The sequence below is a fragment of the Microlunatus ginsengisoli genome (assembly GCF_039537205.1).
GTDB lineage: Bacteria > Actinomycetota > Actinomycetes > Propionibacteriales > Propionibacteriaceae > Microlunatus > Microlunatus ginsengisoli.
Genome location: NZ_BAABAB010000049.1, coordinates 1 through 50,479 on the forward strand (window position 1 = coordinate 1; position 50,479 = coordinate 50,479).

Below are 50,479 nucleotides of genomic sequence, written 5' to 3' on the forward strand. Positions count from 1 at the left end.
CTTCCAAGCAGGACAGGCACTTCCGCGCGTTACACGCCGAACACACCCCCACCAGGCGAAATCACGAGGCTAGAGCCAGCCCGAAAGCGGCAGGAATTTCACGAGTCAGCCCGCCCGGTGTCCTACGAGACGCTACGGGCAGCCGACCCGACCCGCGTCACCGCTGCAACCAATACAAGTCGGATTTTCAGTGAGCGCCATCAGGCGGAGACGTTCAAGTTCTCTACCGATCCCGAACTGGTCGGGAAGGTCACCGACGTGGTCGGGCTCTACCTGGCCCCGCCGGCGAACGCGGTCGTGCTCTGTGTGGACGAGAAGTCCCAGGTGCAGGCGTTGGACCGGACCCAAAAGGTGTTGCCGATGCAGCCCGATCATGCCGAGCAACGCACCCACGACTACGTCCGGCACGGCACCACCACGCTGTTCGCGGCGTTGGAGATCGCGACCGGGAAGGTCACCGGGTTGTGCAAACAACGGCACCGCCACCAGGAGTTCCTGGCCTTCCTCAAACACGTCGCCCGCGCCTACCCCGAGGTGGAGTTGCACCTGGTGATGGACAACTACGCCACCCACAAACGCGTCGAGGTCCGCGACTGGCTCGCCGCGAACCCGCGGATCCACGTGCACTTCACCCCGACCTCCGGATCCTGGCTGAACCTGGTCGAGGTCTGGTTCGGGATCATCGAACGCCAAGCGATCCGCCGCGGCACCTTCCGCTCCGTCCGCGAACTGACCGGCAAGATCCGCGACTTCATCAACGGCTGGAACAACCGCCGACACCCCTTCATCTGGACCAAGACACCAAACCAGATCCTCACCAAAATCGAACGTAAGAAGACTTCACTAACACGCCACTAGCGGTGTTCTACCACCGGCTGATGACCGAAAACCGGCATTGGAACGACGCCAATCTGACCCATCGGGGGCTTCTGGGCGCATCCGTCCAACTGACAAATGGTTGCCAGGGTCCGGCGTGCTCGCGCGCGATCATCGAAAAAGACTTCCAAAGAGGTGGTTGACGAGTCAGACCATCGGGGAGCGGTCTCAATCGTGGTCTCAATACGCGCTAGCTAGCTAGAGCGCCCGCGTTCAGGTGGGTTCACCGTTCACCCGCCTAACCGCAACGCGGTCCGCCCGTACCAGCAATTGAAGTCCTGCCAGAGCTGCTAAGCGGGTTGAGGGCACAAACCCTCTCGCGGGTTCAAATTCCGCCGCCTCCGCCACCACCAGGGGACGTTGGGATCGACCCTCGGAGCTGCGGCGAGACCAAACCTCCTCGGTCAACCCTGCGAGCGGGCGACGATGACCTTGAGCGCATGCTCGTCAGCCGCGTTCGCGAAGGTGGTGTACGCGGCCTCGAACTGGTCGAACGTGAATCGATGCGTGATGAACTTCTCGGGCGCGATGTCACCGCGCTGGATCGCCTCGAGCAACTGGGGTGCCGTCGTGGCGTTGACCAGACCCGTGGTGATCGTCAGGTTGTTGATCCAGTCCCGCTCGAGTGGCAGCTCGACACTCTCGCCGTGAACACCGATGTTGGCGACGTGTCCACCGGGTCGAACGCAGTCGAGCGCGAGACGCAAGGTTGCTCCCAGACCGACCGCCTCGATCGCCACGTCGACGCCCAGTTTGCCGCGGCTCAGCTCCTTCACTTCCGTGACGATGTCGTCGCCGGACCCGACGTCGACCGTGTCGGTCGCGCCGAACTCGCGGGACTGTTCCAGCCGGAACTTGTTGCCGTCGACGGCGATGACCTTGGACGCGCCGGCTGAGGCCGCGGTCATCACGGCTGCCAGCCCGACCGGTCCGACGCCGATCACGGCAACCACGTCGCCTTCACCGACGGATCCGTTCAGCACGCCGATCTCGTAGCCGGTCGGCAGGATGTCGCTGAGCATGGTGCCCTGCTCCGCCGACACCCCGCTCGGCAGCGGAATGAGGCCGGTGTCGGCAAACGGGACGCGCACCAGTTCGGCCTGAGTCCCGTCGATCAGATGACCGAAGATCCAGCCGATGCCGCCGACCGTCTGGCAGTGCGACGTGAGCCCCGCGCGACAGTACTCACAGGTCCCGCACTTCGTGATGCACGAGATGATCACTCGATCGCCGACCTTCACCTTCTCGCAGTCTGCTCCGACCGAGACGACGACGCCGACGCCCTCATGGCCGAGAACGCGGCCGCGTTCGACCGTCGGGACATCTCCCTTGAGGATGTGCAGATCAGTTCCGCAGATCGTGGTCGTTTCCACTGTCCTGTCCCGGTAGGTGCTTGACAGTCTTGTGTCGGTAGGTGCTTGACACCGAGTCGTGATTGCGGCCTCGTGGTCGGCGATGTTCCGCGACGTCGTTGGACTGGGAGGCCGGGGATGGCTCTGGTTGCGTTGTCGGTGGTCGAGCGGCGGTTGGATGCGGTTCGGGCGGTGTTGGCGGGGGCGTCGGTGACCGAGGTCGCCGCGCAGGTCGGGGTGTCGCGGCAGTCGGTGCATGTCTGGCTGGGCCGGTATCTGTCATCCGGTGTCGCGGGTTTGGCGGATCGGTCGTCGCGGCCGGGGTCGTGTCCGCATCAGTCGCCGGAGCCGGTCGAGCGGGCAGTCCTGGAGTTGCGGCGGGAGCATCCGCGATGGGGCGCTGCCCGGATCCGGCTGGAGTTGTTGCGGACCGGGCCGCCGTGGCATGCCGAACAGGCGTTGCCGGTGGGGCAGGTGCCGTCGACGTCGACGATCAACCGGGTCCTGCGCCGCCACGGGCTGGTCAAGCCGCGGCCGCGGAAGCGTCCCCGGGACTCGTTCATCCGGTTCGAGCGTCCCGGCCCGATGCAGCTGTGGGGCATTGACATCGTGGGTGGCATCTCCTTGGTAAACCCGCTGACCGGGGAACTGCGCGACGCGAAGATCGTGACCGGGGTCGATGACCATTCCCGGTTCTGTGTGATGGCGAGGGTGGTCGAGCGGGCCACCGGCCGGGCGGTGTGTTTGGCGTTCGCCGAGGCGCTATCGCGGTTCGGGGTGCCGGAGGAGGTGATCACCGACAACGGCAAGCAGTTCACCGACCGGTTCAACCGGTATGGCCCGTCGCGGGGTGAGGTGTTGTTCGACAAGATCTGCCGCCGCAACGGAATCACCCACCGGTTGACCGCGCCGGCGTCGCCCAAACCAGAACGGCAAGGTGGAACGGTTCCACGGCACGTTCCGGCCCGAGATCACCGAGCTGGGCCCGTTCGTGTCGCTGATCGCCGCTCAGGCCGCGGTCGATGCCTGGGTGGCCAACTACAACGCCGAACGGCCGCACCAAGCGCTCGACCCCAAGGTGCCGGTGGTGCCGGCGGACCGGTTCGCCCCGGCCGATCCTGGCGGGCTGGAGCTGTGGCTGCCGACCACGCTCGAGATCGTCGCCGTGTCATCGGCCGAGCCGGACCGGTCGGTCGACCCCAACCCGAGCCCGGTGACGGTGGTTCCGCGCCCGGGCGGGCCGGTCGAGCTGGATCTGGTGGTGCCGCCGTCGGGCAACATGTGGCTGCGTCGGCAACAGTTCTGGCTCGGCCCGGCCCGGGCCGGTCAGCTGGTGCGGTTCTGGATCGATTGCGACTGGGTGCACCTGTCGATCGGTGGGCGGCGGGTCAAGTCGCTGCGGTCCCGGTTCAGTACCGCTGACCTGGACGCGCTCGCGGTCAAGGGTGCGGTGCCGGCCGGCCCGCCGCCGCTCGCCTCCCACGGCGGTCCCGGCAGCAGGTCCCACCGGACGATCTTCGAGGTCGAACGCACCGTCGCGAACAACGGCATGGTGTCGCTGGGCAAGCGCGTCGTGTTGGCGGCGTGGATGCTGGCCGGGCGCCGGGTCGGGATCTATATCGAGGAAGGCTGCCCGTTGCTGTTCTTCGACCCAGAGACCCGGGAGCTGCTCCGCACCCGGCCGAACCCGCTCGAACCCGGTGAGGCAGCTTTGCTGCAACGCGGACGGCCACCCGGCCCGGTCCCCCGACGTCGACCGAACCGGTCACCGCGCAACGCCGCGCCTCCAACACCGGGGTGATCATGGTGGCCGGCCAGAAGATCGCGCTGGGCCGCCAATTCGCCCACCACACCGTCACCGTGCACGTGTCCGAAACCACCGTGGCCATCGAGCTGCCCGACGCTGAAACCCGGATCGTGCGACGGACAACCGACAAGGCGGTGCGTAGCATCAAAGGACAGCGGCCGCGGACCGCTACAACAATTCCCTAGGCGAAGTGTCAACCAGGTCCTGACACAGAATCGTCAAGAACCTACTGATCCAAGGCAGTGGTCGTTTCCACCGCCACGATGGCGTCCGTAGGACTCTCGATCTCCGGATCGGGTACGTCTTCCCATGCCTTGCTGCCGGGTCCGTGGTACACAAGCGCCTTCATCTGCCGATCCTTTCCGTCGCAGGAGCACGCCTGTCGAACCCTAGGCTCTGCCGCGCCGGCGGACGTCTCAATTTGCGTCAGCGCTGCTCGCACGTCCAGACGTCTCGCCGACCTCAGGCCGGCTCCTCGTCGAGGTCGGCCGACGTCAGGCCATGCTCGGTGGCGTAGAGGCTCGCGGTCACCCGATTGACGATGCCGGTCTTGGCGTAGATGTGCTCAGTGTGGTTTCGCACCGTCTTGGGCGAGATGGTCAGCCGGCCGGCGATCTCGCGGCTGGACAGCCCGCGGGCGATCAGCTGCAGAACCTGGACCTCGCGCGGTGACAGCCCGGCGGGCGCACTGTGGCGCCGAACCGTGGTCTGCCCGGCAGCGGACAGCAACGCCTCGACCACGTCGGCGTCCAGTCGACCGGCCCTCGCCTCCGCCCGCAGCCGGGTGGTCGCGGCCTCTGGGCCCAGTGCTGGGCGGTGCGGCCTCGGCTCGCGGAAGGTGCGGTAGCTGTCCGCAACGGCCAGCACCCGCGACGCGACGGTGAGGGAGACCGCGCCCGTGCCGCGAGGATAGCCCGAGCCGTCGAGCCGTTCGCGGTGCTGGACGGCCAACGCCGCCAGCGGCGCGAGAGTCGCCGACTGGACCAGCATCCGTTCGGTGAAGTACGGGTAGAGGCGGATCCGCTCCCACTCCCCGGTGCCGACCGGACCCGGCTTGTCCCAGATGCCATTGGACACCCCGAGCCGGCCGAAGTCGTGCACCAGGCCGGCTCTGCGGAGCGTGACGACCTCTTGGTCCGGCAGCCCCAGCACCCGCCCGGTCGCCCCGGCCAGCTCGGCGACCTGCCGGGAGTGGCCGAGGGTGTAGGGCGACTTGAGGTCGACGAAGTCGGCCACGGCGCCGAGGGCCAGGTCGACCTCGGGCCCGACCAGCCGACGGCGAAGCTCGGGCTCGGACTCGATCACCCGATCCCAGCTGCGGGCGCGATCGACCCCGGCGAAGATCACCTCGGCGTGGGCGGCGAGCGAGGCCACCAGGCTCGGGTCGAACTGGGTGCCGGCTCGGCTGCGTGCCAGGGCGAGCGCCGCGCGCGTGCCGCCGAGTCGGTGGGCCACCTCGACGTGCTCGGCGAGCTGGGCCAGCCGGGAGGCGAGCGGGATCTGCTCTCCCCGCAGGCGCCCGGGCCAGCCGCGCCCGTCCCAGCGCTCGTACGACGCGGAGACCGCGTCGCACGTGTCCGGATCGAGCCCGAGCCGTTCCGCCAGGCTGCGGGCAAGTCTCGCGTGCCCTTCGATCATCCGGTCCAGCTCGCGATGCCCCACGGTCGCGAACGCGAGACCGACCCGGACCCGATGCAGCGGCGGCTGGCTCGACCCGAGCATCGCCACGCCCGACGCCAGGCCACGCAGGCCGCGGAGGTCGTGCCGGTACTTGCCCGCCCGCAGCGCGATGTCGTCGCCGAACCACTTGGCCTGCTCGTGCGCGTCGGCGTGACAGCCCACGTCCACCAGCAGCGAGGTGTAGTACAGCGTCGAACGCAGGTCATCGGCCCCGAGCCGCTCGGCCAGCCGCATCGCAATCACCGTCTGGCGCAGTACGTGCTCCATCGGCTGGTCGAAGCCGAGGTCCACGCCGAGCGACAGTGCGGCCAGCAGCTCGGCGAGCCGAAGCTCGCCCCCCGAGGTCGCGGCAGTCGTCGCAGGTCACCCCACCCATCAGCAGGCGTACGTCCGTTGTCAGGCTACGCCGGACCGGCACCGGCGAGCAGGCGATGGTTGCGCATGATCGCCTCGTCGACGATCCGCATCTCCTCGGTCGGGCTGAACTGGATCAGCCGGGTGCCGATGTCGTACGTCGGGACGTGCCCGGGCGGCATGTAGAACACGTCGCCGGCCCCGACGACCTCCTCGTGCTCGGCGTAGCGCACGGTCATCCGGCCCTCGGTCACGACGCCCCAATGCGGGCAGTGGCAGATGTCGCCCGGTAGGCCCCTGAGCATGATGCTCATGTCCACGGGCTGCTTGACATGCAGCAGGTTCACGGTGTAGCCGTCGAGTTCGGTGGTCGCGATCTCGACCTGACCGAAGTCGGCTGGCTCGAGATTGCTCGGTGATGTGGTTGCCATCTCCTGCTCCCCTCACGGTTCCGGGCCGGGTTGCCCGACGAGATCGCACGCTAGGTGGGCAGGGAAGACTCGAGCATGGGGCAGATGCCCCATCGTCGCCATCCGGACAGCCGTCTGCTCCGGGTCACCGGCCTCGGTGCAGGTCAGCGGGCGGGTCTCGCCGGATCAGGACCTGGGCGCGACGATTCCGAAATCGTGGATCTTGCGATAGATCGTCGCGCGGGACATTCCGAGCGCTCGGGCGGCCTGCACCTTGTTCCCGTTGGCATCGGCCAGGGACTTGACGATGGCGTCGCGCTCGATCGCTTCGATATGGCTGAGCACGCGACGACTCACCGCGTGTACCTCGGGCGGGAGATCCTCGGGCTCGATGCATCCGGTGCGGCGCCGCTGGACGACCTCGGACAGCACCCGGTGGAGCTGCTCGGCATTGCCGGGCCACGACATCCGCATCAGCAGCCGCATGGCCTCCGGCGAGCAGGACAAGTGGGCGCCCTGACTCAGCTTGGACAAGAACAGGGGAACCAGCACCGACAAGTCGTCGAGATGGAGCCGCAACGGTGGTATCTCGATCGTGCTCGGAAACAGCTGGAGCAGCTGCTGGAGCTTCTTGGTGTTCTTGGCGCTGCCCAGCGTCACGGCGATCCACAGCGGCTTCCGCCGAGCTGCCCGGGCGTCGTGCAGCGCCGACGCGACGCCGCGCAGCCGGGTCGCGTCCAGCGTGTCGACGTGCGCGATCACGACGCTGTCAGTGCTGAGCAGCGTCTCGCGAAGCGACTGCAACCAACTCGGCTGGCGGCCTGCATCCCGCGCCTCCACCAGCACGAAGCGGCCGACGGGCTGGCGACGCAGCTGCACGGCGCGCAGGACGGCGAGCTTGCCGACACCGGGTTCGCCCTCGACCGCGAGCCACTCGCCGGAGCGGAAGACCCGTTCGACCTCCTCGCAGGCGTGCAGCCACGGCGGCCCGGTGCCCACCAGGCTGGGCAGCGGGATCCGGGGCATCGCACTTCGAGCCATCGACGCTGGGCTCGTGGCCTGGTCGAGCACCACATGCGCGACGACGCCCGACGAGTGGTCACCGCTTCCGACCCGGCGGCAGTACATCCGCGCCACCGGACCGGAGGGCAGCTCCACCACGATCGCGCCGCGGCCTTCCCGGGTCAGTGCCTCGGACGCCTCGGCCAGCAATGTCGCCTGATCCGCCGGAGCCAATGACGTTCGGGCGCGCTCGTTCATCATGATCAGATCGCTGCTCAGGGCGAGCACGATCCCGGTTCGGCGACTGCAGACGCGGAGGTACTCCTGGAAGAGCTCCAGCTGCGACGCACTGGCGTCGGCCAGCAGGGCCTGCTTGATCTGCTCAGCGGTGGTCTTCGCCAGGGTCAGCAGCAACGAGCCCGCATCCTTGCGCCAGCAGGTCAGATCCACCGCGCCGACGAGCCTTCCGGTGACCGGGTGGTGGATCGGAACCCCCGCGCAGGCGAGGTCCTCGAGATTCTCGGCATAGTGCTCGTGGCCGAAGACGTGGGCCGGCCCACCCACCTCCAGCGCCGTACCGATGCCATTGGTTCCGACGAACTTCTCCGCGTAGCTGAATCCGGGCGCGAGCAGGACCCGGTCGAGGTGGCGTTCCAACTCACTGTCGCCGGTCAGCCGGCTCAGCACCAGGCCACTGTGATCGGTGAGGATGACGCTGACGGACTGTCCCTGCAACCGTTCGCTCAGACCTCGCAGCACCGGACGGGCGCTCCGGGCGAGTCGGGTGTCCAGATGGACCTCGGGTTCGAAGTGCATCTCGATCTTGTCCGCAGCCACCTGCATCTCGACGGAGCGTCGCCAGGACGCGAGGATGGTGTCCCGGACGGTCCGAGGCTCAGGCGTCTCCGCGGTCAGGAATCGGACCCGGTTCGCCGCGACCACCTCTTGGGCAGGCGCGGGCCGATCTCGTGACATTGACGTCGGCGTCAAACAAACCCCCAAGGCCAGTGATGTTCCCGACCGACGGACCGCCGTTCCCCGTCGGTCACCTTTCACGATAGGCGCGGTCGAGTGCCCGGTCCACTTGGTGAGCCTACGGAATGTGGACGACGCTGCTGTCTCAGATTGAGACAGCGTTCGGGGGTCCGGAGATTAGCGTGGTCGGCATCGCCACGGACGCCCCGCAGCTGTGGGGTCGGAGGGCCACGGCGATGGAGGCGCGAGATGAGCGAGGACGATCCATCGGAGCCGGAGAGCTACAACCCCTGGAGCGTCGTCAATCTGGTCTTCACGCATCTCAGTGATCAGGGTTTGCACCCTGTCCTCGGTGAGACCGGCGATCCGGGCCCGCCGGCGGCCGCCCTCCTGCTGGCGCTCGGGATCCAGCCGGCCGCCGAGGGCAACCGGGAGGTCATGCGGGACGTGCGTGCACAGTTGGCCGAGATCAGACGGGTGATGTTCGACGAGGACTGACGAGCACGGGGGTTGTCTCGTCTCAATGTGAGACCCGTCGGCGCCGGTTCTCGGGCTTGACTTGAGATGACGGAACCACCGGATCCAAGCGGAAGGAGTTGTGGTGACTCGCCAAAGCGTGGCCAAGGCTCACGAGAAGATCCAAGAGCTGGCCTGGGAGCCTCTTTACCATGAGCCGGTTTCCCAGTACGGGACCGACTACACGTTCGCCAAGGCCAAGAAGAAGGACCCGCTGAAGCAGGTTCTGCGGTCGTACTTCCCCATGCAGGAAGAGAAGGATCACCGGGTCTACGGCGCGGCAGACGGGGCGATCCGAGGCAACATGTTCCGCCAGGTGCAGGAACGCTGGCTGGAGTGGCAGAAGTTGTTCCTGAGCATCATCCCGCTGCCTGAGATCTCTGCCGCGCGGGCGATGCCTCTGCTCTTCCGGACCGTGCCGAACCCCGAGCTGCACAACGGCCAGGCCATCCAGATGATCGACGAGGTGAGGCACTCGACGATCCAGCAGAACCTGAAGCGCCTCTACATGAACAACTACATCGACCCCGCCGGCTTCAACAGCAGCCTGCGCAACTTCCAGAACGACTACTGCGGCACCATCGGCCGCCAGTTCGCCGAGGGCTTCATCACCGGCGACGCCATCACGGCTGCCAGCATCTACCTGACGATCGTTGCCGAGACCGCCTTCACCAACACCTTGTTCGTCGCCATGCCGGCCGAAGCGGCGGCAAACGGCGACTACCTGCTGCCGACGGTCTTCCACTCGGTCCAGTCCGACGAGTCGCGGCACATCAGCAACGGTTACGCGACGCTGCTGATGGCGTTGGCCGACGAAGGAAACCACCAGCTGCTCGAGCGGGACCTGCGCTACGCATGGTGGAACAATCACCGCGTCGTCGACGCCGCGATCGGCACCTTCATCGAGTACGGCACCAAGGACCGTCGCAAGGACCGGGAGAGCTACGCGGAGATGTGGCGCCGCTGGATCTACGACGACTACTACCGCAGCTATCTGGTGCCTCTGGAGAAGTACGGCCTGGTCATCCCGCACGACCTGATCGAGGAGGCCTGGAACCAGATCTGGAACAAGGGCTACGTCCACGAGGTCGCCCAGTTCTTCTGCACCGGTTGGCTCGCCAACTACTGGCGGATGGACCCGATGACCGACAAGGACTTCGAGTGGTTCGAGTACAAGTACCCGGGCTGGTACGACAAGTACGGCAAGTGGTGGGAGAACTACGCGCGTCTGTCGACCCCGAACGGGCACCACCCGATCGTGGCCGAGGACGTCGACTACCAGTACCCACACCGCTGCTGGACCTGCATGGTGCCGTGCCTGGTCCGCGAGGACATGGTGATGGCCGAGGTCGACGGCCAGATGCGGACGTACTGCCACGAGGCCTGTCGCTGGACCGACGTCGAGGCGTTCCGGCCGACGTACCAGGGCCGTGAGACACCGAACATGGGCCAGCTGATCGGCAAGCGGGAGTGGGAGACCCTCTACCACGGCTGGAACTGGGCGGACGTGGTGTCGGACATGGGGTATGTCCGCGACGACGGCTACACGCTGGTCGCACAGCCGCATCTGAACCTGGATCCGAAGAAGATGTGGAACCTCGACCACCTGCGCCGGATGCCTCCGCTGCAGAGCCCGAACGTGCTGCTGAACGAGATGACACCCGAGGAGCAGCAGGCCTTCCACGCCAACTACATCAAGGGCGGACCGGCTGGCCGGCCCGCTCCCGCCGACGCCTGATCCGCAGGCCTGATCTGAAAGCTGGTTCCAGGACGGACGAGGGCTCGGCGCACGCGCGACCGTTCGCGCGGTCAGCACGCGCGGCGGGCCCACGGCCGGTTTCGGCACTGCCGGTAATCAGGGGCGAAGTGAGAGGGGACTCGTGGGGGACAAGCATGTCGTCCGGTTCGAGCCGGTGGGCATCGAGATCGAGGTCGACGAGGACCAGACCGTGCTGCGGGCGGCGGCGGCTCAGGGCATCACCCTCATGCACGGCTGCAAGGAAGGTCAATGTGCGGCGTGCAAGTCGTTCGTGCTGGACGGCGACGACATCGAGCTCGACCGGTACTCCACCTTCGCGCTGCCCGACTTCGAGCAGGAGGAGGGCTTCACGCTCCTGTGCCGGGCGCACGTCTACGAGGACGTGACGATCGAGCTGCTGAACTATGACGAGGAGATGCTCCGCTCGGGCCATCCCCTCCAGGAGGCGGTTGCCGAGGTCGTCTCGATCGATCCGGTCACGCCCGACATGCGGCACCTGGTCCTCAAGCTCGTCGAGCCGACCGAGATCGCGTTCTGGCCGGGCCAGTACGTCGACATCACCATCCCCGGCTCGACGGAGACCAGGTCCTTCTCGATGGCGAACACATCGAGCAAGGAGTCGGGCCAGCTCGAGTTCGTCATCAAGGTCTATCCCGACGGCAAGTTCTCCCACTTCCTCGACACCGGGCTGGCGGTCGGAGACAGGCTCGACCTGGTCGGCCCGTACGGCGTGTTCACGCTGCGGGACGGACGTGACTCCGACCTCGCCTTCGTCGGCGGCGGGGCTGGAATGGCTCCGATCCTGGCGGTGCTGCGCTCTCTCGCGGAGCGAGGCAGCACCCGAAAGGCCACCTACTACTACGGCGCCCGAACCCAACGCGACCTGTGCTTCGAGAAAGAGTTGTACGCGCTGTCGGAGTCGTTGCCCAACTTCCGCTATGTGCCGGCGCTGTCGGAGGCCGGGAACGGCGAGCAGTGGGACGGCGAGGTCGGCCTGATCACCGACATCGTCGAGAAGTACGAGACCGACCTGTCCGAGACCGACTGCTACGTCTGCGGGCCGCCGCCGATGGTCGAGGCGGCAATGGACCTGCTGAGCCGTCTCGGTGCGGACGAGAAGCGCATCTACTACGACAAGTTCACCACCACCAGTCCGGCGTGATGAGAAGAGAGCGAGGGAACTGAACATGACCGACACCCTTGAGCAGCCCGAGACCATCGAGCGGAGCTCGCCGAAGCCGGAGTTCACCGATGCCGAGGCGGGCGCGAAGGTCTTCCCTGACTCGACCCTGCGCCACTACAACTACTTCACGCCGCAGAAGCGCAAGCAGTCCCACTACGAGGACGTGACCGTCGAGGTGCAACCGGACCCGCGGCACTATTTGGCCCAGGGTTGGCTCTACGGCTTCTCCGACGGCCGGGGCGGCTATCCGCTGGACTGGACGGTGCTGAAGGCGTGGGGAGTGGACAGGGGTGACCCGGAACGCTTCCCGGGATCCGGCGGGAGCGGCTACGGGTGGCCGGCACACGGCTGGCACGAGTTCCGGGATCCCAACGAGGAATGGGAACTCACGTTCTATCGCAACAACTCCAACGTGGTCAGGCAGATCAACGCCAACATCGAGACCGCCCGCGAGACCAAGGCATTCGAGCAATGGAACCCGAACTGGGTGACGTTCGTCGAACGCAACGTCGGTGCCTGGATGCACGTCGAGCACGGGCTGGGCCTCTACCTGTTCGCCAACGCGCAGCGACGGGCACCAACGAACATGCACAACAACGCCATCTCGGTGAACAGCATGCACCGGATCCGGTTCGCCCAGGACCTCGCGCTCTACAACCTCACGCTGAGCGAGGAGATCGAGAGCTTCGACGGAGCGGCCCACGTCGAGACCTGGAACGCCGATCCTGCCTGGCAGGGCGTCCGCAAGCTGGCCGAGGCCATGACCGCCATCGACGACTGGGCCGAGGCGATCTTCGTCGCCAACGTGGTATTCGAACCTCTGGTCGGGGAGCTGTTCCGCAGCCACCTCGTTCAGCAGGCGGCACCCGGCAACGGTGACTTCGTCACTCCCACCGTGGTCGGCGCCGGTGAGTGGGACTACGCCTCGCGGGACCTGCGCTACACGAAGGCCATGTTCGAGCTGCTGACGAACGACAAGGAGTTCGCCGATCACAACAAGGCCATCATGGACGGCTGGCTCTCGACCTGGGTGCCGCAGGCCATCGTTGCCGCCCGTCAGCTGCAGCCACTGTGGTCGCAGCCGGACGCGAAGCCTCCGCGGTTCGAGGACGGTCTCGATCGCGCCAAGAGCCGCTTCAGCGGAATCCTCTCCGAGTTGAGTCTCCAGATCCCGAAGGAGCTGACGCAGTGACCACGTTCAAGACCGCCGAGAGTCCGTTCAAGTCCGACAACACGGCCTCGAACAGATGTGGCGTCACGCTGATGAACAACCAGATCGGCGCCGTCGTGGCGGAAGTCATGCGCGGCAAGGAAGGGGTGACGATCACCCCGTTGCCGTCGATGATCCGGGTGGACGGCACCAACCGGATGGACTTCGACTACGACGAGATCTCCGAGGCGCTGGGTGAGGAAGAAGGCTTCTTCAACGCGGCCCAGTTCGAGGAGAACATGTCGACCCACTACGGCCGGATGATCCACGAGGACGACCGGACGATCATGTTCGCGAACCCCGAGGACGCGGCCGAGTTCATCGGCTTCGACCTCAGCGAACTCTCCAAGTAGTCACCCACCAAGCGAGGACACCCGAGGAGGACTCGTTGTACACGAAGGACGGCAACTCCTACTTCATCGTGGACAGCCACATGCACTACTGGGACGCCAGCCCGGCGAACTGGGTCCCCGGCGCGGAGAACTACGCGAAGGGCTGGATCGAGTGTTTCCACGCCTACCAGGGGCTCGGGCCGCCTGAGACGCACTGGACGATCGAGCACTTCCAGAAGTATTCCGAGGACGACCTGATGAAGGACGTCTTCGAGGACGGCTACGTCGATGTCGCGGTCTTCCAGCCGACCTATCTCAAGGAGTGGTACACCGAGGGATTCAACACCACCGAGCGCAACGGGGCGCTGTCGCTGAAGCATCCGGGCAAGTTCGTCGTCAACACCAGGTGGGATCCGCGCGACGGTGATGCCGGACTGGCCGAGCTCGAGGCCAACGTCGAGAAGTGGGGCTCGACCGGGGTCAAGCTCTACACGGCCGAGTGGCGTGAGGGGTCCCGAGGCTGGACGCTGAAGGATCCGGAGGCGTACCGGTATCTCGACAAGTGTCGTGAGCTGGGGATCAAGAACATCCATGTCCACAAGGGCCCGACGATCTGGCCGTTGGACAAGGACGCCTTCGACGTCTCCGACATCGATCACGCGGCGACGGACTTCCCCGAGCTCAACTTCATCGTCGAGCACGTGGGGCTGCCACGGATCGAGGACTTCTGTTTCATGGCGACCCAGGAGCCGAACGTGTATGCCGGCCTGTCGGTCGTCGTCGGTGGCCTGATGCACGCTCGACCGAAGTTCTTCGCCAAGGTGATGGGTGAGCTCTTGTTCTGGGTCGGTGAGGACAAGATGACGTTCGGCAGCGACTACGGCATCTGGGAGCCGAAGTGGCAGGTCGAGGGCTTCGTGGACTGGGACTACCCCAGCGACGAGTTCTCCGACTATCCGCGGGTCACGGTCGACACGAAGAAGAAGATCCTGGGACTGAACGCCGCAAAGCTCTACGGGATCGAGGTGCCGCCGGAACTGCAGATCAGCGACGGCACTCCGGCCGCCCAGGACGACGCGGCGCTGGTGGAGGCCGGGGCCCCCGGGTGATCGATCAGATACGCGTGATCGATCAGCCCCGCGCGATCGATCAGGCTGCCGTCCTCGCCGCGCTCGACACGGTGCGCGATCCGGAGCTGGACGAGCCGGTCACGGCTCTCGGCTTCGTGTCGTCGTGCACTGTGTCCGCGGACGGGGACGTGCAGGTCCGGCTCCGGCTGCCGACGTACTTCTGCGCACCCAACTTCGCCTTCTTGATGGTCGCGGACGCGTTCGACGCAGTCAGCCGGGTCAACGGGGTTCGGCACGCGGAGGTCGTCCTGGATGACCACTTCGCGTCCGAGGAGATCAACAGGGGAGTCGCGGCGCGGGCCGGCTTCGTGCAGTCTTTCGACGGTCTGGCCGAGGCCGAGCTGGACACTCTCCGGAGCGACTTCATCCGCAAGGCCGTGCTGGCCGGCACCGACCGGGTCTGCCGTCCGCTGCTGGCGGACGGTCGTACGCCCGAGGAGCTCGCCGGCCTGACCCTCGCCGACGCTCCGCCGTCCGCCGATCGGACCCGGCTGCAGGAACGGCGAGCGGAGCTGGGTCTGCCGTCCAGCCCGGAGTCCCCGCTGCTGGTCGACGCCGTAACCGGCGCGGCCGTGGCCGCGGCGGCGCTCCCGCTGCACCTGGGACGTGCCCGGCTGACCCGCGTCAACATCGAGGCCAACGCCGGTGTCTGTCGCGGGATGCTGCAACACCGATACCGAACCCGTGGCGAAGGCGAGATGGAGGAGGTCCGATGAAGGCCGTCCGGTTGCACGCGTACAACTCCGATCCCGTGGTCGAGGAGGTGCCGGAGCCGACCGTCACCGGCCCGCTCGACGTCATCGTGAAGATCGGCGGCGCCGGCGTCTGCCGGACCGACCTGCACATCATCCTCGGTCAGTGGGCCGAGGCCATGAACCAGAAGCTGCCCTACACCATCGGGCACGAGAACGCCGGCTGGGTGCACGAGGTCGGCTCGGCCGTCACGAACGTGGCCGTGGGTGACACGGTGATCCTGCACCCGACGCCGACCTGTGGACTGTGCCGGGCCTGCCGCGCGGGCCAGGACATGCACTGCGTCGCCAGCGTGTTCCCCGGGCTGGACAGCGACGGCGGAATGGCCGAGCTGTTGCTCACCTCGGCCCGCGCCTGCATCAAGCTGGAGCCGTCGACCAGGCCGCAGGACGTGGCTGCGCTCGCCGACGCCGGGATCACGGCCTATCACGCCGTGCGCAAGGCGATCCCGCTGTTGTATCCGGGGACGACGTGTGCGGTGATCGGTGCCGGTGGCCTCGGGCACATCGGGATCCAGTGCCTGAGTGCGCTCACCGCGACGAATATCATCGTGGTGGACCGCAACGCCGACGCGCTCGCGCTCGCGGAGAAGCTCGGCGCGCACCACACGGTCCTTGCCGACGGCACCCAGGTGGACGGCGTGAAGGATCTCACCGGCGGTCTGGGTGCCGATGTCGTGCTCGACTTCGTGGCGGAAGAAGGGGCGGAGAACCAGGGCTTCGCGATGACCCGCCCGGCGGGCTCGTACTTCGTCATCGGCTACGGCGGCTCGCTTGTGATCCCCACGCTCGACGTGATCTCCACCGAGCGCAACATCATCGGGAACATCGTCGGCACCTACAACGAGCTGGCCGAGCTGATGGTCCTGGCCCAGGCGGGCAAGGTCACGCTGCACACCAAGACGTACCCCCTCGACGCGGCGCCGGACGCGCTGCACGATCTCGACGCCGGCCTCGTCCGGGGTCGGGCCATCCTCGTTCCCTGACCACTCGCACCCAGCACGTCACCCCACGACCACCCTCACAGGAGCAAGGAGTACCGATGGCCAAGGATCTGCGTTTCGGCGAGGAAGCCAGGCGCCTGCTGCTGTCCGGAGTCGATCAGCTCGCCGAGGCGGTGAAGTCGACCTTGGGTCCCAAAGGGCGCAACGTGATCTTGGAGAAGATCACCGGATCGCCGGTGGTGACCAATGACGGCGTCACGATCGCCCGGGAGATCCATCTCAGCGACCAGTTCGAGAACATGGGTGCCCAGCTGGTCAAGGAAGCCGCGATCAAGACGAACGACATCGTCGGCGACGGCACGACGACGGCGACCGTGATCGCCCACGCGATTGTGCGGGAAGGCATCAACGCCATCGGCCAGGGCGGCAACCCGGTCCTGGTCAAGCGTGGAGTCGACCTCGCGGTAGGCACCCTGGTCGAGCGGCTGCGAGCCAGCGCACACCCGGTCGTCACCCGCGAGGACTATGCCCGGGTCGCGTCGATCTCGGCCAACAACGACGATGTCGTCGGCTCGGTGCTCGCCGAGGCGCTGCACACCGTCGGCGAGTCGGGAACGGTGACGGTCGAGGAGTCGGCCGTGAACGGGATCAGTGCCGACTTCGTCGAGGGCTTCGAGTACGACAACGGCTATCTCTCGCCCTACCTCGTCACCCATCCGGCCAGCCTCGAGGCGATCCTCGACGACCCATACATCGTGCTCTGCAGCGAGAAGATCACCAAGGTCCAGGAGCTGATGCCGCTGCTCGACAAGGTGATGCGCGATCCGCGGCCGCTCGTGATCATCGCCGAGACCGTCGAGGGTGCGGCCCTGAGCATGATCGTGCACAACCACGTCAACGGCATCTTCCGGTGCGTCGCGACCAAGGCGCCCGGCTTCGGCGATCGCCGGCTGCACAAGCTCGAGGACATCGCCACGATCACCGGCGGCGCGGTCTATTCCAAGCACTCCGGATTCAGCCTGGAGACGATGACGCTCAAGCAGCTCGGCCGGGCCCGTCAGGTGCGGGTCACCGCCGACCAGACGACCATCATCGGCGGCGCCGGCTCGTCGGAGGCGGTCGAGTTCCGGCTCACGCAGCTGCGGTCGGAGCTGGAGCGGGCGAAGTTCGGGATCGACGAGGAGGTTCTGCGCGAGCGGATCGGATCGCTGTCGGGGAGGGTGGCCGTGATCCGGGTCGGTGCACCGACGAACGCCGAGCTGGCGGAGCTGCAGCACCGGGTCGAGGACGCGTTGTCGGCCACCAAGGCGGCGATGGCCGAGGGCATCGTGGCCGGCGGCGGCGTCGCTCTCATGCATGCGGCACCCGCGCTGGACGATCTGGACGTGACGGGCGACTACGCCATCGGCGTGGAGATCGTCCGTCGCGCCCTGACCGAGCCGACGTACCTGATCGCCACCAACGCGGGCTATCCCGGTGGCGAGGTGGTGGCCAAGGTGGCGGCGATGGGCGTCGACGACGGCTTCGACGCCCTCGAGGGCCGCTACGGCAACATGATCGAGATGGGGATCATCGATCCGCTCCGCGTCTGTCGGTCCGCCCTCCAAAACGGTGCGTCGGTCGCCGGTCTGCTGCTCACCACGAACACCCTGATCGCCGAGGAGCAAACGCCGTGGGGTGGCAGCCGGGCGCTGATGACCGAGTTCGGCCAGCTCGACGAAGGGCTGCACCAGCCATCGCCGGACTCCAGCACGCCGCAGTCCCTGGGGCTCGGGCCATCGGTCGGCTGATCCGTCCAGATGACGGCGCACGGATCCTCCGCAGCACCATCCGGTTCGGGGTCAGCCGGTGCGGGCCCACTGGGCGCCCCGGTCCGCCGGCTGGACGACCCGAGCTCGGCCTCCCTGGCCGGGCTGGTCGCTACGTTCGATGAGCTGCAGATGGTCCTGCGGTGCTGCGAACGACTGGTGAACGAGTTGGCGGCCGCCGGTGCGGGCGGCCCGGACGAACTGCTGGTCGAGGCTGTGTGGACGACGGCGCTGCTGTCCTACGCGCGGTGCTTCGCCGGTGACGACTCCGACGGCGGGCCCGGCGCGTTGAGCGAGGAGGATCTGACCGCCTCCCAGCCGCAGGCAGGCGTGCTGGAGTGGCACCGGCTCCTGCTCCAGCTGCGCGACCATTACGCCGATCGCAGCACCAATCCACGTGAGCGGTTCAGCGTGGGGGTGACCCAGGACTCCGCCGGCGCGGCCAGCGGGGTCGCCATCACCTCGGTCCGGCAGCCGCTGGTGGACGAGGTGACGGTGCGCCAGACCGGCGCCGTCGCGTACGCCCTCAGCGGGTTCGTCAATGACCGGATCGAGTCGCAGCAACAGACGGTGTTCGACGAGCTGAAACTCAGCTCCAAGGCCAACCTGGACAAGCTGGAGCTGCTCGACCTCGACCGTCCAGCCCACCCGGGCGCCTGAAGCAACGGCCGCGCCGTGCTGCAGCGAAAGAAGCGGCTCGCCGGTGTCGCGTTCGTGCGGGGCCCGCTTCCGCTGCTGGGGCCGGCCTTCGTGGCCGCGGTCGCCTACATCGATCCCGGCAACTTCGCCACGAACATCACCGCGGGTGCTCGCTTCGGCTACCTGCTGGTCTGGGTCGTGATCGTCAGCAACCTGATGGCGATGCTGATCCAGTACCTGTCGGCCAAGGCCGGCATCGCCACCGGGAGGAATCTGCCCGAGCTCTGTCGCGACAACTTCCGCCCCGCGGTGACCCGCGGACTGTGGGTGCAGGCCGAGCTCGTCGCCGTCGCGACCGATCTGGCGGAAGTGCTCGGCGGCGCGATCGCGCTTCGACTGCTGTTCGGGCTGCCGCTGCTCGTCGGCGGCCTGATCACGGCCGTGGTCGCCTTCGCGCTGCTCGGCGTCCAGAGCCGAGGGGCCCGACCGTTCGAGCTGGCGATCACCGGGATGTTGATGGTGGTCTTGGCCGGCTTCCTCTACAGCCTGGTGCTCGGCGGCATCGACACCGGCGCGGCCGCCTCCGGGCTGGTGCCGCGCTTCGACGGCGCCGACTCCGTGATGGTCGCCGCCGGGATGCTGGGCGCGACGGTGATGCCGCATGTCATCTATCTGCACGGCGCACTGACCCAGAACCGCTACGCCCGCGGCACCGAGCGAGAACGGCTCGCGCTGCTCCACAGCCAGCGGCTCGACGTCGTGGTCGCCATGAGCATCGCCGGTCTGATCAACCTGTCGATGCTGGTGGTGGCGGCCCAGGTGCTGTCCGGCATATCGCCGCCGGTCGAGACGATCGAGGCTGCGCGCGACGGACTCGGGGTGGCCCTCGGACACCCGGCCGCGGTGCTGTTCGCGCTTGCCCTGCTCGCATCCGGCTTCGCCGCCTCCGGAGTCGGCACGCTCGCCGGCCAGGTCGTCATGCAGGGCTTCTTGCAACGGCGGATTCCGCTCGTGCTCCGCCGGCTGGTGACCCTTGCGCCGGCTCTGGTCGTGATCGCGGCCGGTGTCGACCCGACCCGAGCCCTGGTCATCTCCCAGGTCGTGCTCTCGTTCGGCATCCCGTTCGTGCTGATCCCGCTGGTGCTGCTCACGCGGCGGCGCGACGTGATGGGTGCGCTCGTCAACAGGCGGTCGACCACCGCGGTCGCCGCCATCGTCGCGGGCGTCATCACGCTGCTCAACGTCACCTTGATCGCCCTCACCGTGATGTCGTGAGCGCGCGAGCAGCCCGCGACGGCGGAGCGCCGCGCACCGGTTCGAAGCTGTCGAACCTCGACTCCAATGTGCCCTCACCGCCGGTCAGGTCCGGCAGCTGGAGCTGCAGCTGGTGTAGCCGGGTCGACACCAGCCTCAGCTCCATCTGACTGAGGTCGTCCCGGGTCGTCTGGGCGAGCACTTCGGCGCCCCACCGGGCCACGACGCGCTGCACGGCGGCGACGTCATCGTTCGGGACCTCGAGCGACACCCGCAGTACCGGCTCGCAGACCTGGGTGCCGGCCCGCTGCAAGGCCTGGTGCAGCACGAGCGGCGTCAGCTGGCGGTAGTCCACGGAGCTGCTGGTCGGTCCACGCCTGGACGGCGGGCCGTCGGCGACGCTGTAGCCGCAGTCGGTGAGCGTCACGACGCAGTCGGTGACCGCCCAGCCGTAGAGGCCGCACCTCAGCGCGCGGTCGACGTGTCGCTCGAGCGCGGCAGAGAAGGCGGTCGGGTTCTTGAAAAGGTAGAGCGGCATGTCGCGCGCCGGCGCCTCGGTCACGAACCGGACGCCCGAGCCCGGATCGCCAGGGGCGATGGTCAGCCCGATCGTGGCGTGATACGGGTTCGTCTCGGTATTGAGCCGCTCGATGGCAGAGCCGACCCTGCGCGGACGTTCGACGTGGACCACTGTCGCATCGGAGAATTCGACCTCGATGCCGTACTCCTCGGACAGGGTGGCGGTCAGTACCTCCTGCTGGACCAGGCCGTAGAGCGACACGACGACCCGCGCGTCGTCGTCGAGCCGGGCGGCGATCAGCGGGTCCGCATCCGACAGCTCCGCCAGTGCGGCCTGCAATCGCGGTTCCTGCCGCGGATCGACCGCTGCCACAGCCGCCTCCAGGGTCGGTGGGGCGAACTGGTGCTCAGTGGTGTCCGCGCGGCCGAAGGCGTCGCCCACCTGGACCCTCGACAACCCGGTCAGTCGCCCGATCTGTCCGGCACCGACCCGGTCTGTGCGCACCCAGCGTCCGTCGGTGAACAGCTGCAGGCCGGCGACCTTGGCGGTCCGGCCCTGCGCCAGCGCGATCCGGCTCCGGGCGATCACGGAGCCGGTGAACATCCGCACGTAGGCGATCTTCTCCCCGGCCGCGCTACGCTCGATCTTGAACACTCGGCCCGACGGCGGCCCGTCGTCGAGGGGTGCCGTGGCGGGGAGCAGGGTGGCCATTCCGCGCATCAGCTCACCGACGCCGGCTCCCGTGGCCGCCGATCCCGCGAAGGCCGGGTGCAGCAATCCGGCCCGGGTCTGCCTTGCCAACTCGGCCTGCAGCATGGGTCCCGGGCCCGCGCCGATCGCGAGGTAGCAGGCGAGGATCGCATCGTCGTGCTCGGCGAGAGCGGCCGTTTCCCGTTCGCGGAAGCGGCGGTCGTCGGGCCGGAAACCGGTGAACGTCGCCGCCGGCGTCCCGGCGTCCTCGACCCGCCCCATCGACAGCACGTGCGGGGACAGCCGCCGCCGGACCGACGCCAAGACGGCGTCGACGTCGGCACCGCTGCGGTCAATCTTGTTCACGAACAGCAGGGTCGGGACTCCGAGCCGTTGCAGTGCCCGCATCAGGATCCGCGTCTGCGGCTGGATGCCCTCGACTGCCGACAGCACCAGCACGGCGCCGTCGAGGACACCGAGAACCCGTTCGACCTCGGCGATGAAGTCCGGGTGGCCCGGGGTGTCGATGACATTGACGCTCAGGTCGTCGAGCGGGAATGAGACGACCGCGGCCTTGATCGTGATGCCGCGCCGCCGCTCCAGCGACAACGAGTCGGTCCGAGTCGTGCCGGAGTCGACGGATCCGGGCTCGTCGATCACTCCCGCGGTGTGCAGGAGGCGTTCGGTGAGGGTGGTCTTACCGGCGTCGACGTGGGCGAGAATGCCCAGGTTGAGTGAGCGGGCGAGCACGCAGGAAACCCTTCGAGAGGAGGTGGCAGGACACGTGCGTACGCGCTGCTCGCATCTTCACACCTCTTCCGGGCTCCAAGGCCGGGCGATCCGGCCGGACCACGATACGTCGTCGGCGGTCCGGCCGCCACCGCATTTGTGCCGAGATCAGGCGAGCGCCGGCTCGGCGACCCCGATCTCCTTGCCCGCGTCGACGAGCACCTCGCCGAGCCGATCCACGATCTCGTCCAGCAAAGCTGCGTCGCTGTTCAGCACGGGCGCGATCTGCATGACGGCGTCGCCGCGGTCGTCGGTGCGGGCGATCAGGCCGGCCTCGCGGAATCGCTTCGGCAGGAAGCCGCGAATCAACTTGTCGCGCTGCGCCTGGTCGAGCCGGGTGTTGTCGGCATCGGCCACCATCTCGACCGCCCAGAAGAAGCCGGCGCCGCGGACGTCGCCGACGATCGGGAGCGTCCGCAGATCCTCCATCCTCGCCTTCAGGTGCGGTTCCAGCGCGCGGACGTTCTCCAGGATCTGGTCCCGCTCGAAGATCTCGATGTTCTTCAGTGCGATCGCCGCGCTGACCGGGTGGCCGGCGAAGGTGACGCCGTGCCGGAAGACGCGGCCGCCGTTGTCGATCAGCGGCTCCACCACCCGGGACCGAGCGAGTACCGCGCCCATCGGCGCGTATGCCGACGTGATTCCCTTGGCGACGCTGATCAGGTCCGGCGCCACGCCCTCGCGCGAGCTGGCGAAGAACTCGCCGATCCGGCCGAAACCGCTGATCACCTCGTCGGCCATCAACAAGATGCCGTAGCGGTCGGCGATCTCGCGCAGGCCCTTCCAGTACCCGGGCGGTGCCGGGATCGAGCCACCCGCGTTCTGGATCGGCTCGGCGATGATCAGCGCGACCTCGTCCGGCCCGGCGTCACGGACGGCTTGCTCGACCTCGGCCAGCAGCCGGGCACAGAACGCCGCGGGGTCGTCGCCGTCGGGAGCGCGGAACGGGTTGGTGTTGGAGACGTGGGTGACCTCGATCGGCGGCGTACCAAAGTCGTTCTTGAAGCCGGGGATGCCGGTGAAGGACAGCGCGCCCAACGTCACGCCGTGGTAGGCGACCTTGCGGGCGATCGCCTTGCGCCGCTGCGGCTGGCCGAGCGCCACGTAGTGCTCCCGGACGAACTTCCAGGCCGCCTCGACCGACTCCGAGCCGCCGTCGGTGAAGAACACCCGGTAGTCGTCGGCCGGGGCCAGGGACGACACCTTCTCGGCGAGTTCCAGCGCGGCCGGGTGCGCGGTCGCCCAGTTCGTGTTGAACGGCAGCGTGGTCAGCTGCCGGGTCGCGACCTCGGCCATCTCGGCGCCGTAGGAGTAACCGATCTGGGCGCAGAAGAGGCTGGACAGGGCGTCGATGTAGCGGTTGCCGTCGGTGTCGAAGACGTACGGTCCCTCGGCTCGGTCCAGGACCAGCAGGTTGTCCACCTGCGGCTTGGAGAAGTGGAGCAGGAGGTTGTCCCTGGCCATTGCCCGGTAGTCGGTCACGATTCGGTCCCTTTCTCGATTCAGCCAGCATAATCTTGTGCCGACCCGGATCGAACCGATAGGTATGAGAGTTCCGGGCGGGCGCCGTGAGGCTCGTCATGTCGGCGTCACGCGCCGACACGCCGTTGAAACGCCCGGCTGTGTTCAATGCCAGTTCCGGGCGTCTGCGGTCGCCGGCGCGCGCCGCCGACCGTCGACATCCGGCCTGCACCGGGGAGAGGATGAACGACATGCCTACCGTCAGAGCTGCGATCACCCAGACCACGTGGACCGGCGACAAGGCCTCGATGCTGGACAAGCACGAGGGCTTCGCCCGCCAGGCCGCCTCGGCCGGCGCGCAGGTGATCTGCTTCCAGGAACTGTTCTACGGTCCCTACTTCGGTATCACCGAGGACGCCAAGTACTACGACTTCGCCGAGCCGGCCGACGGCCCGATCGTGCAGCGGTTCGCCGCGCTGGCCGCGGAGTTGTCGATGGTGCTGGTGCTGCCGATCTATGAGGAGGAGCAGCCCGGGGTCTACTACAACACCGCAGTCGTGGTCGACGCCGACGGCTCCATCCTCGGCAAGTACCGCAAGCACCACCTGCCCAACCTGGACAAGTTCTGGGAGAAGTTCTACTTCCGGCCCGGCAACCTCGGCTACCCGGTGTTCAAGACCGCCGTCGGCCCGATCGGGGTCTACATCTGCTACGACCGGCACTTCCCCGAGGGCTGGCGCGAGCTCGGCTTGAACGGCGCCCAGATCGTGTTCAACCCGAACGCCACCAAGCCGGGGCTATCGAACCGGTTGTGGGAGATCGAGCAGCCGGCCGCCGCCGCGGCGAACGGCTACTTCGTGGCGGCGCCCAACCGGGTCGGCCGGGAGGACAACGAGTACGGCGACCTCGCCGTCACGTTCTACGGGTCGAGCCAGTTCGTGGATCCGCAGGGCAACCTGGTCGGCGCGATGGGCAGCGACACCGACGAAGAGGTGGTGGTCCGCGACCTGGACCTGGACATGATCAGGAAGGTCCGCAACGACTGGCAGTTCTATCGGGACCGCCGCCCCGACTCCTACACCTCGATTACCAAGCCCTGATCGTCGCACCGAGCGAACGGGAGGAAATGTGAGCACGACCTTGATCACCGGCGGGACCGTGGTGAACGCCACCGGGACCGCGACCGCGGACGTCCTGGTGGACGGCGAGAACATCGTCGCGGTGCTGGCCCCCGGGTCGGCGTTGCTCGGCGTCGATCTCGCGCAGAACGTGGACGCGGTAGTCGACGCCACCGGGAAGTATGTCATCCCCGGCGGGATCGACGCCCACACCCATATGGAGCTGCCGTTCGGCGGCACCAACGCGTCCGACACGTTCGAGACCGGAACCCGGGCGGCGGCCTGGGGTGGCACCACCTCGATCATCGACTTCGCGGTGCAGCGCTACGGCGAGCGGGTCGAGGACGGGCTGGCGTCCTGGCACGCCAAGGCAGCCGGCAACTGCGCCGTCGACTACGGCTTCCACCAGATCATCGGTGGCGTCGACGAGTTCTCGCTCAAGGCGATGGACTCCTTGATCGATGAGGGGATCACCAGCTTCAAGTTGTTCATGGCCTATCCGGGTGTCTTCTATTCCGATGACGCCCAGATCCTCAAGGCGATGCAGAAGTCTGCCGAGACCGGCTTGGTCACGATGATGCACGCGGAGAACGGACCCGCGATCGACGTCCTGGCCCAGCAGCTCTACGAGACCGGCAAGACCTCGCCGTACTTCCACGGCATCGCCCGCGCCTGGCAGATGGAGGAGGAGGCGACCCACCGGGCGATCATGATCGCCGACCTGACCGGCGCGCCGCTCTACGTCGTGCACGTCAGCGCGAAACAGGCGGTCGAGCAGATCGCCGCGGCCCGCGACCGCGGCCGCAACGTCTTCGGTGAGACCTGTCCGCAGTATCTCTACCTCTCCCTGGAGGAGCAGCTCGGCGCGAGCAGCCCGGAGTGGGGTGACTTCGAAGGTGCCAAGTGGGTCTGCTCCACCCCTTTGCGATCGCGTCCGGAGGGTCATCAGGACGCCATGTGGCAGGCGCTGCGCACCAACGACCTGCAGATGGTGTCGACCGACCACTGCCCGTTCTGCATGAAGGAGCAGAAGGAGCTCGGCCGGGGCGATTTCCGGGCCATCCCGAACGGCATCGGTAGCATCGAGCACCGGATGGACCTGATGTATCAGGGAGTCGTCACCGGCCAGATCTCACTGCCGCGCTGGGTCGAGCTGACCTCGACGACGCCGGCCCGGATGTTCGGTCTGTACGGCCGCAAGGGCGCCGTCCAGCCCGGTGCCGATGCCGACCTCGTGATCTACGACCCGAGCGGGCACACCTCGATCGGCTACGAGAAGACGCATCACATGAACATGGACCACTCCGCCTGGGAGGGCTACGAGATCGACGGACACGTCGACTGGGTGATGTCGCGCGGTTCGGTGATCGTCGACGAGTCCGGGTACGTCGGCAGCAAGGGTCATGGGCAGTTTCTGAAGCGCGACCTCAGTCAGTATCTGCTGTGAGCAACGGGACGTCGCGTGAGCCCTTCGACCGGCTCAGGACAGGCTCAGGCGGAGGGCTGATCTGATCATGGATTTCGGCGTGGTCCTGCAGACGAATCCACCGGCCTGGCGGGTGGTCCAGCTGGCGCAGCTGGCAGAGGCGCACGGCTTCGACTGGGTGTGGACGTTCGACTCGCACCTGCTCTGGCAGGAGCCGTACGTGATCTACAGCCAGATCCTCGACAAGACCAAGCGGGTGATGGTCGGTCCGATGGTGACCAATCCGAGCACGCGGGACTGGAGCGTGACGGCCTCGCTGTTCGCCACGCTGAACGAGATGTACGGCAACCGGACCGTCTGCGGTATCGGGCGCGGTGACTCGGCGGTACGGGTGACCAACGGCAAACCGGCCACGCTGAAGGAGGTCCGCGAGGCGACCCACGTGATCAGGGAGCTGGCGAACTGCCGACCGGTCGACTACAAGGGGGCAACCCTGCAGTTCCCCTGGGCACGCACGTCGTCATTGGAGGTCTGGGTGGCTGCCTACGGCCCACTGGCGTTGAAGCTCGCCGGCGAGGTCGGCGACGGCTTCATCCTCCAGCTGGCCGACGTCGACATCGCGCGCTGGATGATCACCAGTGTGCGCCAGGCGGCGGCGGACGCGGGTCGCGACCCGGCGGAGATCACCTTCTGCGTCGCGGCGCCGAACTACGTGGGCACCGACTGGCAGCACATGCGCGACCAGTGCCGCTGGTTCGGCGGGATGGTCGGCAACCATGTCGCCGACATCGTCGCCCGCTACGGCGAGCACAGCGAGATCCCGGGGGCGTTCACCGACTACATCAAGGGCCGGCAAGGCTACGACTACAACGAGCACGGGCGGGCCGGCAACACCCACGCCGAATTCGTGCCGGACGAGATCGTGGACCGGTTCTGCATCCTCGGCACCGCCGACGATCACATCGCGAAGCTGAAGCAGCTCGCCGAGATCGGCGTCGACCAGTTCTCCGGCTATCTCCAGCACGACAACAAGGAGGAGACCCTCCGGGTTTACGGCGAGACGATCATTCCCGCGCTGCAGGCTCACGTTGTGGCGAAGTCGTGAATCGCCTCACCTGCCCTGAGCTGAGCGCCGAAACGTGCCCTGAGCTGAGCGCCGAAACGTGCCCTGAGCTTGTCGAAGGGCATCTCTCCGCGCTTCGACAGGCTCGGCCCGCGTGAGGAGGCTGCGTTCCATCGGGCTCGGTCTCGCCGGGCTGCTGCTGGCCGCCGCTGTCTGGGAGCTCTACAAGACGTTCGGGCCGGAGAACGGCGTGGTCGTTGCCGGCCGAACGATCCTGCCGCGGACCAGCGATCGGGCGATGCCCCACGTCTGGGAGATGGCCGGCCGGTTGTTCGAGCCGGCGGTGGGCCACTCCGGTCCGCCGCTGTGGCAGAACGTGCTGGAAGCTGGCCTGTTCAGCCTGCGGATCGCCGCCGTGGGTTGGGTGATCGGCGTGGTCGTCGGCCTGGCGCTGGCGGTCGTGATGAGCGGGCTGAAGATCGCCGAGGCTGCCGTGCTGCCCTGGGTGATACTCAGCCAAACCGTCCCGCTGATCGCTATCGCGCCCCTGGTTCGCCGCTGGGGATCGGCGCTGAGCACCGACGGTTTCGAGTGGGAGAGCTGGTATTCGGTCGCCGTGATCGCCGGCTATCTGGCGTTCTTCCCGGTCGCGGTGGGGATGCTCCGCGGACTGAGGTCACCCGACGCGACGCACGTGGACCTGATGCGGACGTACGGCGCGGGCTGGTGGCGGACCCTGCGGGCGCTCCGGCTGCCAGCGAGCGTGCCCTATCTGTTGCCGGCACTGCGGCTGGCCGCCGCGGCGGCGGTGATCGGTGTCGTGGTCGCGGAGGTGTCGATCGGGCTCCGGGGCGGCATCGGCCGGATGATCATCGAGTACGCACAGGCGGCCGGCGGCGACCCGGCCAAGCCGTGGGCGCCGATCTTCGGTGCCGTCGTGCTCGGCCTGATCGCGGCCGGCTTCGTCACCCTGCTCGGGCTTCCCCTGCGCCGCTACCGCCGGTCGGAGGTCACGGCATGAACGAGACTTCGGCGGGCGTCGCGGGGGACGTCCGAGCGGTGCGGGTCCAGGGGGCCGGCAAGGTGTTCGGCTCGGGTCCGACCGCTCTCACCGCGCTCAGCGCGATCGATCTCGAGGTCGGGCAGGGGGAGTTCGTATCCCTGATCGGACCCAGCGGCTGCGGCAAGAGCACGCTGCTGCGGTTGATCGCCGATCTCGACCAGCCCAGCTCCGGATCGGTCCAGGTGTTCGACAAGCCGGCCGGCCAGGCTCGGCGCGACCAGGACTACGGCATCGCCTTCCAGCAAGCGGGACTGCTGCCGTGGCGGACGGTTGCCGCGAACATCGCGCTGCCGCTGGAGCTGCACAGGATCGGCAAGGCGGAGCGGGCGACCCGGGTGGCCGAGCTGCTGGAGCTGATCGGACTGGTCGAGTTCGCCGGCTCCTACCCCGACCAGCTGTCGGGTGGCATGCAGCAGCGGGTGGCGATCGCGCGCGCCCTGGTCGAGCGGCCGCGGCTGTTGCTGATGGACGAGCCGTTCGGCGCCCTGGACGAGATGACCCGTGAGCGGATGCAGAACGAGCTGGTCCGGATCTGCTCCGAGACCGGCGCGGCCGTCGTGTTCGTGACCCACTCGATCCCGGAGGCCGTGTTCCTCTCCGACCGGGTGGTGGTGATGTCGCCGCGGCCCGGTCGGATCGTCGGGGTCGTGCCGGTCGAGCTCGGCCAGGGCGACCGGCACGACGCGCTGCGCGAGGAGGACAGCTTCTTCGCCGCGGTGGCCGCGGTGCGCGAGGCGCTGCACGGGGTCGAGGCCCCCGCCTCGCAGGGATCGGCCCGGGGTGTGGACAGCCGATGACGGACGTACCGGCCGGCGGGCTGCGGACCGACGCGACCACGACCATCCCGAGCCGCGTGCTCGCCGGTGGCTCGGCCGTCCGCAGCGTGGTCGCGCCGATCGTCCTCGGGGCGATCGTGATCGTGGCGTGGCAGGCGCTGGTCGTCGGCCTGCAGATCGAGCCGTTCGTGCTGCCGTCGCCGAGCGCTATCGGTCACCAGTTCGTCGCCAACCTCGACAACGTGCTGGCAGGTGCGGCCCGAACCGGGCTGAACGCCCTGATCGGGTTGGTCGTCGGCGCGGTGCTCGGTGTGCTCGGCGCGGTGCTGGCGAACATCGCCTCCGTGCTGGACGGCATGGCGGCACCACTGGTGGCCGCACTGTCGGTGATGCCGATCGTGGCGCTGGCCCCGGTGCTGTACACGATGTACGGCGCCGACGTCGAGGCCGCCCGTCAGATCGTCGCCGGGCTGGCCGTCTTGATCCCGGTGTATCTGAACACGCTGCGGGGGCTGCGCCAGGTCAAACCGGTGCACCGGGACTTGATGCGCGCGTACGCGGCCTCGGCCGGTCAGCAGCAGTGGGCCGTGACGCTGCCGACGGCGGCGCCGTACGTGTTCACCGGGCTGCGGATCGGCGCCTCGTTGGCCGTGATCTCTGCTCTGGTCGCGGAGTACTTCGGCGGCCCGGTCACCGGACTCGGCAAGTCGATCACCAGCGCCGCTGCGAGCAGCAACTACCCGCTTGCCTGGGCCTACGTCCTCGGCGCGATCCTGCTCGGCCTCGTCTTCTACGGTGCGACGCTCGGACTGGAGCGGTGGGTCACCCGGCACCGATCGTCCTGACAGCTTGCCGGCCTCCCGACGACGGGACAGCCGAGAAGAGGAAACGACCAGTGAGGAGTGTGCGGATGGGCAGCAGAACACGATGGGGGCTCGCGCTGGCCGCGAGCGCGATGCTGCTGGGCGTGACGGCCTGCGGTGGTGGTGGCACGCCGAGCTCGGGCGACAGCGCCGGTGGTTCGGAACCGGTCAAGGTGAAGCTGCAGCTGCAGTGGGTGGCGCAGGCCCAGTTCGCCGGCTACTACGCCGCGGTGGATCAGGGGTACTACAAGGACGAGGGTCTCGACGTGCAGATCGTCGAGGGTGGCCCGGACATCGTGCCGCAGGACGTGCTGTCCGCCGGCGACGTGGACTACGCGATCTCGTGGGTGCCCAAGGTGCTCGGCTCGATCGAGCAGGGCGCCAAGATCACCGACGTGGCCCAGATCTTCGAGCGCAGCGCGACGACGCAGATCTCGTTCAAGGACAAGAGCATTGCCGATCCGGCTCAGTTGGCGGGCAAGAAGGTGGGCAGCTGGGGCTACGGGAACGAGTGGGAGCTGTTCGCCGGGATGCAGAAGGCCGGGGTGCAGCTGTCCGACATCAAGCTGATCCAGCAGGCGTTCGACATGAACGGTTTTCTGTCCGGCGACATCGACGCGGCCCAGGCAATGACCTACAACGAGTACGCCCAGGTGCTGGAGACCAAGAACCCGAAGACGGGGCAGCTCTATCAGCCGAGCGATCTCAACGTGATCGACTGGAACAAGGTCGGCACAGCGATGCTGCAGGACGCGATCTGGGCGAATTCCGACAGGCTGGCCAGCGATCCGGCGTATGCGGACGAGACCACGAAGTTCATCAAGGCATCGATCAAGGGCTGGGTCTATGCCCGGGACAACCCGGACCAGGCGGCCAAGATCGTGACCGCGGCCGGCTCGCAGCTGGGGCAGAGCCACCAGCTGTGGATGACCAACGAGGTGAACAAGCTGATCTGGCCCTCCGGCCACGGGATCGGCATGATCGACGACGCCTCCTGGAAGCGCACCGTCGACATCGCCCTCGGCACTAAAAACGAGACCGGCGCGACGATCATCAGCAAGGCGCCGCCGGAGACCGCCAAAACCAACGAGTACGTCGAGAAGGCGCTGTCGGAGCTCAAGGCTGACGGGGTCGACGTCGACGGGAAGGGCTTCAAGCCGATCACGGTGCAGCTTCAGGAGGGCGGCAACTGAGCTCGTCTGTCGCATTTCGGGCGCTCGATTGCCGTTAGCCGGCGTGAGAGCGCGATCTCGGGGATCGAGCGCCGGAAATGCGACAACCCGGTGACGATCTGTCGCCGAACCCTGGCGCGGCGGCACCAGCCGGACCAGACTGGGAGGCAGAGGGCCGGGATCAAGGAGGATTCCGGCCCGTTGTGCGCCCGGTGTTGCGGCGGCAACTCGAACGGCTGGGAACGTCACTGCGGTGCAGCTCGCCATTGAGCTGCACCGCAGGAGGGCGGGGGATGTCCCGAAAGCCGGGGATGCGGAGCCGCCCGCTCCGACGCGCTGGGTGTCAGCCCCCCAGACGGCCCCGCAAGACGTCGAGCTCCGTCAGCAGCTCGGTCGGCACCTTGTCGCCGATCTGGGCGAACCAGTCCTCGATCAGCGGCAGCTCGGCGCGCCACTCGTCCACGTCGACCTCGAGCGCGGCCGCCACCTCGGCCTCGGTGATGTCGAGCCCGGTGACGTCGAGGCTGCCGGCGGTAGGTGCGTAGCCGATCGGGGTCTCGACGGCGGCGGCCTTGCCCTCGATCCGCTCGATCACCCACTTCAGCACCCGGCTGTTCTCGCCGAAGCCCGGCCAGAGGAAGCCGCCGTCGGCCGAGCGACGGAACCAGTTCACGTAGAACACGGCGGGCAGGTTCGCGGCGTCGTGCTGCTTGCCGACCTCCAGCCAGTGGCCGAAGTAGTCACCGGCGTGATAGCCGATGAACGGCAGCATCGCCATCGGGTCCCGTCGCACGACGCCGACGGCACCGGTCGCCGCCGCGGTCGTCTCGCTCGACAAGGTGGCGCCCATGAACACCCCGTGCTGCCAATCCCGCGCCTGGGTCACCAGCGGCACCGTCGTCTTGCGCCGGCCGCCGAAGATGATGGCGTCGATCGGCACGCCGGCCGGGTTGTCGTAGTCGGACGACAGGATCGGGCACTGCCGGATGGGCGTGCAGAAGCGGCTGTTCGGGTGCGCGGCCGGCGTCGTTGCCTCGCCTGGCACCCAGCTGTTGCCGCGCCAGTCGGCGAGATGGGGCGGCGTGACCTCGCTGATCCCCTCCCACCAGACGTCGCCGTGATCGGTCAGAGCGACGTTGGTGAACAGCGAGTTGCCTCGGTCGATGGTGCGCATGGCGTTCGGGTTGGTGCCCCAGCCGGTGCCGGGCGCGACGCCGAACAGGCCGTACTCGGGGTTGGTGGCATACAGCCGGCCGTCGGCACCGAACCTCATCCAGGCGATGTCGTCGCCGAGGGTCTCCACGCGCCAGCCCGGGATGGTCGGCTGGATCATCGCCAGGTTTGTCTTGCCGCAGGCGCTCGGGAAGGCGGCCGCGATGTGGTAGGCGCGCCCTGCCGGCGAGATCAGCTTCAAGATCAGCATGTGCTCGGCCAGCCAGCCCTCGTCGCGACCGATCACCGACGCGATCCGCAGCGAGTAGCACTTCTTGCCCAGCAGCGAGTTGCCACCGTAGCCGGAGCCGTAGGACCAGATCAGCCGCTCCTCGGGGAAGTGGGTGATGTACTTCGTGTCGCTGCACGGCCAGGGCACGTCGGACTGGCCCGGCTCGAGCGGCGCACCGACGGAGTGCAGGCAGGGCACGAAGTCGGCGTCACCGTTCGCGGTCATCGCGGCCAACGGCTCGGCGCCCATCCTGGTCATGATCTTCATGCTGACGGCGACGTACGCAGAGTCGGTGATCTCGACTCCGAACATCGGGTGCTCGGCGTCGATCGGGCCCATGCAGAACGGGACGACGTACATCGTCCGGCCGCGCATCGAGCCGCGGTAGAGATCGGTCATCACCGACTTCATCTGCGTCGGGTCCATCCAATTGTTGGTCGGGCCGGCGTCGGCCGGATCGACCGAGCAGATGAATGTCCGGTCCTCGACCCGGGCCACGTCGCTCGGGTCGGTGCGGGCATAGAAGGAGTTCGGCTTGGCCTGCGGATCGAGCTGGACCAGCGTTCCGGAGGCGATCAGCTCCGCGGTCAGCTCGTCCCACTCGGCGTCGGACCCGTCGCACCACCGGACGTCGGCGGGCTGGGTCAGTTCGACGACCTCGGAGACCCAGGCCAGCAGCCGACGGTGCGTGGTCGGTGCGCTCGACGGGGTGGAGGCAACGGCATTCGACGTCGGGCTGGACTGAGGTTCGAGAAGGGGTGTCATCGGCTCGCTCTCTGCATTCGTCGATCCCCAAGAGGACCAGTAGTGCGGGTGGTCTGAAAAGATAGCCCACCCTGCGGACTGGTATTAGGTGATTTGACACAAAGAGTCGCTGTGATGTGGCTCACATCAAAAGGACAAGGTTGTCACGACGCGGCAGGCCCTCGGCGACGTGATGAGGCTCACTCGGTCGGTCGTGCTCAGAAGGATCCGGAGGACGCTCGCACCAGACCAGTGTCGGAGGTCACCCGCCCGCGTACGACTCAGTGGAAGAACGGCACGATCAGATAGATGCCGAACAGCACCAGCAGCCCGGCCAGGCCGAGCAGGCTCAGACCGGCCAGCCGCGGGACGACGGACGACTGCCGCTGGTTCGCGCGGACGGCGGCCAGCGAGACGTAGCGGATGCCGCCCGACAACAACGCGGTGAAGATCACCGTCGAGACGATAGAGACGACCGCGACGACGAGCAGCGAGGTCCAGTCGACGTGGATGTTCACGCCGCCCCCTTGGCCCGGCTGCGGCCGTGCTTGCGGTCGTCGAGCTGGTTCTCCTCGACGTACGTCGGCGGCGGCGTGGTGGACAGCACCAGCACCTCGTGGCCGTCGGTGACGTTGTCGGCGTTGATCTGGTTGCGCCGCGAGATCCTCCAGATGACCAAGCTCGCGACGGCCAGCAGCGCGAGCAGCACGATCACGCCGACGACGCCGCGATCGGCGAGGAGGGCCGCGAGGCCGCCGACCAGGGCCGCACCCGGAAGGGTCAGCAGCCAGGCGACGACCATCCGGCGCGCAGTTGCCCAGCGGATCAGTGCACCCCGGCGGCCGATGCCGGAGCCGACGATGGCACCGGTGGCGACCTGGGTCGTGGAGAGCCCGAAGCCGAGGTGGGCCGAGGCCAGAATGGTGGCGCTGGTCGCCGCACCGGACGCGGCGCCCTGCGGGGTCTCGATCTCGACCACGCCCTTGCCCATCGTCCGCATGATCCGCCAACCACCGGAGTACGTCCCCAGCCCGATCGCCAGACCGGCGGCCAGGATGACCCACCACTGCGGACCGGTGCCCGACGACTGGAAGCCGGCGGTGACGAGGACCAGGGTGATCACGCCCATCGTCTTCTGGCCGTCGGACGTCCCGTGAGCCAGGGCGACCAGGGAGGCCGTGAAGGCCTGTCCGTACTTGAAGCCGCCCTCGGTGTGCGCGCTCGGCGTGCGCCGGGTGGCTCGATAGGCGATCTTCGTCGCGAGCAGCGCGGCAAACCCGGCGACCAGCGGCGCGACCACCGCCGGGAGCAGGATCTTGGACACGATCACCGACCCGTTGATCGACGCCAGCCCGGCGCCGACGATGACCGCTCCGATCAGCCCACCGAACAGCGCGTGCGAGGAACTCGACGGAAGCCCGACGAGCCAGGTCAGCAGGTTCCAGATGATCGCGCCGACCAGCCCGGCCAGGATGACCGACGCGCTGATCAGGCTGTCGTCGAACAGGCCGCCGGAGATGGTCTTGGCGACCTCCGTCGACAGGCAGGCGCCGACCAGGTTCAGAACCGCCGCGATGACCACCGCGGTGCGCGGCTTCAGCGCGCCCGTGGCGATCGGGCCAGCCATCGCGTTGGCGCTGTCGTGGAAGCCGTTGGTGAAGTCGAAGATGAGGGCCACGAGGATCACGGCGATGACGACCGACAGTGTCACGGCGATCCTTATCTGGATGGTCGATCCCGAGCTGATCCGGAGTGGCGGTGAACACCCGGTTACAGGCCGACGCTAGAGCTTCGAGCGTCAGTTGAACAATAGGTGACCGCCATGGGTTGTCAATCTGGCCCATACCAGTCGCCAGGTGGTTTGGTCAAGCCTCGGATTCGTACGGCTGTTCTGGGAGTGCGGGCCGCGATTTCGATTCGGCGCGGGCCCGTGCCGTCCGCTAGACTTGGGCGGCGTTGCGCCCGGACGGGCGTGACAAGCACCCGTGGCTCAACGGATAGAGCATCTGACTACGGATCAGAAGGTTGGGGGTTCGAATCCCTCCGGGTGCGCACAGCTTCACCGCGCATCAGCGGCACCGAGATCGCTCATCTCCTCTCAGCGCTTCTCGCTTGTCAACGATCTTGCCTCACTGGGACGCCACCGCGACAAGGTGCGCCAAGGTGCCTAGTTCCCGCCAGCCGCGTGACCAACTGGGTAAACATGGGGGACTGACGCCGGGACTCCCGGGGATGCTGCCGCGCTGGACGAACGCCGGCGGGAGCGAGTCGCGAGCCGCGATCCGGGTTGGCAGCCCGTCGAGCGGGCGGGCAGCGGCCGGCGCCAGCCACCGGTCGAAGCACGTTCCGCGAGCTCGGTCAGGTCCCCGATTACACGGGTCTGCGGTGGAGCGTCGACACCATTTCCGACGGTCAGCAGGTGCTGTCGACGTCGGTGCCGTTCCGGACGAACACGTTGTAGGACAAGGTCGGGCAGTTGTCGCCAACGCTGATGGCGGTGTCGTTGTCGAGGAACGCGCTCTTCGCCACGGAGGTTCCGGCCAGCGGCGCCTCGATGCCGACGGTGTTCCTGGCGAAGACGCTGCGTCGTACGTCCAAGCCACCGATGGCCATGTGGATGCCTCGCGGGTTGTCGGCGAAGATGGTTCCGCGGACGGTGACGCCGGCGTCGGCCGCGGACAGGCCGGAGTCCTTGTTGCGCGCCAGGTAGCTGTCGATCAACGCGCATGAGCTGTTGCAGCCGTAACCGACCTGGTTGCCGGTGAGCTTCATCCGCTCCACCCGGCTGGTGGATCCGCCGAACACTCCCCAGGTCCAGTTCTCTGCCCGACCGTTGATCACACGGAGCTGGACGGAACCACCCTCGTCCGAACCACCACCGATGCCGACGCTGTAGAGCTTGCCGGATCCCCGGAGCGTGTGTCCGCGGAGGTCGACGGTCACGTGCGGGACCGCCGGGTAGTCCTCGCCCTCGGGATAGTCCACCTCGACTCCGACGGAGGTCCGGCAGGTCAGATCGTGGGTCAGGTAGACAGTGGCATCCCTGGTCAGCACCATTCCGCAGGTGAGCGGAACTCGCGGCGGCGCGGCTTGGGCGGTCGGCGCGGCGAGTGCGACCAGCGCGGCCCCGACGGCGACCGCGAGCAGAGACTTGGACCTCACATCGATCTCCCTGATGGCGCCTGGCGAGCCTGACGATCGCGACGCAATCAGCGTAGTCAGAGGCTCGGTCCACGGTGTCCAAACTCGGGAAGTCGGCGGTCGCCGTTCGGTGAAGCGGTTCGCCCAGCCGACGAGGCGGCAGGCGCGGCGGAGGTCAGCGCGGTCGGTGCTGTGTAAAGCCACCCCCGGTGACGTGACGCATCCCCATGACCGGCATGGGCGCGCCCTGCCTGACCTCGACCGGTGTTGCTCCCACGCTGTTCTCCGAACTGCCCGCCGATTCCTCCTGGTGTCATCACCCTCTCGTCGGCGCGAGCCCGCTCGCCATACGTAGTAGTGCGTACGTCGGAGGTGCGTTAACGTGCGGATGTGGTCACCACGACCCCGGCCCGCGGCGTGGGGAAGGACGGCGGGTCGGTGCCTCCGAGCGCAACCAGGTTCGCCGTCTGGCGGCCCCCGGGCGGCGGGTCGCGGCCACCGGCAGGGCTCCCCCGAACGCCGACCACGGAGCAGCGTCTGCTGCCATGGTTGGGGGTAATCTCGCACGTGCTGCAGCAGGACCGGATGGCGATGTCGGACTCCTTCCTGCGCGAGCAACTCTGCGAGTCGTTCGAGGTGACCGGCGTCGCCTGGGACTGGCAGAATTCCGCCGAGGACTTCGGCTTCATCTGCTCGCCCGTCGGGGTGATGCCCGTCGATCACGGCGATCCCGAGTACCGGTCCGGTGCGCTGCTCGGGACGCACCCGCTCGTCCGCTGGCACGCGGTCACCGGCGATCTGCATCCGCAGACCAGCGGTCGCGTTCCCTGGGAGATCGCGTCGCGATCGACCCGACGACGCGTTCAGGACCTGCTGGCGGAGCACGGTTGCGAGGAGCAGCTCTCCATCAGCTACCACCTCGGCCCGACCACACATCGGGCGTTCATCCTGGCCCGCACCGGACGCGACTTCTCCGAGGACGATCTCGAGATCGCGACCCGGCTGCAGCCCGTGTTGGTCGGGCTGAGCCGGCACCTGGCACTCCTGCGGACATCCGATGCCGACGGCAGCTGGGGGACCTGCTGGAATCTGACCCCACGCGAGGTCGTCGTCCTGCGGCTGCTGGTCGACGGGCTGAGCACCCAGGCCATCGCGCACCGGCTCGGTGCGTCCCCGCGGACCGTCCACAAGCACCTGGAGCACGTCTATCGCAAGCTCGGGGTGAAGGATCGGCTGAACGCCGTGCGTGCCGTGCTCACCGATCAGGCACCGGACGGGCCGTTGCCGATCAGGTGAGCAACCAGGTGATCACGATGATCGCCGGCACGCTGAGGATGGTCGCGACGAAGATCACGTCGCGGGCGAGCAGCACCCCCCGGTCGTAGCGCATCGCGAACGTGAACACGTTCTGGGCGGTCGGCAGCGCGGCGATCACCGTCACCGCGAGCAGGTCGTGGCCCTCCAGGCCGACCAGATAGGCGCCGATCAGGTACGCCGCCACCGGCTGCAGCAGCAGCTTGATCGCGACCAGGCTGGCCACCTGGACGGGCGGCTCCGAACCACCCGGCCGGCCGCCCAGCCGCAGCGAGATGCCGTAGGCCAGCAGCATCGACGGAACCGCCATCCCGCCCACCAGGGTCAGTGGGGCGTTGATCGCGACCGGCAGGGTGATGCCCGTGAGCGCAAGGGCGAGGCCCACCAGGGACCCCACGGCCAGCGGGTTGCGGAACGGCCTGGACAGCCGGATCCAGAAGAGCCTGCCCCGCGAGGTGCCCGGATGCGGCGTGTGCGCGATGCCGTCCAGGATGGTCAACCCGCTCGGTTGCAGGACGAGCAGCTGGGCCAGCAGCATCGGTGCGATCAAGGCCGCGTCTCCGAGGGCGTACGCGGCGATCGGCAGGCCGAGGTTGCCGGCGTTGACGTACGCCGAGCAGAAGCCGGCGATCACCGTGTCGCCAGCCGTCCTTCTCCACACCAGCCGGGCCAGCAGCACGGCCGCCGTAGCCGCGACTGCGACACTGCCGAGGGAGGCGATCAGGTTCGCCGACAGCAGTCGGTGGATGTCGGTCCGGCCCAGCACGGTGATCATCAGGGCCGGGCTCGCGACATAGAACGCCGTCCGGCTGAGCACACCCTGCGCGGTGACGTCCAGGATCTTCAACTGGGCCAGCAGAAACCCGAGACCGATGATGATGCCGATGGTGGCGAAGCCGGCCAGCACGCCGAGCACGTGGCATCGCTCCTTCGGGGCGGGTCGGCCGGGGAATCAGGGACGCAGGACGCAGCGGAAGCCGAGGTGACCCGTCGAGGTCTCCTCGGTCTGCCCCTGTCGCGCCGCGGGCCGGTAGCGGAGACAGTAGTTGGGCGCGCACAGATGGGACCCGCCCTTGACCACGCGCCGCGGATAGCCCTCCGCCGCATCGGCGAAGGTGTAGTCCTGGATCCGCGGGTTCTGCGGCACGCAGCACGCGTCCGCCGGCTCGACGTTCTTTCGGCCGGCCGCATGGTCGCTGGTGTAGTAGTCGCTGGTCCACTCCCAGACGTTGCCGGTGATGTCCAGGAGGCCGTACGGGCTGGGCGGGAAGCTGCCCACCGGCGAGGTGCCGAAGAAGCCGTCTTCCAGCAGGTTCTCCCACGGGAACCGGCCCTGCCAGGTGTTCGCCTGCCGGCGGCCACGGATCAGTTCCTCCTCGCCCCACGCGAACCGTTGCCGGTCCAGCCCGCCGCGGGCGGCGAACTCCCACTCGGCCTCGGTCGGCAGAGACTTCCCGGCCCAATCCGCGTACGCGCAGGCATCGAAGTAGGACACATGGGTCACCGGGTGCCGTTCGCGGCCGCCGACGTTGCTGTCCGGGCCCTCGGGATGCCGCCAGTCCGCCTCGGGCGTGAACGTCCACCAGGTACGGAAGTCGTTCAGGGGCACGGGCCCGGTGGTCGGCCGGAACACCAGCGAGCCGGGCACCAGATCGGCGGCGTCGGCTCCCGGGTAGTCATCCGGGTCGGGCGCGTGCTCGGCGGTGGTCCGGTGGCCGGTGGCCTTCACGAACCGGCGGAACTCCGCCACGGTGACGGGATGCTCGTCCATCCAGAACTCGTCGACGTGCACGCGGTGGACAGGTCCCTCCTCGGGATAGAACTCGGTCGATCCCATCCAGAACTCACCGCCCGGTATGCGCACCATGTTCTTCGGGCGAGGAGTCGGCACGCCGTCGAGTCTGCCACCGCCGGGGATGTGCGCTGCCGGCCGGCCGGGTGCGACACGAGGACGGCTCGGGGCCCCGCCAGGCAGATGCCGAACGCTGTATGCCGACTTTGTAACTTCCGTTCCGTCTCTGCCGCATGTGTGTTAGGACTGTACGTTGGCACACTGAATTCTCAGAAACGGCGCCGAGACGCCAAACTCTCCGGCCCCGTGCTGTGCTGCGGGACAACTTGATGGGAGATTCCATGACTTTCGCAAATTCCTGGCGACCGCGCAGTGTCGCACTCGGTGCCGGCCTGGCCGCCGCCGCGCTCGTCCTGGCCGCCTGCGGCGGTGGCGGGAGCGCGGGCTCCAACTCGTCAGCCGGCGGTTCGGCGACCGGCGCGATCACCGTCGGTACCACCGACAAGATCACCAAGCTGGATCCGGCCGGCTCCTATGACAACGGCTCGTTCGCGGTGATGAACCAGGTCTTCCCGTTCCTGATGAACACCCCGTACGGCAGCCCCGACGTCCAGCCCGACATCGCGGAGTCGGCCTCGTTCACAGCGCCGACGGAGTACACGGTCAAGCTGAAGCCGGGCCTGAAGTGGGCCAACGGGCACGACCTCACCTCCTCCGACGTGAAGTTCACCTTCGACCGCCAGGTGAAGATCAACGACCCGAACGGGCCCGCCTCGCTGCTGGGGAACCTGGCCAGTGTGTCGGCCCCGGATCCCACCACGGTCGTGTTCAAGCTGAAGGTCGCCAACGACGTCACGTTCCCGCAGGTGCTGTCCTCACCGGCCGGCCCGATCGTCGACGAGGAGGTGTTCTCGCCGACCGCGCTGACCAGCGACCAGGACATCGTCGCGGGCAAGGCGTTTGCCGGCCAGTACACGATCACCAGCTATGACTTCAACAACCTCATCCAGTACAAGGCGAATCCCGACTACAAGGGTGTGCTGCCGCCGGCGAAGACCGACACGGTGAACGTCAAGTACTACGCGGAGGAGTCCAACCTCAAGCTGGACGTCGCCAGCAACGCCATCGACGTCGCGTTCCGCAGCCTGACGGCGACCGACATCGCCGATCTGCGGACCAACGACAAGGTGAAGGTCGTCGACGGGCCGGGCGGTGAGCTGCGCTACATGGTGTTCAACTTCAACACCATGCCGTACGGCGCCAAGACCTCCGACGCCGATCCGAAGAAGGCGCTGGCGGTCCGCCAGGCCATCGCCGACACCGTCGACCGGAAGGCGATCGCCGACCAGGTCTACAAGGGCACCTACACCCCGGCATACTCGTTCGTCGCTGCCGGCCTGACCGGCGCCAACGAGGCACTGAAGCCGCTGTACGGCGACGGCAGCGGCGGCGCCAGTGTGGACAAGGCGAAGCAGACCTTGCAGGCCGCCGGTGTGACCACCCCGGTCGAGATCAAGCTGCAGTACAACCCGGACCACTACGGCACCAACTCCGCCGACGAGTACGGCATGATCAAGGACCAGCTCGACGCCTCCGGCCTGTTCAAGGTCGACCTGCAATCGACCGAGTGGGTGCAGTACTCCAAGGACCGGGTGGCCGACGTCTACCCCGTCTACCAGCTCGGCTGGTTCCCGGACTACTCCGACGCCGACAACTACCTGACCCCGTTCTTCTCCGAGAACAACTTCCTGGCCAACCACTACGACAACCCGGCCATCCAGAAGTTGATCACCCAGCAGGCCGGCACCACCGACAAGGCGGCCCGGACCAAGCTGATCGAGCAGATCCAGAACGACGAGGCCAAGGATCTGTCGACGCTCCCGCTGCTCCAGGGTGCGCAGGTGGCCGTAGTCGCCTCGACCGTGTCCGGTGCCGACCAGACCCTGGACCCGTCGTTCAAGTTCCGCTACGGCGCGCTGTCCAAGAGCTGATCGCCTGACATAGCCGCCTGAGCCTGTCGAGAGTCGCCGACTCTCGACAGGCTCATGGCGCGTCTGGCGCGGCTCGAGCAGACAAGCGACGATGGTGGACGAAGAGGAGGGTCGATGGCGGATCCGCTGATGGTGATGGCCGAGGACTCGGTGGTGAAGCGGGCGCCCCGCGGTGGTGGCGGCGGCACGCTCGGCCGCTATCTGGTGATCCGGGCGCTGCTGATCATCCCGACGGTGTTCATCCTGGTCACCACGGTGTTCGTGCTGATGCGGACCACCGGTGATCCGATCACGGCCGCGCTCGGCGGCCGGCTGACGCCGGACCAGCTGGCCCAGCGGATCCACGAAGCCGGCTACGACAGGCCACTGGTCGCGCAATACCTGGACTACATCCGGGGGGTGCTGACCGGCGACTTCGGCACCACGATCAGCGACAACCGGCCGGTGATCGACGTCTTGAAGACGTACGGCCTCGCCACCCTCGAGCTGGTCTGCTACGGCCTGGTGGTGGCGTTCATCGTCGGCATCCCGCTCGGCATGGTGGCCGCGTACTTCCGGGACAAGGTGCCGGACGCGTTCCTGCGGGTCTTCGCGATCTTGTGCTACGCCACCCCGGTGTTCTTCGCCGGCCTGCTGCTCAAGTTGGTCTTCTCGGTCTGGCTGGGCTGGTTCCCGGTCGCCGGCCGGGCCAGCACGGGGATCGAGCTGCAGATCCAGCTGCTGCCGGACAAGTCGGGGATCTATCTGATCGACGCGTACCGGACCGGCACCCCGGGCGCGGTCCTCGACGTACTCAAGCACGCGGTGCTGCCGGCAATCACACTCGGCCTCGCCACCGCCGGCATCTTCCTCCGGCTGGTCCGGACGAACGTGATCGGCACGCTCGGCACCGACTACGTCGACGCGGCCCGTTCCCGCGGGGTGAGTGAGTCCCGGCTCGTCCGCAAGCACGCCTACCGCCCGGCGCTGATCCCGATCATCACCGTGATCGGCCTGCAGATCGCCCTGCTACTCAGCGGTGCGGTGCTGACCGAGACCACCTTCGAGTGGAAGGGTCTCGGCTTCCAGCTGGTGCAGTACATCAAAGCCCGGGACTACGTCGCGGTGCAGGGCATCGTCACGCTGATCGCCGTGATCGTCGCGGTCACGAACTTCCTGGTCGACATCCTCGCCGCGCTGATCGACCCGAGGGTGAGGTACTGATGAGCGAGACGGTTCTCACCCGGCGCCGGTTCAGCTGGCGGCGGTTGCCTGTCGTCCACCAGCTCCGGCAGAGCGTCGGGATGCAGCGCGGGATGCTGGTCGGCGGGCTGGTGCTCACTGCGGTGTTCATCCTGGTGGCGATCTTCGCGCCGCTGCTCGCGCCCTACGGATGGGCCCAGCTGCGGGAAGGGCTCGTGCCGTTCGGGTCGCTGGTCGCACCGGAGCCGGGCCACCCCTGGGGCACCACCGTCGGCGGCTACGACGTGCTGTCCCGGGTGATCTGGGGAGCGCAGACGGCGCTCGCGGTGATCATCGTCGCGGTGGCGCTGTCGCTGCCGGCCGGGGTCGCTCTCGGCCTGGTCTCCGGCTACATCGGCGGCTGGCTGGACCGGGTGCTGGTCGTGATCTGCGACGCGATCTATTCGTTCCCCTCGCTGCTGCTGGCGATCGTGATGGCCATCGCGATCTCCGGTGGCCAGTCGAGCAAGTGGGGCGGCATCTTCGCCGCCGCGATCGCGATCACCGTGGTCTACATCCCGCAGTACTTCCGGGTGATCAGGGCCGAGACCGTGCGGATCAAGAGCGAGCCGTTCGTCGAGGCGGCCAAGGTCGTCGGTGCGCCGACCCGCCGGATCATGTTCCGGCACGTGCTGCGCAACGCGACCCGGACCCTGCCGCTGATCTTCACCCTGAACTCGTCCGAGGCGCTGCTCACCCTTGCCGCACTCGGATTCCTTGGCTTCGGCATCGAACCGAGCGCCGCGGCCGAGTGGGGCTACGACCTGAACAAGGCGCTGTCCGACGTGACCAGCGGGATCTGGTGGACGGCACTGTTCCCCGGCCTCGCGATCGTGCTGGCAGTGCTCGGCATCACGCTGGTCGGCGAGAGCCTGAACGACCTCGCCGATCCGCGGCTGCGTGGGCGCCGGGCGGTGGACTCCGGTGCCGGTGACGTCGCGGCGACGTCCGTGGTGCCGGGCGGGAACCTGGACACCGCGGGGGTCGAGCAGCCAGGCCACGACACGTCGGCCGGAGTGGAGGAGTTGCGATGAGCCCGTCCGAGGTCGGTCCGGACCACGGCGAGACCGTGGTCGACATCAAGGACCTGTACGTGTCCTTCGCCAGCGACGCGGGCGCGGTCAAGGCGGTCGACGGGGTGTCGCTGCAGGTGTCGAAGGGTGAGGTGGTCGCCGTCGTCGGCGAGTCCGGCAGCGGCAAGACGGTGACCGCGAAGACGATCCTGGGGCTGCTGCCCGAGACGGCGACGACCTCCGGTGTGGTGCTGCTCAGCGGCCGGCACGGCGCGTCGGCCAACGACGTCGTGTCGGTGTCCCGGCAACGGCTGCAGGACCTGCGCGGGCGCGACGTGGCGATGGTGTTCCAGGAGCCGTCGACCGCGCTCAACCCGGTCTTCACGGTGGGCTGGCAGATCGCCGAGGGGTTGCGGGCGCACTCGTCGCTGAGCCGGAAGGATGCCCGGGCCAAGGCGATCGACGTGCTGCGCCGGGTCGGCATCCCCGAGCCGGAGACCCGGGTGGACTACTACCCGCACCAGTTCTCCGGTGGCCAGAAGCAGCGGGTCGTGATCGCGATGGCGCTGGTGCTCGAGCCGGGGCTGATCGTCGCCGACGAGCCGACGACCGCGCTCGACGTCACCGTGCAGGCCGAGATCTTGGACCTGCTCCGCCGCTGTCGCGACGAGTTCGGTGCCTCGATCTTGTTGATCACCCACAACCTCGGCGTGGTCGCCGATCTGGCCGATCGGGTGGTCGTGATGTATCAGGGCAACGTGGTCGAGGAACGCGACGTGACCGGCCTGTTCGCCGCGCCGGAGAACGACTACACCAAGCGGCTGCTGGCCGCGGTGCCGTACGTCGGCCAGGGCACGGCGGCCGCGGCGGATCGGGCCGCCCGGCGGGCCGACAGCCCGGAGGCTGCTCCGGTGGTGGAGGCCGTCGATCTGCGGATCCAGTATCCGGGCCGGCTCGGCCGGCCGGGCTTCGTCGCGGTGGACGGCGTCTCGTTCAGCGTCCGGGCCGGGGAGGTGCTCGGCCTGGTCGGCGAGTCGGGGTCCGGCAAGACCACGATCGGCCGGGCGATCGCGGGCCTGACCCGGGTGACCGGCGGGTCGCTGACGGTCCTGGGCCAGGAGATGAACGGCGTCGCCGAGCGGTCCTTCCGGCGGTTGCGGAGCGACATCGGCTTCGTCTTCCAGGACCCGGCGGCGAGCTTCAACCCGCTGCTGTCGATCGCCGAGTGTGTGGCCGAGCCGCTGATCGTGCACGGCCGGGGCACCGGGCCCGAGGTGCGCAAGCGGGTGGACGAGCTGCTGGAGGCGGTTCAGCTGCCGCGGACGTACGGTGACCGGTTCCCGCACGAGCTGAGCGGTGGTCAGCGGCAGCGGGCCAGTCTCGCCCGGGCACTCGCGTTGAACCCGACCCTGCTGATCGCGGACGAGCCCACGTCGGCGCTGGACGTGTCGGTGCAGGCGCGGGTGCTCGAGCTGTTCGCGGAGCTGCAGGACAAGTTCCGGTTCGCCTCGCTGTTCATCAGCCACGACCTCGCCGTCGTCGATCTGGTGGCCGACCGGATCGCGGTGCTCTATCGCGGCCGGCTGGTGGAGGAGGGCCTGGGATCGCAGATCCTGGTCGAGCCGGAGCATCCGTACACCCAACGGCTGCTGGCCTCGTTGCCGGTGCCCGACCCGACCGCCCAGGCCGGCCGGCGCGCGCTGCTGCACGATCTGTGGGCGGCCGAGCGCTGACGGCTACGGTGCTCTGGTGACGAGCGTCCGACTGACCCAGTACGCCCACGGCGGCGGCTGCGCGTGCAAGATCCCGGCGGGTGAGCTGGAGGAAATCCTTGCGGGCCTGTCGCCGTGGATCGGGCCCGATCTGCTGGTCGGGCTGGACACCGGGGACGACGCGGCCGTGGTCCGGATCGACCGCGACCGGGCGATCGTGTCGACCACCGACTTCTTCACCCCTGTCGTCGACGACGCGTTCGACTTCGGCCGGATCGCGGCGGCGAACGCGCTCTCGGACGTGTACGCGATGGGCGGCCAGCCGGTGGTCGCGCTCAACCTGGTCGGCTGGCCGCGCGACGTGCTGCCGCTCGAGCTGCTCCGGGAGGTGTTGCGCGGCGGACAGGAGATCGCTCGGGAGGCCGGTTGCCACCTTGCCGGCGGGCACAGCATCGACGACCCGGAACCCAAATACGGCCTGGCGGTGACCGGTCTGGCCGACCCGGCCCGGTTGCTCCGCAACGACGCGGCACGGCCCGGCCGGCCGGTCAGCCTGACCAAGCCGCTCGGAGTCGGGGTGCTGAACAACCGGCACAAGGCGACCGGGGAGGTCTTCCCGCAGGCGATCGCGGCGATGACCACGCTCAACGCCGCCGCGTCCGCCGCGGCGCTCCGAGCCGGGGTCAGCGCCGTCACCGACGTCACCGGGTTCGGGCTGCTCGGGCACGCGTTCAAGATGGCGCGCGCCTCGGAGGTCACGATCGCGATCGACGCGGCCGCGGTGCCCTATCTCGACGGTGCCCGCGAGGCTCTTCGAGATGGCTACGTCAGCGGGGGGACCCGGCGCAATCTCGACTGGGTCCGTCCGCAGCTGCAGTCAGCGCTCGGCGAGGACGAGTTGTTGCTGCTGGCCGACGCCCAGACCAGCGGCGGCCTGCTGGTGGTCGGCGAGATCCCCGGTGGCACGGTGATCGGGGAGACCAGGCCCGCCGCCGAGTGGGCGCTGGCCGTCGGCTGATGGGAGATCAGCAGCCGCAGCTGTTGCCGATCACCGGCGTGACCGGCAGTTGCACGGCGGCTCGGGCGAGACGCGGGTGGTCCAGGCGCTCGATCAGCAGGTCGATGGCCAACGAGCCGAGGCGCTCCATCGGCTGCCGGACGGTGGTCAGCGCGGGCCGGAACACGCGGCTGGCCAAGATCCCGTCGAAGCCGGTCACGGCGATATCGCCGGGGACGTCGATGCCGAGGTGGGACAGCGCGTCGATCAGCGCCAGCGCGACCTCGTCGGTGGCGCAGACGACGCCCTGAGGTGCTCGCCGGCGGGTGCCGGCGAGGCGCTGCGCCAGGTTCTCGGCGATCCGCGCAGCGTGGTGCCGGGCATGGCCTCCGTGCGACAGCGCCGCCGGCACGGGTAGATCGCGTGCCCGCAGTGCGGCGGCGAAGCCGGCGAAGCGGCGTCGCTGGTCCCACACCGCAACGTCGCCGACGAACTCGAGCCGGCGCAGCCGGTGCTCGGCCAGCAGGTGTTCGGTCATCGCCCGGGCGCCGCCGGTGTCGTCGACGGTGACATGGCACAACCGCGGGTCGCGGCTCGCCGCGGCCAGCTCGACGATCGGCATCCGCTCAGCCATCGTCCGCAGCACCGGGCGGGGCACCGTGTCGCGGAACACGACCAGCGCGTCGACCCGCCCCGCCAGGTCCGCGAAGGCGTCGGCGCCGGACGAGCCGGCGGCGACGCCGTTCACCAGAAGCGAGTAGCCGTGCCGGTGACAGCAGAGTTCGACACCGTGGCCGACTTCGTCGACGTACAGCGGGAAGACCCGGGCACGGTCGAGGATCGGATCGGTGCCGGTGGCCGCGGCCAGCACTCCCTCGGGTCGTTGCAGCAGCACACCGTGGACCAGCATGCCGAGCGCCCGGGTCCGGCCGTGGGCCAGCCCGCGGGCGCTCGCGCTCGGCACGTAGGCGAGCTCGTGGGCGGCTGCCAGGACTCGCTCTCGGGTCTCCGGCCGGACCTTCTCGGGACGCCGGAACGCGAACGACACCGTCGCTGTCGACACCCCGGCGCGGGCGGCGACGTCGTAGACCGTGGCCCGGTCAGCAGTCATGATCATCAGGTCCGATCCGGCAGAAGTCTTGCCAGGGTGGAGTTTACGCGCATAGATTGGTCCGGGTCGGAATGCCTGAGTCGGATCGGCTCGGGCGGATGCGCTCGCGCCGTCGCGGGGACGGGCGAGATCAGGACGTCAGGGTCCGTCGCGTCAGCAGTTTGTCGGTCGCCGCGGAGGCGGCCGTCGATCGCAGCGAAGCGAGGAACGATGACCAGCACATCCGCACTGCGCCGTGCCGTCGCGCTCGGCTCGGCCGTCGCGCTCGGGCTCGCCGGGCTGGCCGCCACCGTCCCGGCCGCAGCCGCGCCGGACCCGTCGACGCCGGCACCACCCGCGTCGGAGCCGGCGAGCGCCGGCTGGAGCCCATCGGTCGAGTCCTGGGTGACCGACCTGAGCGCTGACGAGCGACTCGCCGCCCAGCCGCGGATCGCCTGGCGGGCGGGCGCAGACGTCGGGACCGGCACGATCGTGGTGGACCCGTCCCGGCGTTACCAGACGATGACCGGCTTCGGTGCGTCGATGACCGACTCCTCGGCGTACGTCCTCAGCAAGCTTCCCGCCAAGGCGCGGAAGAAGGCCATGCGGGAGCTGTTCTCACCGACCGACGGCATCGGCCTGTCGATGCTGCGCCAGCCGATGGGCGCCTCCGACTTCGCGGTGGACAAGGCGTACTCCTACGACGACCAGCCGGACGGCAAGACCGACCCGGACCTGTCGGACTTCTCCATCGCCCACGACCGGGCCTTCATCCTGCCCCGGCTCCGGGAGGCGTACGCGCTCAACCCGCGGCTGAGCTTCATGGCCACGCCGTGGAGCGCGCCGGGCTGGATGAAGGACAGCGACTCGATGATCACCGGCTCGCTGCTGCAGAAGTACGAGAAGGCGTACGCGCAGTACTTCGTGAAGTTCGTCAAGGCCTATCGCCGGGCCGGCATCCCGACCGACTTCATCTCGATGCAGAACGAGCCGCTGTACGAGCCGGCCAACTATCCGGGCATGGGGGTGATGCCCGACCAGCAGGCCCGATTCATCGGACGGCAACTCGCGCCGGCCCTCGACGCGGCCGGTCTGCGCCGGACGAAGATCCTGGCCTACGACCACAACTGGGACGTTCCGGACTATCCGGAGGCGGTCTATCAGGACGCTCGCGCGGGCCGGGTGACGACCGGCACGGCCTGGCACTGCTACGGCGGCGACGTGATCGCCCAGTCGGTGTCCCACAACGACTACCCGCACGCGCAGGCGTTCGAGACCGAGTGCTCCGGAGGCGAGTGGCAGGGCAGCGACGAGGACGCGTTCAAGCAGACCATGGACTCGGTGATCAACGTGCCGAGGAACTGGGGCCAGTCGGTGGTGCTGTGGAACCTCGCGCTGGACCAAGACAACGGCCCCTTCATCGGTGGCTGCGAGACCTGTCGCGGAGTGGTCACCACCCACAGCGACGGGACGGTGACGAAGAACCTGGAGTTCTGGGCACTCGGCCAGGCCAGCCGCTTCGTCCGGCCGGGCGCGATCAGGGTCGGCTCGTCCAGCCTGGTGTCGGGTGCGGAGACCGGGGTTCGCAACGTGGCCTTCCGCAACCCGGACGGCAGCCTGGTCATGATCGCCCACAACTCCTCCGACCGGGCTCAGTCCTTCGACGTCGCGGTCGGTGACCGGCACTTCGCGGCGACGCTCGCCGCCGGTGCGGCGGCGACGTACCGCTGGACGGCGCCCGCCCGGGTGAGCACCGCAGCCGATCTCGGCTGGGTCGACCTCGACTTCGGGCGCGGGCCGAAGGGCACGCCGACCGGTCGGCTGGTGCAGAGCGTGGGCGCGGACGTGGTGAGCCAGCTCAGCCAGGTGAAGCTCGGCGATCGATGGCTGGCCTACTCGCTGCCCTATGGTGCGGAGCTGCAGAGCTCGGGAACGGCGACGACGCTGTCGCGGAGGAACTGGACCTTCACCTCCTCCGGCACCCAGCCAGTGGACGGAGAAACGTACGCGAACCTGACCGACGATGACCTGTCGACCCGCTGGAGCTCGGGCACCGGGCAGAGCGTGGGAATGAGCCTGACGCTCGACCTCGGGCAGCAGCAGACCTTCAGCCAGATCTCGCTGAACTCCGGCACCAGCGCCGGGGACTATCTGCGCCGCTACATCGCCCAGGTCTCCGACGACAAGACGACCTGGCGCGACGTCGCACAGGGACCGGGTCGGACCGGCGAGATGATCATCGCCTTGCCGCCGACGACAGCCCGCTATGTTCGCCTGGTCAGCGATGCCAGCTCCGGCAGCTGGTGGTCGATCCACGAGCTGAACCTGCGGAACGCGCCCGCCGCCGACACCGGCGTACGTCCCGGGCGGCAGCTGATCGGCGACAGCGACCGGCTCGGCGACGGCAGCGCCGTGCAGGGCTATTACAACGCGGGCAGCCGGGACGCGAGTGTGCCGTGGCCGGTGGACGGTTTCGGCTACACCTATCGGCTGCCTCCCCGGGCCGCCGTCACCTTCGTCGTGCTGCGCGGCGAGGTCGACGCCGATCTGGCGCCGCGCACGGCGGTTCCGGACCGGAGCCGGCACGGCGAGCGCTGAGGTCGGGCGCCCGGCGCCTGGGGGCTAGCGCCCGGCGCCGACGCAGGCACGGCGAACGCTGAGGCCGGGCGCCCGTCGCCCGCGCGGTCAACGCCCGGCGCCTGCGGGGGCCAGCGCCCGGCACCCCGCGGGCAGCGCCCGGCACAAGGCGCCGACACGCGCTGCGTTCTCGGGTTGGCTCGGCGCGTCACGGCCACTTCGCGCGTCCAACCGCGACTTCGCGCACCGTCGCCGGTGAGCGAAGTCGCGCTGCGACGCGCGAAGTAGCCCCTAGTTGCCCGCCTCGCGTCGCTTAAGCCGCGAGGCGTCGCCCAAGTCCGTGCGAGGTCGCCCTGCCCGCCGAGCGGGACGACTTCGGTCCGCGGGCCGGGGACCTCGGGTCGCGGCAGCGCTCTCCGGACGTACGACCCCGACCCGGCACCCCGGCCTAGGGTGCCGGGCCGACTCGGCACCTCGCGCCGGCGCCCGCGACGACTTCGCTCATCCAGCGGGGACTTC

Annotated in this window: 40 protein-coding genes, 1 tRNA gene and 2 pseudogenes; 28 read left to right on the top strand and 15 right to left on the bottom strand. The window is 68.3% G+C overall.

The annotated features are described in order from the left end of the window. On the top strand, positions 1–858 hold an 858-nt coding region (locus tag ABD747_RS22670), incomplete at its 5' end, for an IS630 family transposase (RefSeq protein ID WP_344808941.1). A gap of 422 nt (positions 859–1,280) precedes the next feature. Here ABD747_RS22670 and ABD747_RS22675 read toward each other — a convergent pair. Then, a complete protein-coding gene (locus ABD747_RS22675) occupies positions 1,281–2,249 on the bottom strand; it encodes a zinc-binding dehydrogenase (RefSeq protein WP_344808943.1) in 969 nt (322 codons plus the stop codon). A 132-nt stretch (positions 2,250–2,381) separates the two neighbouring features. Between ABD747_RS22675 and ABD747_RS26805 the strand changes: the two are divergent. After that, positions 2,382–4,220: pseudogene (locus tag ABD747_RS26805) on the top strand (IS481 family transposase). Between the two features lie 41 nt (positions 4,221–4,261). Here the strand turns inward: ABD747_RS26805 and ABD747_RS22695 are convergent. The 4 genes from ABD747_RS22695 to ABD747_RS22710 form a co-directional block, all read right to left on the bottom strand. After that, positions 4,262–4,384 (bottom strand): hypothetical protein, encoded by a 123-nt coding sequence (locus tag ABD747_RS22695; protein ID WP_344808951.1) that lies wholly within the window; start codon positions 4,382–4,384, stop codon positions 4,262–4,264. Between the two features lie 113 nt (positions 4,385–4,497). After that, a complete protein-coding gene (locus tag ABD747_RS22700; protein ID WP_344808953.1) occupies positions 4,498–6,006 on the bottom strand; it encodes an HD domain-containing phosphohydrolase in 1,509 nt (502 codons plus the stop codon). 110 nt (positions 6,007–6,116) lie between these two features. After that, positions 6,117–6,500 (bottom strand): AraC family ligand binding domain-containing protein, encoded by a 384-nt coding sequence (locus tag ABD747_RS22705; RefSeq protein WP_344808955.1) that lies wholly within the window; start codon positions 6,498–6,500, stop codon positions 6,117–6,119. 165 nt (positions 6,501–6,665) lie between these two features. After that, positions 6,666–8,456 (bottom strand): sigma-54-dependent Fis family transcriptional regulator, encoded by a 1,791-nt coding sequence (locus ABD747_RS22710; RefSeq protein WP_344808957.1) that lies wholly within the window; start codon positions 8,454–8,456, stop codon positions 6,666–6,668. 249 nt (positions 8,457–8,705) lie between these two features. Between ABD747_RS22710 and ABD747_RS22715 the strand changes: the two genes are divergently transcribed. The 11 genes from ABD747_RS22715 (at position 8,706) to ABD747_RS22765 (ending at position 20,004) form a co-directional block, all read left to right on the top strand. Then, positions 8,706–8,954, top strand: coding sequence for a hypothetical protein (locus ABD747_RS22715; protein WP_344808959.1), 249 nt, complete (start codon positions 8,706–8,708; stop codon positions 8,952–8,954). Between the two features lie 103 nt (positions 8,955–9,057). Next, positions 9,058–10,710, top strand: coding sequence for a ferritin family protein (locus ABD747_RS22720; RefSeq protein ID WP_344808961.1), 1,653 nt, complete (start codon positions 9,058–9,060; stop codon positions 10,708–10,710). Between the two features lie 142 nt (positions 10,711–10,852). Further along, a complete protein-coding gene (locus ABD747_RS22725) occupies positions 10,853–11,893 on the top strand; it encodes an NADH:ubiquinone reductase (Na(+)-transporting) subunit F (RefSeq protein WP_344808963.1) in 1,041 nt (346 codons plus the stop codon). A gap of 25 nt (positions 11,894–11,918) precedes the next feature. Further along, positions 11,919–13,106: an aromatic/alkene monooxygenase hydroxylase subunit beta gene (locus tag ABD747_RS22730; RefSeq protein ID WP_344808965.1), complete on the top strand. Its 1,188-nt coding sequence runs from the start codon at positions 11,919–11,921 to the stop codon at positions 13,104–13,106. Continuing rightward, positions 13,103–13,477 carry a propane 2-monooxygenase effector subunit MimD gene (gene mimD, locus ABD747_RS22735; protein ID WP_344808967.1) on the top strand — a complete coding sequence of 125 codons (375 nt, stop codon included), beginning with the start codon at positions 13,103–13,105 and terminating at the stop codon, positions 13,475–13,477. Before ABD747_RS22730 ends, mimD begins: the two co-directional genes overlap by 4 nt. A gap of 35 nt (positions 13,478–13,512) precedes the next feature. Continuing rightward, entirely contained in the window at positions 13,513–14,565 is a 1,053-nt protein-coding gene (locus tag ABD747_RS22740) for an amidohydrolase family protein (RefSeq protein WP_344808969.1), read from the top strand. A 14-nt stretch (positions 14,566–14,579) separates the two neighbouring features. Continuing rightward, entirely contained in the window at positions 14,580–15,302 is a 723-nt protein-coding gene (locus ABD747_RS22745; RefSeq protein WP_344808971.1) for an iron-sulfur cluster assembly protein, read from the top strand. Next, a complete protein-coding gene (locus ABD747_RS22750) occupies positions 15,299–16,324 on the top strand; it encodes an NAD(P)-dependent alcohol dehydrogenase (protein ID WP_344808973.1) in 1,026 nt (341 codons plus the stop codon). Before ABD747_RS22745 ends, ABD747_RS22750 begins: the two co-directional genes overlap by 4 nt. 56 nt (positions 16,325–16,380) lie before the next feature. Next, a complete protein-coding gene (gene groL / locus ABD747_RS22755) occupies positions 16,381–18,072 on the top strand; it encodes a chaperonin GroEL (protein WP_344808976.1) in 1,692 nt (563 codons plus the stop codon). A gap of 9 nt (positions 18,073–18,081) precedes the next feature. Next, positions 18,082–18,750 (top strand): hypothetical protein, encoded by a 669-nt coding sequence (locus ABD747_RS22760; RefSeq protein WP_344808978.1) that lies wholly within the window; start codon positions 18,082–18,084, stop codon positions 18,748–18,750. Between the two features lie 75 nt (positions 18,751–18,825). Then, on the top strand, positions 18,826–20,004 hold the full coding sequence (locus tag ABD747_RS22765) for an Nramp family divalent metal transporter (protein ID WP_344809205.1): 1,179 nt from the start codon (positions 18,826–18,828) through the stop codon (positions 20,002–20,004). Here ABD747_RS22765 and ABD747_RS26810 read toward each other — a convergent pair. From ABD747_RS26810 to ABD747_RS22775, 3 genes and pseudogenes are all read right to left on the bottom strand, one after another. Further along, positions 19,988–21,223 (bottom strand): hypothetical protein, encoded by a 1,236-nt coding sequence (locus ABD747_RS26810; protein WP_425562574.1) that lies wholly within the window; start codon positions 21,221–21,223, stop codon positions 19,988–19,990. The two genes, ABD747_RS22765 and ABD747_RS26810, sit on opposite strands and share 17 nt — an antisense overlap. Before the next feature lie 15 nt (positions 21,224–21,238). Then, positions 21,239–21,943: pseudogene (locus ABD747_RS26815) on the bottom strand (GTP-binding protein); the annotation flags it as partial. A gap of 147 nt (positions 21,944–22,090) precedes the next feature. Then, positions 22,091–23,464 (bottom strand): aminotransferase class III-fold pyridoxal phosphate-dependent enzyme, encoded by a 1,374-nt coding sequence (locus ABD747_RS22775; RefSeq protein WP_344808982.1) that lies wholly within the window; start codon positions 23,462–23,464, stop codon positions 22,091–22,093. 230 nt (positions 23,465–23,694) lie between these two features. Between ABD747_RS22775 and ABD747_RS22780 the strand changes: the two genes are divergently transcribed. The 7 genes from ABD747_RS22780 (at position 23,695) to ABD747_RS22810 (ending at position 30,945) form a co-directional block, all read left to right on the top strand. Beyond that, positions 23,695–24,543, top strand: coding sequence for a nitrilase-related carbon-nitrogen hydrolase (locus ABD747_RS22780; RefSeq protein ID WP_425562573.1), 849 nt, complete (start codon positions 23,695–23,697; stop codon positions 24,541–24,543). A gap of 28 nt (positions 24,544–24,571) precedes the next feature. After that, complete coding sequence (gene hydA / locus ABD747_RS22785; protein ID WP_344808986.1) at positions 24,572–26,008, top strand: dihydropyrimidinase; 1,437 nt, start codon at positions 24,572–24,574, stop codon at positions 26,006–26,008. A gap of 67 nt (positions 26,009–26,075) precedes the next feature. Beyond that, the gene (locus ABD747_RS22790; RefSeq protein ID WP_344808990.1) at positions 26,076–27,092 is read left to right on the top strand and encodes a TIGR03842 family LLM class F420-dependent oxidoreductase; all 1,017 of its coding nucleotides are present in this window, start codon (positions 26,076–26,078) and stop codon (positions 27,090–27,092) included. Positions 27,093–27,204: 112 nt separating this feature from the next. Continuing rightward, on the top strand, positions 27,205–28,071 hold the full coding sequence (locus tag ABD747_RS22795; RefSeq protein WP_344808992.1) for an ABC transporter permease: 867 nt from the start codon (positions 27,205–27,207) through the stop codon (positions 28,069–28,071). Continuing rightward, positions 28,068–28,910: an ABC transporter ATP-binding protein gene (locus ABD747_RS22800; protein WP_344808994.1), complete on the top strand. Its 843-nt coding sequence runs from the start codon at positions 28,068–28,070 to the stop codon at positions 28,908–28,910. Before ABD747_RS22795 ends, ABD747_RS22800 begins: the two co-directional genes overlap by 4 nt. Continuing rightward, the gene (locus tag ABD747_RS22805; RefSeq protein WP_344808995.1) at positions 28,907–29,734 is read left to right on the top strand and encodes an ABC transporter permease; all 828 of its coding nucleotides are present in this window, start codon (positions 28,907–28,909) and stop codon (positions 29,732–29,734) included. The genes ABD747_RS22800 and ABD747_RS22805 overlap by 4 nt, the downstream gene beginning before the upstream one ends. Before the next feature lie 65 nt (positions 29,735–29,799). Then, positions 29,800–30,945 (top strand): ABC transporter substrate-binding protein, encoded by a 1,146-nt coding sequence (locus ABD747_RS22810; protein WP_344808997.1) that lies wholly within the window; start codon positions 29,800–29,802, stop codon positions 30,943–30,945. 322 nt (positions 30,946–31,267) lie between these two features. On the opposite strand, the gene ABD747_RS22815 is transcribed toward ABD747_RS22810, so the two are convergent. The 3 genes from ABD747_RS22815 to ABD747_RS22825 all read right to left on the bottom strand — a co-directional run bounded on the left by ABD747_RS22815 (position 31,268) and on the right by ABD747_RS22825 (position 34,829). Next, positions 31,268–33,133 (bottom strand): phosphoenolpyruvate carboxykinase (GTP), encoded by a 1,866-nt coding sequence (locus ABD747_RS22815; RefSeq protein WP_344808999.1) that lies wholly within the window; start codon positions 33,131–33,133, stop codon positions 31,268–31,270. Positions 33,134–33,393: 260 nt separating this feature from the next. Next, positions 33,394–33,630, bottom strand: coding sequence for a hypothetical protein (locus ABD747_RS22820; RefSeq protein ID WP_344809001.1), 237 nt, complete (start codon positions 33,628–33,630; stop codon positions 33,394–33,396). Beyond that, positions 33,627–34,829: an inorganic phosphate transporter gene (locus ABD747_RS22825; protein ID WP_344809207.1), complete on the bottom strand. Its 1,203-nt coding sequence runs from the start codon at positions 34,827–34,829 to the stop codon at positions 33,627–33,629. Before ABD747_RS22825 ends, ABD747_RS22820 begins: the two co-directional genes overlap by 4 nt. Before the next feature lie 262 nt (positions 34,830–35,091). Between ABD747_RS22825 and ABD747_RS22830 the strand changes: the two genes are divergently transcribed. After that, positions 35,092–35,164, top strand: a tRNA-Arg gene (locus tag ABD747_RS22830). A 360-nt stretch (positions 35,165–35,524) separates the two neighbouring features. On the opposite strand, the gene ABD747_RS22835 is transcribed toward ABD747_RS22830, so the two are convergent. Next, on the bottom strand, positions 35,525–36,274 hold the full coding sequence (locus ABD747_RS22835) for a hypothetical protein (protein ID WP_344809003.1): 750 nt from the start codon (positions 36,272–36,274) through the stop codon (positions 35,525–35,527). A gap of 528 nt (positions 36,275–36,802) precedes the next feature. Here ABD747_RS22835 and ABD747_RS22840 point away from each other — a divergent pair. Further along, positions 36,803–37,549 carry a response regulator transcription factor gene (locus ABD747_RS22840; RefSeq protein WP_344809004.1) on the top strand — a complete coding sequence of 249 codons (747 nt, stop codon included), beginning with the start codon at positions 36,803–36,805 and terminating at the stop codon, positions 37,547–37,549. Here ABD747_RS22840 and ABD747_RS22845 read toward each other — a convergent pair. Next, a complete protein-coding gene (locus ABD747_RS22845) occupies positions 37,542–38,483 on the bottom strand; it encodes an AEC family transporter (protein WP_344809005.1) in 942 nt (313 codons plus the stop codon). The two genes, ABD747_RS22840 and ABD747_RS22845, sit on opposite strands and share 8 nt — an antisense overlap. A 36-nt stretch (positions 38,484–38,519) precedes the next feature. Beyond that, entirely contained in the window at positions 38,520–39,458 is a 939-nt protein-coding gene (locus ABD747_RS22850; protein ID WP_344809006.1) for a formylglycine-generating enzyme family protein, read from the bottom strand. A gap of 242 nt (positions 39,459–39,700) precedes the next feature. Between ABD747_RS22850 and ABD747_RS22855 the strand changes: the two genes are divergently transcribed. The 5 genes from ABD747_RS22855 (at position 39,701) to selD (ending at position 46,314) form a co-directional block, all read left to right on the top strand. Continuing rightward, positions 39,701–41,350: an ABC transporter substrate-binding protein gene (locus tag ABD747_RS22855; RefSeq protein ID WP_344809007.1), complete on the top strand. Its 1,650-nt coding sequence runs from the start codon at positions 39,701–39,703 to the stop codon at positions 41,348–41,350. A gap of 114 nt (positions 41,351–41,464) precedes the next feature. Further along, on the top strand, positions 41,465–42,553 hold the full coding sequence (locus ABD747_RS22860) for an ABC transporter permease (protein ID WP_344809009.1): 1,089 nt from the start codon (positions 41,465–41,467) through the stop codon (positions 42,551–42,553). Then, positions 42,553–43,605 carry an ABC transporter permease gene (locus ABD747_RS22865; RefSeq protein ID WP_344809011.1) on the top strand — a complete coding sequence of 351 codons (1,053 nt, stop codon included), beginning with the start codon at positions 42,553–42,555 and terminating at the stop codon, positions 43,603–43,605. Before ABD747_RS22860 ends, ABD747_RS22865 begins: the two co-directional genes overlap by 1 nt. Then, positions 43,602–45,317: an ABC transporter ATP-binding protein gene (locus ABD747_RS22870; protein ID WP_344809013.1), complete on the top strand. Its 1,716-nt coding sequence runs from the start codon at positions 43,602–43,604 to the stop codon at positions 45,315–45,317. Before ABD747_RS22865 ends, ABD747_RS22870 begins: the two co-directional genes overlap by 4 nt. Before the next feature lie 16 nt (positions 45,318–45,333). After that, the gene (selD, locus tag ABD747_RS22875) at positions 45,334–46,314 is read left to right on the top strand and encodes a selenide, water dikinase SelD (protein WP_344809015.1); all 981 of its coding nucleotides are present in this window, start codon (positions 45,334–45,336) and stop codon (positions 46,312–46,314) included. A gap of 7 nt (positions 46,315–46,321) precedes the next feature. On the opposite strand, the gene ABD747_RS22880 is transcribed toward selD, so the two are convergent. Next, entirely contained in the window at positions 46,322–47,410 is a 1,089-nt protein-coding gene (locus ABD747_RS22880) for a LacI family DNA-binding transcriptional regulator (protein ID WP_344809017.1), read from the bottom strand. Positions 47,411–47,614: 204 nt separating this feature from the next. Between ABD747_RS22880 and ABD747_RS22885 the strand changes: the two genes are divergently transcribed. Continuing rightward, entirely contained in the window at positions 47,615–49,981 is a 2,367-nt protein-coding gene (locus ABD747_RS22885; RefSeq protein ID WP_344809019.1) for a discoidin domain-containing protein, read from the top strand. Positions 49,982–50,479: the final 498 nt, after the last annotated feature.

What these genes read in the sequence shown, in the direction of transcription:
- ABD747_RS22880 (WP_344809017.1), bottom strand. Translation starts at nt 47,410, where the DNA reads ATGATCATGACTGCTGACCGGGCCACGGTCTACGACGTCGCCGCCCGC.
- groL (WP_344808976.1), top strand. Translation starts at nt 16,381, where the DNA reads ATGGCCAAGGATCTGCGTTTCGGCGAGGAAGCCAGGCGCCTGCTGCTG.
- ABD747_RS22715 (WP_344808959.1), top strand. Translation starts at nt 8,706, where the DNA reads ATGAGCGAGGACGATCCATCGGAGCCGGAGAGCTACAACCCCTGGAGC.
- ABD747_RS22885 (WP_344809019.1), top strand. Translation starts at nt 47,615, where the DNA reads ATGACCAGCACATCCGCACTGCGCCGTGCCGTCGCGCTCGGCTCGGCC.
- ABD747_RS22790 (WP_344808990.1), top strand. Translation starts at nt 26,076, where the DNA reads ATGGATTTCGGCGTGGTCCTGCAGACGAATCCACCGGCCTGGCGGGTG.
- ABD747_RS22865 (WP_344809011.1), top strand. Translation starts at nt 42,553, where the DNA reads ATGAGCGAGACGGTTCTCACCCGGCGCCGGTTCAGCTGGCGGCGGTTG.
- ABD747_RS22800 (WP_344808994.1), top strand. Translation starts at nt 28,068, where the DNA reads ATGAACGAGACTTCGGCGGGCGTCGCGGGGGACGTCCGAGCGGTGCGG.
- ABD747_RS22750 (WP_344808973.1), top strand. Translation starts at nt 15,299, where the DNA reads ATGAAGGCCGTCCGGTTGCACGCGTACAACTCCGATCCCGTGGTCGAG.
- ABD747_RS22705 (WP_344808955.1), bottom strand. Translation starts at nt 6,500, where the DNA reads ATGGCAACCACATCACCGAGCAATCTCGAGCCAGCCGACTTCGGTCAG.
- ABD747_RS22710 (WP_344808957.1), bottom strand. Translation starts at nt 8,456, where the DNA reads ATGTCACGAGATCGGCCCGCGCCTGCCCAAGAGGTGGTCGCGGCGAAC.
- ABD747_RS22860 (WP_344809009.1), top strand. Translation starts at nt 41,465, where the DNA reads ATGGCGGATCCGCTGATGGTGATGGCCGAGGACTCGGTGGTGAAGCGG.
- ABD747_RS22810 (WP_344808997.1), top strand. Translation starts at nt 29,800, where the DNA reads ATGGGCAGCAGAACACGATGGGGGCTCGCGCTGGCCGCGAGCGCGATG.
- ABD747_RS22815 (WP_344808999.1), bottom strand. Translation starts at nt 33,133, where the DNA reads ATGACACCCCTTCTCGAACCTCAGTCCAGCCCGACGTCGAATGCCGTT.
- ABD747_RS22870 (WP_344809013.1), top strand. Translation starts at nt 43,602, where the DNA reads ATGAGCCCGTCCGAGGTCGGTCCGGACCACGGCGAGACCGTGGTCGAC.
- ABD747_RS22760 (WP_344808978.1), top strand. Translation starts at nt 18,082, where the DNA reads ATGACGGCGCACGGATCCTCCGCAGCACCATCCGGTTCGGGGTCAGCC.
- ABD747_RS22730 (WP_344808965.1), top strand. Translation starts at nt 11,919, where the DNA reads ATGACCGACACCCTTGAGCAGCCCGAGACCATCGAGCGGAGCTCGCCG.
- ABD747_RS22780 (WP_425562573.1), top strand. Translation starts at nt 23,695, where the DNA reads ATGCCTACCGTCAGAGCTGCGATCACCCAGACCACGTGGACCGGCGAC.
- ABD747_RS22805 (WP_344808995.1), top strand. Translation starts at nt 28,907, where the DNA reads ATGACGGACGTACCGGCCGGCGGGCTGCGGACCGACGCGACCACGACC.
- ABD747_RS22695 (WP_344808951.1), bottom strand. Translation starts at nt 4,384, where the DNA reads ATGAAGGCGCTTGTGTACCACGGACCCGGCAGCAAGGCATGGGAAGAC.
- ABD747_RS26810 (WP_425562574.1), bottom strand. Translation starts at nt 21,223, where the DNA reads ATGCGCGGAATGGCCACCCTGCTCCCCGCCACGGCACCCCTCGACGAC.
- ABD747_RS22855 (WP_344809007.1), top strand. Translation starts at nt 39,701, where the DNA reads ATGACTTTCGCAAATTCCTGGCGACCGCGCAGTGTCGCACTCGGTGCC.